Here is a 57,671-nt window from a genome sequence, read left to right on the forward strand (position 1 = left end):
TTTAAGAAACTCTTTGAACTTGCTACAAATGCTTTGTACTTTATCGAGATTAAATTTTTTAAATTGCGATTGTGCAAATTTTTGAACTTCAGGACTACCTTCAATTGTGGTTACATGAGCTCCTGATAAGGTCATAGCATGTGTTGCTATACCTATTGAGGTGCCAAGTTCTAATACCTTTTTTACATTAAAATAGTTGCATAACCGGAATAACATTTCGGCAGATTTTTTGTCACTGGAATTGTATTTCAGAATATCGCTCACACAACGTTCATCTGTTTTAAAGACTTTGCTACCAGCTCCATAATCTTCTATGTGTAAAATGGTGTTGTTATTTTTTACGCTTTCGCGGAAGCATCTTATAGCATCATACTGCTCATAATACGTTTTATCTCTTAAGCACTTTTTCTCGAGTGTAAACACAAACGGCGAGTGAATCCCATGTAAATGAAAGGATTTAAGGCAGTGTTTGATATAGTTCTTGAGTTGGTGGAGCAAGAGGAAACTATTACTGTATTACTATTTTCTGTTTATTTAAAAGTAGTATTTGAATTCAACTTTAATTTTATAAAAATACTATCCAATCGACTCCGTAAGTTCTAACCATTCCATTTCTCTTTCTTCTAAGTCTGCTTTTAATTGATCTAGTTTTATAGAATTTTCGGCTAATTGCTCTGGTGCTAATGAGGTGTCTAAAAAAGATTCTTGAAGTTTTACACGTTGTTCTTCTAGTTTCTTAATGCTATTTTCTAGTCTAGAAAGTTCTTTTTGCTGTTCACGTGTAGGTCCAGTTTTTTCTATAGTTTTCTTTTCGACAGGCTTTTGTGTAATTACCTTTTCGCTAGGAGCGGTATCTTCTTTATCTAATGCTAGATCAGTATTTCCTACATAGGCACGGAAATCACTATAGTTCCCAGGGAAATCTGTGATTGTTCCGGACTGATTGAAAACAAATAGATGATCTACGATCTTATCCATAAAATAACGGTCGTGACTCACAACCATCAAACAACCAGGGAAATCCATTAAAAAGTTTTCTAAGATATTTAAAGTAGGGATATCTAGATCGTTAGTCGGTTCATCAAGAATCAGAAAATTAGGGTTTTGTATAAGTACTGTACATAAGTAAAGTCGTTTGCGTTCACCACCACTTAGTTTTTCTACAAAGTCATGTTTCTTTTTACTGTCAAACATAAATCGCTCTAACAGCTGGCTAGCACTAATGATTTTACCTTTGTTGAGAGGAATATATTCACCGTATTCCTTGATGACATCGATAACTTTTTGACCAGGTTTAATGTCTATTCCGCCTTGAGTATAGTATCCTATTTTTACTGTTTCACCTTTCACTACTTTACCAGAGTCTGGTAGTAGATTCCCAGTGATCATATTCAGGAATGTCGATTTACCAGTTCCATTTTTTCCTATAATTCCTATACGTTCTCCTTTTATAAAATTATATGAGAAATTATCGATAAGCTTTTTACCAGGAAATGATTTAGAAATTTTATGAAGTTCTATCACTTTAGTTCCTAGTCGTTCCATATTGATCTCAAGTTCAATCTTATGATCTTTACGACGGTTGTGAGCTGCTTCTTTTATAGTGTAAAAGTCATCGATACGTGACTTAGATTTTGTAGTACGAGCTTTAGGCTGGCGGCGCATCCATTGTAGCTCTTTTTTATAAAGTTGCTGAGCTTTTTCTTGGGTGGTTTGCTCTACCTCAAGGCGTTCTTGTTTTTTCTCTACATAGTAGGAATAGTTTCCTTTATAGGTATATAGTTTCCCATTATCCAGTTCTATGATTTCATTACAAACTCGATCTAAAAAGTAACGGTCGTGCGTCACCATTAAAATGGTATAATTTTCTTGCTTAAAATATTCTTCTAGCCACTCAATCATTTCTAGATCTAGGTGGTTAGTAGGCTCATCCATAATTAATAATTGCGGATCAGATAATAACGCAATAGCCATTGCGATACGTTTTTTTTGTCCACCACTTAGGTTTTCTACCTTTTGAGACAAATCGTCTAATTTAAGCTTAGAAAGAATTTGCTTATACTTAGTTTCAAAATCCCAAGCGTTTGAAGAATCCATAGCATCAAAGGCTGCTTGATACTTGTCTGCGTCTTCCATATTTTGCAAAGCTTTCTCATAATTTGCAATAATTTTTATGGTAGGGATATCTGATGCCAGTATAATTTCTTCAATGGTAGAATTAGGATTTAAGTCTGGTTCTTGAAGAAGAAAAGCCATACGCAAATCATTACGACGATTTACGCTACCCGTATTAGGTTGTTCTTTACCAATGATAATATCGAGTAAAGAAGTTTTACCGAAACCGTTTTTTGCCACAAAACCTATTTTCTGCCCTTCATTAATCCCAAGTGAGATATTATCAAACAGCACACGTTCTCCAAAGCTACGAGAGACATTTTCAACAGATATATAGTTCATGAAATCCTATGTTTTAAGAGATTGCAATAATACGTGTTTTTTTAGGGGTTTAATGTTTAAGGTTATTGGTTTTCTATAGGGTGTTTAATGAATTCTATTTAAATTTTAAAGAGCTGTTTTTACTTAAGTATGAAATAAAAGCGATTAAGAAATGTTGTTCATAGAACTGTAGTGATAATAGCATGGTGTTTATAGGCATTTTAAATAGATAACTTTATATTTACAGCTTATTCTGAGAAGTTTTATGCGTACCGTATTAGGTTTAATAATTATAGTTTTGGTTTTAATGGTGAGTTCTTGTGTACCTACCCGTAACATCACTTATTTACAAGAGTCTCCAACTGTAAAAAACGACTCTCTTATTACTATTCAAAAAGTACAGCCACCATATAGATTACAAATCAATGATGTTTTAAGCATTCAAATAAAGGCGCCTTATGATCCAGAGTTAGTTTCTATGTTTAATGTAGGAAATACTGCTAGCAATAGTTCTTCAAATCAAGCAGGAGGATTATATTTTTCTGGTTATACCATTGATCAGCATGGTGATATACGAGTTCCACAATTAGGAGAAATTAAAGCTCTAGGTTTGACTTTAGAAGAATTAAGAGAGTTGATTGAAAGACGTTTGCTTACCGAATATTTTAAGGAAAATGCAGACTTATTTGTGACGGTAAGATTAGGTGGATTACGTTATGTTATGGCAGGTGAAGTAAGCGGTCAAGGTGAACAAGTTATTTTCAGAGATCAAGTGTCCATCATTGAAGCTATCGCAAATAGTGGTGGTGTTCCAATTACAGGTGATCTAACTAAAGTTAGAATTGTACGACAGTATCCTGATGGTGTAAAAGTCCATCATTTAGACCTAACGCAATTAGACGTTGTTTATTCACCTTACTATTATATACAGCCTAATGATATGATTGTTGTAGATCCGTTACCACAAAAATCTTTAGGTACAGGGACTACAGGTCTAGCTTCTTTTACCACTATAATATCAGTATTAACGACACTTGTAACTACAGTACTGTTCTTTACACGTTTATAAAATGGAAGAAGAAAAAGAAATTAATTCCTTATCAGGCATATTTGATATACGTCAGTTTTTTACAAAACTAATCAAATTGTGGTGGTTATTTATTCTATGCATAGGGATCGGTTTAGCCTATGCTTATTATAAAAATCAGTTTATTCAAACGGTTTATAGTGCTAGTTCTTTAATTAGTATCAAGGATAATTCAAATCCGCTATTTACTAGTAATACTAGTTTAACATTCAATTGGGGTGGTACTACTGATAAGGTGACCACAGCCATAGTACAATTTAAATCTCGTACTCACGCTGAGCAGGTTGTTGATGAATTACAATTCTATATAAATTATATAAAGGAAGGAGATTATTATAATACTGATGCTTATAAGAAAACACCTTTCTACATTTATGCTGACAGCAGCAAAGCGCAATTGTCAGGCAAAAATATTAGAATTAAAGTGCTGGATCAAGAACGATTTGAGCTTTCTACTAGTTTTTCTAATGCAACAGCCTCAGGTTACCATTACAGTTTGAAAAAAAGTCAAGTTGTTACAGTGCCAGTAGGAGAATGGAAACAACAGTTCAAATTTGGAGACTCTATACAATTACCATTTTTAAACATTGTAATAGATAAAAGAGGTAAAACCACGGCGACTGGAGAATGGTTGTTTAATTTCGGTAATTATTGGGGTACGGTAAATAGATATAAAGGGATATCGATTAGACAGCAACCAGATGGGTCGTCCATTTTGTTATTAAGCATGTCTGGCGGTAATAAACAAAGATTAATTGATTATATCAATACGAGTTCTGTTATTTTAGAACGTGGCGAGTTGCAGCGTAAAAATAAATTTGCTGTTAGTACGATTAAATACATAGATAGTTCACTGGTCGTTCAAGTGGCGGCTCTTAAAAAGTCCGAGCAAGACTTAGAAGATTTTAGAGACAAGTCCCAAATACTGGACGTTACTGCTCAGAATACTGACTTCAATCAAAAATTAACAGAATTTGAAATTCAAAAACGTAGTATTCAAAACAAATTGAATTACTATGATAATTTAAAGCAATATTTACAAAATAGGACCGATTATACGGTAATTCAAGCTCCATCAGTAGTAGGTATAGAAGAAGGAAGTATATCTGCAGCAGTTAGTAGGTTGATAACTCTATCAGAAGAAAGAAAGAGAAGAGAGTTTGCGATGCGGGCAGACGCTCCTGTTTTTCAGCAAATAGACAGAGATATCAACGCCATTAAGGATGTGATTTTCGAAAATATTATTAGTTCAAAATCCTTGTTAAATAAGGAGCTTAGCGCATTATATGGTCAGATAGGAAAAGTTGAAGCTCAAATCAAAAAGTTGCCAAAAGAACAGCAAGAGTTTTTAAAAATTCAAAGACAATTTGACGTTAATCAAAACACTTACAATCTGTTTATGGCCAAAAAAGCTGAAGCAGAACTAGTTAAAGCAGCAAATGTGTCTGATGTATATGTAATTGATGAGGCCAAAGATACAGGTGATGGTGGGACACGTAGAGATTCAAATATTAATTATTTAATGGCATTATTAGTTGGGTTTTCTATACCTATAAGTGTTGCTTTTATTTTAACCATATTAGATTTTTATATCCATTCTCCTAAAGACATTGAAAAATTATCTAAAATACCTTTGATAGGTGTGGTTGGAAAGATGGATCACCCGACAAATCTGATAGTAAAAGATAAACCTAAATCTACCATCGCCGAGTCTTTTAGAGGTATACGTTCTAGTTTACACTTTATTTATGATCAAGAGTCATTATATGGTTCACGTACTATTATGGTCACTAGTAGTGTAAGTGGAGAAGGTAAAACTTTTACCAGTATCAATTTAGCTAGTGTGTTTGCTTTAAGTGGTAAACGCACCTTATTGGTTGGAATGGATTTAAGAAAGCCTAAGATCTTTGATGATTTTGGTATTGAAAATGATTTAGGTGTTTCTAATTATTTAGTAAATGATTGTTCGCTCAATGAAATCATAAGATCGGCAGGTATGGAAAACTTAGACATAGCTTTATCTGGTCCTGTACCACCTAACCCTAGTGAATTAATCATGTCCAAGCGAGCAGGAAAAATGATTGAGCAATTTAAAAAGGATTATGATTATGTGATTCTCGATACACCACCATTAGGTTTAGTGGCAGATGCTATGGAAATTGCAAAACATGCAGACGCTTCCTTATATATGGTTCGTCAAGGATATACTAAAAAAGGAATGCTAGATGTAGTAAATGAAAAGTACAATAGAGGCGAAATTAAAAATCTAAGTTTTGTATTTAACTATTTCAATGAACGCGGTAAATATGGCTATGGCTATGGCTATGGTTATGGTTATGGCTATGGTTATGGAGCTTATGGGAATGGGTATCATGAAAATGATATGAAAGATGGAATTGTAGAAAGAATCAAAAAGTTAATCAAAGGTATTATCAAACCTGGATAAGTAGCTTTATAACACTTTTACTAGTGTAATTAATAACACCTATGAGTAGTAATACAGATAATTGGCTTTACGAAATCAAACCTAAAGGTAAGCTGATAGACCTGAATCTTAAAGAGATCTGGCGCTATAGGGATTTGCTTGTTCTTTTTGTAAAAAGAGATATAGTTACTGTTTATAAACAGACTATACTCGGTCCGCTATGGTTTATCATACAACCTTTATTTACTAGTGTAGTTTTTACCTTAATTTTTAATGAAGTTGCAGGAATTAGCAATGGTGCTATCCCTAATTTTTTATTCAATCTTACAGGATTAACGCTATGGTCTTATTTTAAAGAATCATTAAACGCGACTAGTAATTCCTTTAAAAGTAATGCAGGGATTTTTGGGAAAGTATATTTTCCTAGGTTTATATCGCCAGCTTCTAAGGTAATCTCGGGACTACTTAAATATGCAATTCAGCTGTTAATATTGGTCATTTTTTATGTGTATTTTGCTTATAACGGCATGGAAGTAAGGCCTTCTGTCTATTTCCCACTCTTGATTATCATACTGTTGAACATTATCTTACTTGCTATGGGAATAGGTATGGTTTTATCCTCTTTTACTACTAAATATCGAGACTTATCATTGCTCGTTGGTTTTGGTTTAAATTTATTAATGTACCTCAGTGCAGTGATGTATTCTATAGATGCGGCAAAGGATAAGTTAACAAATTATTATTGGGCAGTAGAATGGAATCCTATTGCACATATTATAGAAAGTTACCGCAGTTTATGGTTTAATAGCCTCGATATCCATTGGACTGGACTCTATGCAGGATTTGGACTAGGAATTGTTTTGTTTTTTATAGGTCTTATTTTCTTTAATCGTACAGAGAAAACCTTTATAGATACGGTTTAATGGGACAAATCATACGATTATACTGGTGGAGTGAGATATACATCCAAAAGAAGAAAAAAGAGAACTATGGAGATCTTTTAGGAAAATATTTGGTAGAAAAAATATCAGGTAAAAAGGTACAGTGGTTAAGAGCAAATAAATTTTACTTTAAAAATCTGTGGCAGCCTGTTTATGTAACTATCGGTAGTATACTAGAACATATAGGCACGCATTGTACGGTTTGGGGTAGTGGCATTATCTCTAGAGATGCTCAAGTAGCTGGTGCCACATTTTTAGCTGTAAGAGGTCCGCTTTCGCGAAAGCGTCTTCAAGAACTCAATTATAACTGTCCAGCAGTCTATGGTGACCCAGCGTTACTTTTACCATTGTATTATCATCCAAAAATAGAGAAGAAATACAAATTAGGGATAATTCCCCATATAAATGATTATGAGGTGGTTAAGGAATGGTATCAAAACATGGAACAAGTAAAAGTGATTCATTTTAGAACTAATGATGTGGAGCAAACAACAGATGAGATACTATCTTGTGAATATATTCTATCTTCCTCTTTACATGGAGTTATTGTGGCACACGCTTATCAAACACCTGCGGTACAAGTGCGTTTTTCAAATAATATCCATGGTGATGGTGTGAAGTATCACGATTATTTTTTATCTGTAGGTTTAAACACTTACACTCCTATGGAATTGTTTGAAGCGCAAGCTGTAGAAGAATCTATAAGTTATATTAAAGATCACATAGACGCCCTACCTAGTACCTCAAAAATTAAACAAATACAACAAGGCTTACTAGCTGTTTGTCCTTTTAAAAACACAGCGATATGAGTGATAATATCATTTTGAAAGCCTCAAATGTATCTAAACAGTACCGTTTAGGATTAGTAGGTACAGGGACTTTAACACATGATTTAAATAGGTTCTGGCATAAGATACGAGGTAAAGAAGATCCTTACTTACAAATAGGTGCTGTAAATGATCGTAGTGCTAGCGCTAGTTCGGATTATGTATGGGCATTGCAAGACATTAATTTTGAAGTTAAGAGAGGAGAGATTCTAGGAATTATAGGTAAAAATGGAGCTGGTAAATCTACCTTATTAAAAATACTCTCTCGAGTGACCAGTCCTACGACGGGAAGTATAAAGACTAAAGGTCGTATTGCTAGTTTACTAGAAGTCGGAACAGGAATGCATCCGGAGCTTACCGGTAGAGAAAATATTTATTTAAACGGTGCAATTTTAGGAATGAATAAGACAGAGATCTCTAGTAAGATCGATGAGATTATAGAATTCTCAGGTTGTCAAATGTATATAGATACACCGGTAAAAAGGTACTCTAGCGGTATGAGAGTGCGTTTAGGATTTGCCGTGGCAGCATTTCTCGAGCCAGATATCCTCGTGGTTGATGAAGTGCTTGCAGTAGGTGATGCTGAGTTTCAAAAAAAAGCCATAGGTAAAATGCAAGATATTTCCAGTACTAGTGGTAGAACGGTGCTGTTTGTGAGTCATAATATGGCGGCTGTTCAAAACTTGTGTCCAAGAACTATTTTGATGCATAATGGAAGAATTGAAAAAGATGGGTTTACTAGTGAGATAATTAATTATTATTTACAGATTTTTAGAGATGAAAAATTACAACAGGATCTAGTATTTAGAGAAGATAGAAAAGGTAAACAGGAACTGGTATTTGAGTCCTATTGGTTTGAAAATGAAAATGGAAAAAAACTTAAATTATTACAATCAGGATTGAATTTTTATTTTGTTGTGAAAATTAATAATGTTGTACCTAAGAGTTTTCAGAACATAAAAATTTCAATAGGAATTGATAATTCAAAAGGTAATAGATTGTCTTTGTTGGACAATTTTTTAACAAATCAAAAAATAAATTTTGAAGCTAATGAATGTAAAGAAATAAGAATTCATATTTCTAATTTACCGTTACAATCGGGCTATTATTATTTCACACTTTTCGTTAAGGATAACGAGAATATTCAAGACTGGATAGAAAATGCAGGCACATTTGAAGTAGAGAATGGTGACTTTTTTAAAACTGGGCAATTAATAGAAGGTAATCAAGGTGATCTATTAATCAAACATGACTTCATAGGATATGAGAAAAATTAAAACTAAAATTAAGTATTACATACTAGATTTTATAGTAAGGAAGTTTTCTAAGGATAAACTATTTGCAAGAGTTTTAAGTAAGGAGGAAAATCAAGCGGTTAGATTTGTAAATCATGAATTCTTAAACGATATAGGTTGGTGGAATTCATGGCGGACAAGAAATCCACAAGATAAAAACGGGAAGCCATTACCTTGGGTTACATATAGTTATATTTTCTTTATTTCTAATAGGTTAAATAAAGAGTTTAATGTTTTTGAATTTGGCTCAGGAAATTCAACTTTGTTTTTTAGTGATAAAGTTCAACAGATAGATTCTGTAGAGCATGATCAAGAATGGTTCAATAAAATGGCAGTTAAATTACCTGATAATGCAAAGATTTATTTTGAGAAATTAGTTTACGGTGGTAATTATTCTGAAGTAGCTATTCGTTCGGAAAAAAAATATGATTTGATAAGTATTGATGGAAGAGATAGAGTAAATTGTTTAATCAATTCCTTTGAAGCACTTAATGAATCAGGGGTTATGGTGTTAGATGATTCAGAACGTATAGCATATCAAAAAGCAATTGAATTTATAATGCAGAAAGGTTTCAAACGATTGGATTTTTGGGGAATTTCTCCAGGGTTATTTTATAAGAAATGTACGACTATTTTTTATAGAGAATTAAATGTTTTAGGAATATAGTAATGAAATTAGCACCAATAGCATTATTTATTTATAATCGTCCAGAACATTCTAGAAAAACTTTGGAGGCCTTAAAGAAAAATGATTTTGCAAAAGATTCTGTTTTATTTGTGTATGCAGATGGCCCTAAAGATAATGCGACTACTCAGGAATTATTAAAAATTGAGCAGACTAGAGATGTTATTAAAAGTAAGAAGTGGTGTAAAGAGATTCACATTATAGAATCTAAAAAAAACAAAGGTTTAGCAAACTCTGTTATTGACGGAGTTACAGAAGTTTTGTCAAAAAACGATTCTGTAATAGTCCTTGAAGATGATATTGTGACAGAAAAGGGTTTCTTGAAGTTTATGAACCAATCTTTGGAATTATATAAAGATGAAGAAAGAGTATTTGGAATTTCGGGCTATAAATTTGATTGTGATAAACCAATTAAACAATCTACTTATTTCTTACCTATAATGAGTTCATGGGGTTATGCTACATGGTCTCATAGTTGGAGTAAAATTGATTTTAATGCTAATAGATTAAACCAAAAAGTTTTTGATAGAAATCTTAAAGATCAAATGAGATTTGGAACTCTTGATTTTTATGGGATGTTACAATCTCAAGTTTCTGGAAGATTGGATTCGTGGGCAGTTCGATTCTACACAAGTATGTTATTGCAAAATGGTGTGTTTTTATTTCCTAATAAATCCTTATTAAGAAATATAGGTTTTGATGGTTCTGGAGTCCATTGTCAACGAGAGAATAAAGTAGAGAAGGATATTAATAATTATATTAAGCCTAAAAAGATAGAAGTTAGTATTAATCCCAATATTTATGATAATTTTCAAGTAAAAAACCATCAAAAAAAGATCACCATTAAAAATATTAAGAAGAAACTAAAAAAATATTAGCACCTGAATTATTACATTATTATAGAAGAAAAAATAATAAGAAATCAAATCCATTAGATCGGTTGTACAATACTCCTCGATTTGTATCTACAAATTTTGAATTAAAGGGAAAAACTATTTATATTCCAGACGCTGCCTCATTTATTTTTATGTATAAAGAAATATTTGAGCAAGAGATTTATAAGTTTAGTTCTGAAAACAAATCACCTTATATTATAGATGGAGGCGCAAATATTGGATTAGCTACAATATATTTCAAAAAGCTTTTTCCAAAGTCAGAGATTTTAGCTTTTGAACCTGATACTCAAATTCATGCCGTTTTGAAAAAAAATATTGAGTCATTTGGATTGCAAAATGTAACTTTAATAAAATCCGGATTGTGGAATAAGTGCGAAACGCTTAACTTTTATAATGAAGGTGCTGATGGTGGCTTAATCGATACAGATGGTAAAAATTCAGGAAGTTTTGAAAGTATAAATGTAGAATCATTGCTTCCTTATTTAAATAGGAATGTTGATTTTTTAAAATTAGATATTGAAGGTGCTGAAAGTGTGGTTATTAAAGATATTGAATCAAGTTTAGATAATGTAAATAGGATTTTTGTAGAATATCATTCTTTTGTACAACAAACTCAAAATCTAGGAGAAATTATAAATATTTTAGAAAATTCTGGTTTTAGACTTCATGTCAACGCACCTGGCTTAAGTAGTAAGCAACCTTTTCAGAGTCTTAATATCTATAATGGTATGGACATGCAACTTAATATATACGGATTCCGAGAATAATAAAGTTGAATGAAAATTCTAATAGTGAATACATACGACACAGGTGGAGCTGCAAATGCTTGTATAAGGCTGCACGAAGGTTTTTTGAATGCAGATGTGGACTCTAAATTACTCGTCCTGCACAAAAAAAAGGATATAAAAAACTCTTATCAGTTTGATTCGATGGATATTCAGAAAAAATCTATTCAAGATAAGATTAGTTTATATTCTAGGAAATTTTTAAGGAAGTTAGGATTTAAAATTAAAAAATCATCAAGTAATCATTTATTCATAAGTCAAAGAAATAAAGAATTAGATTTATTTAGTTTTCCTCAATCTAAATTTGACATTACTAAATCTGATTTATATAAAGAAGCAGATATCATTAACCTGCATTGGACTGCTAATTTTTTAGATTACGAATCATTCTTTAAGAAGAATAAAAAACCTATCGTATGGACTTTGCACGATATGAATCCATTTACAGGAGGTGAACATTATATTGAGAAATTTATTGGGATTTCAAATAGTGGAGAACCTATTCCTAGAGTATTAACAGAATATGAAAAGGCTATCTTTAAAAATGTTGTAAATTATAAATTAAAAGCTCTTAAACATTTTAAGGATTTAACTATTTCTGCTCCATCTCGATGGTTGCTTGAAGAGTCTAAGAAAAGCAAAGTATTTGGGAATTATAAGTCGGTCTGTATTCCCTACGGTTTAGATAGTAAGAAGTTTAGGTTCTATAATAAAATCGAGGCTAGAAATCACTTCAATCTGCCGTTAGATAAAAAAATTATTTTATTTGTTGCAGATTCTTTGACAAATAGCCGCAAAGGCTTTTTGTTTTTACTTAAATCAATTGAAAATTCTCAGGCTGAATTTAAAGATACGATATTATGTGCCGTAGGTAAGAGGTATTCTGATTTAGATCATATTTCTAATTTAGTTCAAATGGGTTATTTGAATGATTATGATTCATTAAGTTATTGTTACAGCGCTGCAGATGTTTTTGTGATACCATCAATTATGGATAACTTACCTAACACAGTTCTAGAATCATTAATGTGTGGAACACCAGTTATAGGATTTCCATCTGGTGGCATTGTAGATATGATAGACCATGGAATTAATGGATTAGTTGTTAAAGATATTACTGTTGATTCCTTGCGCGCGACCTTAATTGATTTTATTAATGAAGGTTATAATTTTAATCCACAAGTTATTAGGGATCGTACAATTTATAAGTATAACCTTGCTAAACAAGCAAATAAGTATCTCAAATTATTTAATAATATTTTGGACAATGAAAATATCGATTGTAACGATTAATTATAATGATGTATCAGGTCTTGAAAGAACAATAAAAAGCGTTCAAAAACAAACTAGTAAGGATTTTGAGCATATAATCATTGACGGCGGCAGTAATGATGCAAGCAAAGAATTAATTGAGAAAAATAAAAGCCGCTTTAGCTACAATATAAGTGAACCTGATCAAGGAGTTTATGACGCCATGAATAAGGGCATTAAAAAAGCAAATGGAGATTATTTACTTTTTTAAATAGTGGAGATCATTTTAAAGATGCAGACAGTTTATTAAAATTAACTAAAGTTATTGATAAAACAGATCCAGTTGAATTAATTTATGGAAATATAGAGGTTGTAGCGGAACGTACTTGGGTGAAAAAATATCCAGATACAATCAATTTAGATTATTTAATCAAGGATAGTTTACCGCATCCCGCAACTCTTATTAGAAAGGATTGCTTTAATAACGAGCTTTATGATACTTCGTTAGATATAGTGGCAGACTGGAAGTTTTTCTTGTTAGGAATAGGTAAACAATCATTTAAATACCATTATGTAGATGAAGTCATTAGTGTTTTTTACTATGACGGCATAAGCAGCCAACAGTATAATCAAATTAGTAAAGAGCGCTTAAAAGTAATTCGTCAATATTTTCCAAATAAACTTAAATTACATTATTCGTATTACCCCAGTAAACTTCAAAAGAATTTCAGTCTTGCCAAAAAGAAGATGAATTCAATAATTGAAAAAATTAAAAAAAACGTTGATTGATGGTTAAAGTCTCAGTAATCGTACCGTGCTATAATCAAGGTGAATTCCTTGACGAGTGCTTGCAGTCTGTTTTAAACCAAAGTTATGAAGATTGGGAATGCATTATCGTAAATGACGGTAGTACTGATGATACTGAAAATATAGTTAGAAGATGGATGCAAAATGACTCTAGATTTTCCTTAATATCAATTGAGAATTCTGGCGTCAGTAATGCGCGTAATCAGGGAATTATTAAAGCAAAAGGGGAATATATTTTACCAATCGATGCTGATGATTATATTGATGAAAATTATTTAGAAAGCGCATTTGATCTTTTTAATACTTCTCCTTCATGTAAAGTCGTTTATGGTGCTGTTATGATGATAGGTGAAAAGAATGAAAAGTGGGAATTACCAGAATTCAGCATGAAAGAACTTGCTATTTATAATATTATTCCTGTTAGTGGAATTTACAGAAAAAAAGAATGGCAACGTATAGAAGGATATGATGTTAAATTGGATAAAGGACTTGAAGATTGGGAGTTTTGGATTCATTTATTAAAAGATGATCCTATTGTTAAATTCATTGAAAATATATGTCTTTACTATCGCATCAAACCAAAGTCTCGCAATACTAGTGTGAATCAATTAATACAAACCGAAATACAGTCTTATGTGTTTAATAAACATACAAACTATTATATAGAGACCTTTGGTAGTTACCATAACTTAGTTAAGAAGTCGAAGTATCAAGAAATGGAGTTAAGTGGTTTTAAAAACAGTTTGAATTACAAAATTTTTAAATTGACGTGCATGCTTAAAAGACAATTTAAAAAGTTATTTAAGTTATGATTTCCTTCATAATAGTTAATTATAATACACCAGATCTTGTTGCTCAAGCAATTTCTTCCGTTTATAAGTATTTGGATTTGCAGTTATTTGAGGTGATCGTGGTGGATAACGCAAGTATAAAGGGTTCTATAGAAGTTGCGATAGCTGCTTTTCCAGATGTGATTTTAATAAAAAGTGAGGAGAACTTAGGTTTTGGTAGAGCAAATAATTTAGGATTTCAACATGCTCAAGGTAAATATATTTTATTGCTCAACTCTGATGCTTATTTAGTTGACACCAGCAGTATTCTTATAATGATGGACTATTTAGAGAAGCATGAACACGTAGGAATAGTAGGTCCTAACTTCATAAAAAAAGATGGTTCCCCAAATTATGCTTACGGCAATCTACTAGAGAAGCGTAAAATATGGAGTGACATAGGGATTTATAAAATACCTATCCAAGAATATGTAAACTATGCTACCTATAAAGTGTGTGATACGAAGCGACCAAAAGAAGTAGGTTATCTAGCAGCAGCTGGAATTCTCATTAAATCAACTGTAATTAAAGAGCTAGGATTGTTTGATCCACATATTTTTTTATATTATGAAGATATGGAGCTGGGATGGAGATATGGCAGGCATAATTATTTGAGTGTAATTCTCCCAGAAGCTACTATAGTTCATTTAGGCGGTGGATCAGGTGCTTCTATTTCTCAAGAATTACAACAAAAAATTTCAGATAGTAAATCATATTTTATTAAAAAGAGATTTGGTGCTTTCTTTCTCTTAAAAGTTAAATGGGTATCTTTCTTTTTTAAGGGTTTTAAAAGGCTTAAAAGAAGAATTTCATAAGTTGTATTTTTGAATCATAATCTATCATCGATAATTTGAAAAAAGTCCTATTATTTTCTTCCTTATGTAAGCCTAAAAAAGTCTTAGAGCAAACACTGCCTTCTATGATTCACTTAGAACAAGAAGGAATACAGTTAGAGGTGCTTTTTTATGATGATAATAAAACTAAAGAAGCTCAATCCTTTACACAACTACAGGCTGATAAACATGATCATGTTATTGTTGAGAAAGATTATCTGGAAAGTAGATCATCATATAAAAATCACGATTGGACGGTAAGTGCTGTAGATCGCATCATTGAAATTAAGAATAGCGCTATTCAAAAGGCACTTGATAAGAACTATGATTTCATTTTTCTAGTTGATGCAGATTTAGTGTTGAACCCTAAAACATTAGTTCATCTTGTAAATCAAGAAAAGGATTTTGTTTTTGAACTATTCTGGACCGTATTTACAAATGATGCTATAGCCAAACCTAATTGCTGGGATGTGCACTCGTGGAATTATTCAAGTGCTCAAACTATTTTACAACTTAAAAATCCTGGAACTTATAAAGTAGGTGCTGGTGGTGCTTGTACTTTAATTTCGCGAAAGGCGATGGAACTGGGACTCAACTTTGATAGAATTTCTAACTTACCTTATGGTGGTGAGGATAGACATATTTGCACAAGAGCAGAGGTTCTAGGAATAGATATTTTTATAGATACCCATTTTCCCGCTTACCATATTCATAATCCTGATAAACATCAAGAGGCTCAACAATGGATTAAAGATGGATGTCAAAGGTCTTTTTTTAATAGTTGGGTAGATCAGCAATGGGAACTAGATGTAAAAGAATCATTAATTCCTAAAGAACTTATAAAGTCTAAAAATAAATTGCACAAAATTAAATTAGCTTTATATAAGGCTAAAAGGGCGTATCAAAATTATATGCGCTTTAATTAATTAAGTACCAGTACTATTATTAATGAGAGAAGGAGTCAATAATACTAAAGGAGTGAAGGTGGATTATAGCCACACAAATCACCGTATTATTATACCATTTTATATTTCAGATGGGAAAGATTTCTATAAAGATAATCTGCGTATTTTAGAATTGAGTTTAAAATCTTTAAAAGCCCATAGTGTTTATTATCACAAGATTACATTAATATGCAATGGTAATAGAAATGTTCTCATAGAGAAAGAGCTTATTTCCTATTATCAAGAAGGATTCATAGATGAATTATTATTTTTTCCAGAACCAATAGGGAAAGTAAATGCAATTTTAAAAGTCCTGCGCGACGTACCAGAATATTATGTGACCATTAGTGATGGTGATGTATTTTTTGCTGATAACTGGGATCAGCATGTAATAGATGTCTTTAAAAATCATAAGAAAGCTGGAGCCGTATCACCTATTCCTATTATGCGTTCCCATTCAGGCTATACTATAAATTTATGGGTAGACTATTTTTTTTCAAGCAAACTCAAATTTAAATCTCCTGCTGATGTTTCAGGTATAGAGCATTTTGCAAGAAGTATAGGTTGGCCGCATCTACCCCAATATTATAAAGAACATATTCTTACCGTTGAATGTAATAATCATACAGCAGTTGTAGGCCATAGTCACTTTTGCGCTACTTATAAAACCACGGTCTTTAAAAATTTACCTAAAGAAAATCCAGTGTATCTTTTAGGCAATAACTCAATGTTCCCTTATTTAGATAAACCTACTATTAAATGTGATGCATATCGATTAGCAACTTATAAGACTAATGGATTTCACTTGGGAAATACCTATGTTGAAAATAATGAATTGTATAAAATAAATACCTTTCAGAAAAAACGAGAAATACCTGTGTTTGGCAATGAATTAAAAGCGCAACCTTTAACCTACTTTATAAAGTTTAAAGTGATTTCAAAATTAATGAAGTTATCATCTTTTAAAAAATATTTTTACTCAAAAAAAGGTCTGCCTGCAAAGGTGATGGATCATTTTTTGTAACCTTTTAAATTGAAACACAGAGTTATTCCTATTTTAAGGAGTAAAAATGTAATTTAGCTCTATGCCTAAATCTCTTAAAATACTAGTTCTTGCAGAGAATCTTGACGTTAATGCAAGCAGTGCAGCAAAGGGAAGACTATCTTTAATACGCAATCTTGTTAAATGTGTTACAATCATTAAAGTACTGCATTATTCGAGACAAGAGATTCTTATAGAAGGTTGTGAAAGTATCAGCATTAAGGAGAGAAAATCTTGGTTCTATTATTTAGGTAAGTTTGTGATTTTACTCCAGCGATTTATCCCAGTTAAACTTAACGAGTACGTAGAAAAGAAAAGAGGTTTCTCATTCACTCACACCGCCGATGCCTTAAGTATGAAAGCTGCGGTGCAAAAGGAAGACTGTAAACAATACGATTACATTTTAACCTTAAGTCTGGCGAGTAGTTTTAGAACCCATAGAACTTTATTAGATCTCCCAGATTGGCATTCTAAATGGCTGGCTTATGTGCATGATCCATATCCTATGCATAGTTATCCTAGGCCTTATGATTGGGTAGAGCCTGGTCATCAATATAAAAGAGACTTTTTTAAATCTATTTCTCAAAATGCTTATCGCATTATTTATCCCAGTCAATTGCTAGCTGAGTGGATGGAAAGTTATTATCATGAGGCTCAAAATAAATCTGTTATTATCCCACATTTGATAGATGATTCTTTAGTTTTTAAAGCTAGTTTTCCTACATACTTTGAAGGAAAATGCTTCAATATTTTACATTCCGGATTATTAATGAGTGCTAGAGATCCACGATCTTTAATTCAAGCCTTTATAGAGTTTTTAAATGAATATCCGCTAGCAATGGAAGATGCACGATTAGTCTTTGTAGGTATAGAATCTGTTTTTCATAAGGAAATGTATGAGATTCAAAAAGAATATTCTCAGCTTGTGATAAGTGATGGTTATGAAGAGTTTCATATAACACATGCTATGCAACAAAAAGCAGCGGTTAATGTGATTCTCGAGGCAAAAGGACCACTCAGTCCCTTTTTACCCGGTAAATTTCCTCACAGTGTTGCTGCAAATAAGCCTATACTGCTTCTAGGACCACACTACAGTGAATCAAGGAGAATTCTAGGTGAAGATTATCCTTATTATAGTGAGATACATAATATCCAGCTTATTAAATCTCACCTTAAGGATTTATATAATTACTGGAAAAATGATACAGATCGGTCTAAATTAAATAGACCAGACGTTGCGGAATATTTAAGTGTAACCACTTTAAAAAGGGCATTAACTCAACTGTAGCAATGAGCAATACACTTACCATAGTAATTCCCAATAGAAATCGAGATTTGAAACTTGTAGAAAAGAGTTTAAATTCAATTCACGAGCAGTTAAATGATAATGTAAGATTAGTGCTTGTAGATTATGGAAGCGGTATTTCTTATCAAGATGAATTAAAAGAACACTCTAGTAAATTTCCTCTTATGGAGATTATCTACTGCCCATGTCAACAACAGTTATGGAATAAATCACGGGCCATTAATCTGGTGTTAAAGCATTCTACTAGTTCTCATTTTATGGTATGTGATATGGACATGATATGGCATCCTGATTTTATAAAATTGGAGTTGCCAGAATTTTCAAATTCTCAATCGGTCTATTATACCGTAGGTATTATGACTCAAGAAGAAAGTAGTAAAGAGGTTGCCTTCATCGATTATAAAGTTAAGTTTAAAACAGATTATGAAGCCACTGGAATAACTGTTTTCCCTGTAGAACATTTAAAGTCTATTAATGGTTTTGATGAATTTTATCACGGTTGGGGCAGTGAGGATACTGATGTGCATGTAAGATTGAGAAATGCTGGTTATGAAGTCCGCTTTCGCGAAAGCGAAGTTTTATTTAAGCATCAATGGCACGCAAAATCGTATCGAAGCAAGAAAAGTAGTTTTCCTTATCATCCTTACTTAGAACGTATAAATCACAGCTACTTTACAGCTACTAAAGAGGTTAAAAAAATAAAAGCAAATTATTCAAATAACTGGGGAAAGAGCTTTAATCTGGAGGATTATAAAGCACTGGACCGACCAGATGTATTGTTAAAAAGACATGCCACAGAAGAAGATATAAAGTCTTTTATCTTTTTTCTAGGTAATTATCAAGATTCAGGCGTGATTAAATTAATGGTCACAGCACATACTGAATTTAATACATTAAAAACAACTGCAAAGAAAGTATTAGGAAAAAAAACGCCTCTTTTTATAAGCCTTGAAAGAGTCAATGAAATGTTACTGGAAGCACTTATTTTGAGACATCATGACCAGCCACATACCTATAGTTTTAATAGAGTCCAAGGAGAAATTAAGCTCGTCATTCACATAACACGTGTTTCATGAAAATCCTCTTAGTTTCTATGAATTCCATTCATTTCCGTCGCTGGTCAGACCAGTTGCGAGATAGAGGTCATGAAGTGTACTGGTTTGATATATTAGATCAAGGATATGCGCCATCTATGAGCTGGATGACACAAATCACAGGATGGAAAAAAGGCTTTTTAAAAAAACGAGGTCGTACATTCTTAAAAAATAAGCTACCTAAATTATTTAATGCTCTGGTTCATAAATATGATACTAGCGTTACGACAGCTTTTGAAAAATCTATTCAAGAAATTCAACCAGATTTAGTACATAGTTTTGCTTTATATACAGCTTGTTTACCCATCCTAGATGCAATGCAAGAACATAAAGCTGTAAAATGGATGTACTCCAGTTGGGGTAGTGATCTTTTTTACAGAGCAAATAAACCTAATTATGAAAATGAAGTTACACGAGTTTTAGCAAGGGTAAATTATCTTATCACAGATTGTGAAAGAGATGCTATTATTGCTTGTAAAATGGGTTATAATGGGGTGCATAAAGGAATTTTTCCTGGTGGTGGTGGATTTATCCAGAAAGAAGTTACTCTAGACCGAAATAAAAACACCTTTATTCTTAAAGGTTATGAAAATGAGTTAGGTAAAGCGATTCCAGTTTTAAAAGCCTTTCAATTAGTTGCAAAAGAACAAGAAATACAACTTATTGTTTTTGGTGCTACAAAGTCTTTACTAGATTTCATAAAAGCAAATGACTTAACGAATATGAGTATTGATGTTCATCAAGAAATTTCTCATGCTCAAGTACTGGCCTTAATGGAATCTTCAAGGTTTTACATAGGGAATAGTATTAGTGACGGGATTCCTAACTCTATGTTAGAGGCTATTTTTATGGGTTGTATTCCTATTCAGTCTAATCCTGGAAACGCAACTGCAGAGATCATAAAACACGAATTCAATGGTTTTTTAATTCAGAATCCACTGGATTTTTTACATATTAGGGATGTAATTTTAAAGGCTATTCATTTGCAGCAATCTTATCGTGTTTTTTATGAAAATAATGCATCAATCAGAGCTCAATTTGATAGAGTTTTAATTCAAAACGAAGTGCTCGACATTTATAAAAATATTGCACTATGATATTAGATAACATAAAGCTTTATAAGGCAAATGGACTTGATGTAATTGAGTGCTTTCTTGATAATACTCGCATTTATTTTAAGATGACTCATTTACATCAATCTGCAAATGGAGTATTGTTATATGATTCATTTATGATAGCTCTTATTCCTTTAATGCTAGAAAAGTGTGAAAATTTAGAAATAAAGGGTACAGTGGATCAGGTGCTGTTAGATCAACTCAATAAATCCATATTACCTGAGTTGTGTATTATTCATAAAATGAATAAGCATATTGAGATTAAGGCTTCTCAAACAATAGAAATTAAAATTGATAATCTTACGAAAGCCACAGGTATTTCATGTGGTGTAGATAGCATAGCTACAGTAAAAGAGTTTATTGATTCAAATACTAAACTAGATTATCTTACTTTTTTTGATGCAGGTTCTCATGGTGCTTTTGGAACTCATAATACAGAAATAACCTTTAATCATAGATTAGAAAATGCGCTAAAAGCTGCAGAAAATCTGGATTTAGAGATTATTAAAGTGAGAACAAACGTTCATCAATTATTAAAAGGGCAGTTTAAAAGTGCACACAGTTTTTTAAACCTATCTTGCGTATTTGCAACCCAAGGTTTTATAAATGAGTACTATTATGCATCGGCTTATTCATTAAATCAGAGTAGCCTAGTATCAGGTGATACCAGTAACTATGATCATTATATACTGCCGCAGCTTTATGCTTCTTACTTAAATACAACATCTACTTTAGGAGATAAAAGGAGAATAGAACGTGTCAATTACATTGCTAATTTTAAAATAACACGCCATCATTTAGATGTGTGCACAAATACTTTTAAAGCTAATAACACAGGACATTTGAATTGTTCTACTTGTGAAAAATGTATGAGAACAGCGCTGTCACTAGAACAACTATTGGATATTAATTTATTTAAAAATGTTTTTAATTTAGAACTATTCAATGCTCAAAGGGGAACTTATATTTCATCTTTGTTAATGGGTACTAACACTATTCACGATGATGAACTTTTAAGTTTACTAAAGGAAAATTGTCAGATTAAGTTTTTTCATAAAAATCAAGCTTTTCAAATGAAGTTAAAAACGAGTTTAAAATCTATGTTAAAAAGGAATAGTAAGAGCACTAAATAGATGAAAGAAATTAAAGTATTTACTTCTGGTAATATGCGTTGGACTCCTTTTGGAGTTTTCGATCCTCAAGATATCCCGTTTTTAAATGCACATGGTATTTCTATGGTTGAAAAAGTGCAACAGGCTGATGTTATCGTTTCACAAAATCTAAAGTATCTAAGAAAATATATATATAGATACGCCTTTACTAAAAAGTTCCTACTTTGGTCTAATGAACCAAGGTTTGACACAACGTCTAGTGATGTAAAGAAATATGCACTAGGAATAGCAAAAGTTCATATTATGAACGTATATAATGCTAAAGTTTTTCATAGTACAACACCGTTTAACCATAGCTTTTTCAGAGAATCATTACATGAGATTCCTGAAGATTTCCAATTTAAAAATAAAAAAGTAGTGGCTTTAATGTCATTTTACAAAGGATTAAATACCGAAGCTGTCATTATCGGAAAAAAAGACGTTGACCTTATCAAAAAGCGTACAGAAATAGCTCTTTACGGTCATAGTAATAATGCCTTGGATGTTTATGGTAAAGGATGGCCAGATAATATATCCCTTGAAGATAGTAGAGAAGGCGATTGGTCAACCCGTAAAAAAGATTTACTCAGGCCGTATCATTTTAATTTGTCATTTGAAAATACTACTGCTCGTAACTACATTACTGAAAAAATCTGGGATAGTATTGAAAATTATTGTTTGCCTATTTATTTTGGTGATAATGGCATCTATGAGTTATTTCCAGAAAATAGTTTTATAGATTATTCTAAAATGAGTAGTCCTAAAGAATTATTTGATTTTATAGATAATTTAGAAAATGTCGAATTTGTAACGAGATTAAACAGGTGTATCAGTGTTTATCAAAAATTTCATCTGCATGAAGCTACATTTTTTATAAAAGAACGTAACAAGAGTTTGATGGAAATAGTAAAAACCTTGAATCAAATTATTTGAATATCAGTAGGAATTTAAAATTCTAAGGCATAAGGTTAATACTTTCCTTAAATTTGCGCACAACCCTAGAACTATGAAATCCATAGGATTTATACCATTACGTGCTGGCTCCAAAGGTATTCCAGGAAAGAATAAAAAGAAGCTTTTAGGAAGACCTCTTTTTTGTTGGACGCTAGGTGAAGCCATTGCTTCAAATCTCGACGAAGTCTATGTTTATACAGATGACCAAGACATTCTATCTTTTATAGAAAAAGAATATCACTGGACTACTAAGGTAAAAGCGATAAAACGCAGCGATATCAGCGCTACAGATACTGCAAGTACAGAAATAGCTATAATGGAATTTGTAAACAAGCACGAATCAAACTTTGATTTATTTTGCTTACTTCAAGCGACTTCGCCATTTACAACCGCTGTAGATATTAATAATTGTTTAGAAACAGTTACCGATGGTAAAAATTACGACAGTGCACTGACTGTGGTTAACACGCATCGCTTTACTTGGCATGCCGACGGTACTCCTAAGAACTATGATATCTTCAACAGACCGCGCAGACAGGATTTTGAAGGTTTATTAATTGAAAATGGCGCTTGTTATGTAACTACTGATTCTGCTTTACGCGAAAGCCAAAATAGAATAAGCGGTAATATAGCAACAGTCCTTATGCCTGAGGATAGTCTTACTGAGATAGATTCCTTAACAGACTGGAAAATCGTAGAAGAATTACTAGCAGCACGTTTAAAGTTAAAGAAACAAAGTGAAAAAATTACTCACCTTATTCTAGATGTAGATGGCGTTTTTACTGATGGTTGCATTTATTATGGAGCTGATGGTGAATTGATGAAAAAATTTGACATGCGCGATGGCATGGGATTAGAAATCCTACGTCAGTATGGAGTAGAAGTAATGGTCATGACTTCTGAAGATTCACAAATCGTCGCGAGCCGAATGAAAAAGCTACAAATTAAAGATGTTTACTTAGGTGTAAAAGACAAGTATAGTTTGCTATCCAGAATCGTTACACATAGAGATTTATCATTTTCAAACATAGCCTACATAGGTGATGACGTTAATGATATGGCAAATATTTGTGCCGCAGGTTGGTCGTTTACACCTGCAAACGCCACACAACCCATAAAAAATCATGCAGATGTTATCCTGCAAAATAATAGTGCCGAAGGTGCCATACGTGAGGCTACAGAATTTATTATAAAATACAATAACCGTTATGAGTAAATATAAAGCGCCCTATGTTATCGCAGAGATAGGTGGTAATCACAAAGGCGACATGGAGATTGCTAAAGAACTAATAAAAGTAGCGGCAATATTCTGTAAAGTAGATGCCGTAAAGTTTCAAAAACGTCATAATATCGAGCTCCTGACTAAAGAGCAATACGAGGCACCGCATCCTAATCCTGTAAACTCTTATGGTGATACGTATGGAGCGCATAGAGAATTCTTAGAATTTGATGTGAATCAGCATGCAGAGTTAAAGGCCTATTGTGAAGAAGTAGGCATTACTTATTCTACTAGTGTTTGGGATCTAACAAGTGCTAAAGAAATTGCAGGTTTGAATCCTGAATTTATAAAAATACCTAGTGCTTGTAATAATCATTATGAGATGTTAGGCTGGTTATGTGAAAACTATAAAGGAGAAATTCACTGTTCTACTGGAATGACTACTAAGGATGAGGTGGAAGAACTCGTAGCGTTTTTTGAAAATCATCATCGTGCAAAAGATCTTGTTCTATACAACTGTACCTCAGGATATCCAGTGCCATTTCCAGACGTGTGTTTATTAGACATTACCACCATGATTCAAAAATATGGTGATCGCGTTAAAACGATTGGATTCTCTGGACATCATTTAGGAATTGCTGTAGATGTTGCGGCTTATACACTAGGCGCAAATGTGGTAGAACGTCATTACACACTAGATCGTACTTGGAAAGGTACAGATCACAGTGCCTCTTTAGAACCAGCCGGAATGCGAAAACTGGCTCGTGATTTAAAAGCTGTTTATCAAGCATTAGATTATAAAGCGACAGACATCTTACCTATCGAGCAAGTGCAACGTGATAAGTTGAAGTATAGGAAATAGTCGGTGAGTCTTTGAGTTGATTAGTTGTGAGTTGTGAGTTCTGAATAATTATTATTTTAAAACTTAAACTTAAAATGTGATATCAGTTCGAGAACTTCGATGTACTCCATACAGTCTTATTAAGAAAGATTTGATATTTCAGCAGTTCTCTGATTTAAACTCTACTTCGGTAAGCTCGGTATGACAATTTTATAAAATATTTGCTTATATGATTAAAAATATCAAATCCAAAGTATTCATTCTATTTCCTGATGGAGTAGGACTGCGCAATTTTGCGTTTACTCAATTCAAAGAAATCGGTGAGCAACAAGGCTTTGATATTACATACTGGAATAATACTGTTTTTTCTATTGAAAAAGAGTTGGGCTATCCAGAATTAAAGATAGAAAGTACTAGAATACATCCTAAAACACCGGTAATCAATCATGCTCGTAAAAGAGTGGAGTTATCGCTTTCGCGAAAGCGAACTCAAGATAAGGTCTATCCTACCTATAGATTTCCATTGAGGTGGAACAGCTTGAAGAATATCGCTAAAAGTTCATTTGTAAAGTTTCATGAAACCTTTAATGCTACTCCAAAAGGCTGGCAACGCTTGATGGATCAAATGAATTCTGCCGAACGTTCTACACAACGATATCAAGAAGTGAAAGCACAGCTAGAAGAGCACAGGCCAGATTTGGTATTTTGTACCACGCAACGAGCGACACAAGCCATCGCACCTATACTTGCGGCTCAAGATTTAGGAATTAAAACCGCTTGCTGGATTTACAGTTGGGATAATCTTCCAAAAGGAATGACCACCATTGAAACTGATTATTATTTTGTCTGGTCAGAATTGATGAAATCGCAGTTGCTTGAATATTATCCTAAAACTAGAGAAGAACAAATCTTTGTCACGGGAACACCACAATTTGAGCCACATTATGATGATTCTTTATTGCTTTCGCGGAAGCGTTATTGTGAACAGCATGGTCTAGATGAAAATAAGGATTACATCTGTTTTTCTGGTGATGATACGACTACTTCACCATTAGATCATTTGTATCTTAAAGATACCGCTGAGGCTGTTCAAAAACTTAACGATCGTGGATATAACATAGGTATCATATTCCGTCCAGTGCCAGTAGATCATTCTGATAGATATAGCGAGATATTGAAGGAGTTTGATGATATCATTACTACCATTAAGCCATTGTGGAAACCTATGGGTGAACAGTGGAATCAGGTGATGCCTACTAAGGAAGATTTTGCATTGCTGGTAAATACATGTTATCACTGTGAACTAGTGGTTAATATATGTTCTAGTATGGTGTTTGACTTTGTGATACATGATAAGCCTACAATTTATCCAAATTATGAGCAACCGGAACTTAAAAAAGGGATAAGAGACATAGGTCAGAATTATAAGTATGTTCATTTTAGAACCATGCCCAATGATGCCGTATTTTGGGCTCATAAGAAGGAAGATATTTATACTGGTATCAAGCAGCTTTTAGAAAGAGTGGTTGATCCAGTGCTTGTTTGTAAATCCTGGTACGGCATTGTAAATAAACCCGGATTTCCAGAGAAAGCCAGTGAGCGTATATGGGAAGTTATTCAAAAAATTCAAAAGAATGCTATTTAATTCTATTGAATTTCTTCTATTTCTACCAGTATGTTTTATAATATACTGGTTTGTAGTGCAAAGAAATCTTAAATTACAGAATGCCTTTATTCTTTTGGCTAGCTATTTTTTTTATGGATGGTGGGATTATCGATTTCTTGCTTTAATCGCCTTTAGTACTGTAGTAGATTACTTTATAGGTTTGACCATTGAGGAGTCAAATTTAAAGTCAAGAAAAAAGGCGCTGCTCATCATATCATTAATGGTGAATTTAGGGCTGTTAGGTTTCTTTAAATACTATAACTTTTTTGTAGACTCTTGGGTAGATGCGTTTGAAGCTATAGGTGTTGAAATGCACCGTAGTACGTTGAATATCATACTACCAGTAGGAATCTCATTTTATACGTTTCAAACGCTTAGCTACACTATAGACATTTATAGAGAGAAACTAAAGCCGTCGAGAAATTTCATCAATTTTGCAGCTTATGTTGCTTTTTTTCCGCAGTTAGTAGCTGGACCTATTGAACGAGCGACAAATTTATTACCTCAATTTTCTAAAAAACGGGTTTTTAATGAAGCGCAAGGAATTTCTGGAATCAACTTAATTCTTTGGGGACTTTTTCAAAAAGTAGTGATAGCAGACAGTTGTGCACCTTATGTAAATAGCATATTTGATAATTATGAAAGCATGAACAGCCTGAGTCTTATTCTAGGTGCTGTTTATTTTGCTTTTCAGATTTATGGAGATTTTGCAGGTTATTCAAACATAGCTATAGGTACAGCACGATTATTAGGATTTGACTTGATGCGTAACTTTAACTATCCCTATTTCTCCCGTGATATGGCAGAATTCTGGAGGCGCTGGCATATTTCTCTATCTACCTGGTTTAGAGATTACGTTTACATTCCGCTAGGTGGTTCTAGAGGTTCTAGGTGGATGCAATTACGAAACGTATTCATCATATTTATGGTGAGTGGTTTCTGGCATGGGGCAAACTGGACATTTGTTTTTTGGGGTTTTTTACATGCGCTCTTTTTTGTTCCAGTTCTATTACTTGATGGAAACAGAAAAAATGTAAATCAAGTAAGTGAAAATAGAATTTTGCCTAGTTTAAAAGAATTTACCCAGATGTTGACTACTTTTAGTTTAGTTTGTTTAGCCTGGGTATTTTTTAGAGCTTCAAATATTACGGAGGCATGTAGCTACATAAAGGCAGTAGTTACAAAATTAGATTTCGATATTCAGTATTTGTTCATGGAAAGATATAATGTCGAATTACTCTTATTAATATTTATTTTTGTGTTATTTGAATGGTTTCATAGGACTCAAGAACATCCATTCACTGGTAACTGGAAATGGATTAAAATCACTTGTGTTATTTTTATGCTATTAACATTAGGTGTTTATTCTAGCCATCAAGATTTTATATATTTTCAGTTTTAATGACTCGATTTTTAAATCATACCTTATTCATAATTCTTACTCTAGTAGTAACTGCATTAGTTATAGATAAAGTATATACAAGAGCATTTAATACTAGTAATCCTAGAAATAAAGTGCAATTTATAAGTCAACTTAGAAATACACACATTGATTATATCTTTTTAGGTAGTTCACGTGTAGAGAATCATATAGATTGTGAAGTAGTTTCTAGGATTACTGGAAAATCATGTATTAACCTAGGGCTTCAAGGCAGCAAGACTAACGACAGCGCTGTATTTCTTCAAATGCTTAATAATAATAATGTGAGTTATAAAAAGGTATTGTTTCAGCTGGATTATGCAGTAAATTTTGATGCTTACTCACCACAATTTAAGTCTTTTATTACTCCATATCTAAATACCGAATCAGTAAGTGATAATATTATAATAGACTTAAATAATCCTTTTATGTACAGATTACCTTTTGTAAGATATGCAGCAAATGACAAGTTAAGTGGATTTAGAGAAGTTATACTTCAATTATTTGACAAGCCTAGTAGAATTGATTTATCGAATGGTTTTGAAGGTAAACAAGGAATTGGTCGAGATATTAAAGGGAATTTACCAGCAACCGCTAAAGCCTCTAATCGAGGTGTTTTATGGATGAAGAAATTGGAAAACAATAATTTAATTTTTTATACGGCTCCATATTGCTCTCAAGCTACTAATAGGGACATATTCAATAAAGATTTAATTGCTAAATATCCGGAAGTAATTAGTTATATTGATATTTTTGATAATACACCTCAATATTATTCTGATTGTGGTCATTTAAATATCACTGGAGCAAGAGAGTTTACGGCAATATTAACTGAAGACTTACTTATAGATTAAAATGCACATCGCTTTCCTCACACCAGAGTATCCTCATAAATCTGTGCAATACAGCGCTGGAATAGGTACAAGTATCAATAATTTAGCCACTGCTCTGGTAGAAAGTGGTTATGAGTGTACTTTGTTTATTTATGGCCAAAAAGTAAATCAAATCTTTGTAGAAAATGGAATACACTTTCACCTCATTAAACAAAAACAATATAAAATAGGAGGCTTTTATTTTTATAGAAAATATATCCAGGAGTATATTAATAATAACTCACATGGTATAGATGTTATAGAAGCACCTGACTGGACAGGAATAACTGCTTTTATGAAGTTAAAAAAGCCTCTTGTGATTAGGTTGCATGGTAGTGACACTTATTTTTGTCATTTAGAACATCGATCTCAAAAAAAGAAGAATTTTCTTTTTGAAAAATGGGCGCTCCGAAAAGCCAATGCTCTCACTAGTGTTAGTAATTTCACATCTCAAAAAACTAAGGCTCTTTTTAATTTATCATTCGATATCAAAGTCATCCCAAATATGATAGCTTTAGACAAATTCGTTCCAACGAGTTCAAAAAGTCAGGTTCCATATATTATCAATTTTGGTTCCGTGATTAGGAAAAAAGGTGTAATAGCACTAGCAAGAGCTTTCAACTCTATAGCACAAAACAATAGCGAAGTGCAACTCAAATATTTAGGGACAGATGTTAAGGATGCCTTAACGGGAAAAATGACTAGTGAATTGATTAAATTAGAAATAGATGAAAGATACCACCATAGAGTAACTTTTATTTCTCAAGTGTCTTACCACAAAGTGAATTCTTATATTAATGATGCATCTGTTGTATGTCTTCCTAGCTATGCCGAAGCTTTTCCTATGACATGGCTAGAGGCAATGGCATTAGAAAAACCACTGGTGACAAGTAATATAGGCTGGGCAAATGAAGTAATGATTGATGGAATAACAGGTTCCACTATACAACCAGATGATACCCAGGCACTTTCAGATGAATTAAAAAAAATGTTAACTCATAAAGAGTTTGCCTTACAATGTGGGAAAAATGCTCGTGCTCATTTAGAGTCTAATTTTTCAAAAGCACAAATAGTGAAGCAAAATGTAACCTTTTATAAATCTGCGATAAATGCTTAGTTTTAAATCTATTATTACTAAAAATAAAAAGCGATTTAGGATGTTTAAAAGCCACGAGTTAACGGCTAATAAGCCACGACAGGCTCTAGGGCGATACATGTACACAAACTTGCAATTTATTTATAAAACCCGGGTTATTCATCAATGGATAAATGGTTTGAAATTATCTATTCAAAAAGGTGATGCAGGATTAGTAGGGAATATTTATTATGGGTTATATGAGTTTAGAGAGTCTTTATTTTTGTTGCATTTTTTAAGAAGCGAAGATTGTTTTCTAGATGTAGGAGCAAATATGGGACATTTCAGTATACTTACTTCAGGTTCTATAAGGAATAGGTCAATTTGTGTAGAGCCACTAAAATCTACTTTTAATAGATTGAAAGAACAAGTATCTTTAAATAAACTAGATACACTTGTTCAAGCTCATAATTTTGGTGTTTCTAGTGAGGCTGGAAACTTGTTTCTTAGTAATGATCAAGGTGTGATGAATAAAATAGTAGATGAATGTCATCCACATGCCAGCGCCATAGATGTGAAAACTATAGATCAATTGGTAAACACAACGACTATAACAGCTGTGAAAATAGATGTAGAAGGTTATGAATTGCAAGCGCTTAAAGGTGCTGTGAAAACACTTAATAATGCAGCTTTAAAAGTGATTATTATAGAACTAAATGGTTCTGGAAAATATTACAATATTGATGATGATGAGATTTCAAATTTCTTGGTAGAGCGTGGTTTTTCACCCTTTAGATATATGCCCTTTACTAGGTGCTTGAATCCTGTAGAAAAATACGATAAAAACCAATTCAACACTATATTTATAAGAGATGTTGATTTTATAAATCAGCGCATCGCAACAGCACCTCGAATTAAAGTCCTTCATCACGATATTTAATTAATTCTATTATTAGGTTTGCAACATATGATATTCATTGAACACGAGAATAATAGAGTTACTAGTTCACTTCATAATGGAGAAAGAGCCATTACAGCTATTGTAAAAATCGCTCAAGAAAATCCAAATCAATCCATAGTTATATATAAGAAAGGTATCGATACTACTCCAGTTAAAGATGCTATAAAAAATTTATTACAGCCTTATGTTATTGTTTCTTCTTACAATCGATTGCACAAAGATTTAGGCTATGTAGAAGACTCACCATTCATTAATATTTCTAATGCTGTAACTTATCCTACGTGGATAAAAAGCACCACAGCTTTCACCATTCACGCCTCATTAATAAATCAATTAAATGGTCAGTTAAATGACAAAAGTAACTTACTGTATTGGATTAATTCCATTAGTAAGTTAGCACGACCTTTAGGAGTTTTGAGTTATCAAATTCCTGTTTATAATTCACAAGAAGATCAATTTGATACAACGACATTGTATCGTTTTGTTAAACAACATTATAAAACACGCTGGATTTTTATCTTGTTTATGTGTCATATGTGGTATGAGAAACGTTTCCCTCTGTACGCTTTCGCGAAAGCGCAATTCTATAAAAATCGGTCCTTAAAACTTAACGTAGAAAAATTGCAAAAACCTCAAGATATTATCTCAAAAAAAGATTTAATCTATGATGTGGTGATACCGACAATGGGACGTGCTTCCTATTTACAGGACGTTTTATTTGATCTTAATAAACAAAATAGAGCACCGAAATCAGTGATAATAATAGAGCAAAATGCATGTGAGAACACTACAAGTGAGTTAGATGATTTAAGAAATGAAACCTACCAGTTCAAATTAATTCATCATTTCACAAATGTTACTGGTGCTTGTAGAGCTCGTAATGAGGCGATTAGTTATTCTAGAGCGCCATGGATATTATTGTTTGATGATGATGTAAGAATTGAAGAAAATTTCTCAATTCAAGTTGAAGATTTCTTAAATAGGTCAAATGCAAAATGTGTCACATTTGCCTGTTTACAGTATGGAGAGATTGAAAATATGCAAACTTTTAAACAATGGGAATCTTTTGGGTCAGGCTGTTCTTTAGTTCATAGAGGAGTCTTTGAGAAATGTAATTTTGATATGGCTTTAGAACATGGTTATGGAGAAGACGTTGATTATGGAATGCAAGTACGAAACGCTGGATTTGACGTCATTTATGCACCTCAAATTCCAATTCTACACCTAAAAGCTCCTGTTGGTGGATTTAGAAAACAGTATGTTTTTCCTTGGAGAATAGATGAGATTCAACCTAAGCCATCGCCGCAAATCATGTATCACCGCAAGAAGAACTATACGCACAAACAATTACTTGGATATAAAATGGTACAGTTTTTTAAGACTTATGGTTCCTTCGGAACTAAAAATCCATACGCTCATCATAAAAAATACTTAGCTGCTTGGAAGCAAAGTGAGAAATGGGCGAGCCAGTTATGATCAAACTATACACATATCAAGAATTACTTATTCCAGAGAATAGGAAAGTCGTTTTTCCATTGCTCTTTGATTTGTGTTATTATGAGAACGCGCACCCTTCTGTAAAAGAGTATTATCAGTTAGTAAAGGAGCCTAGTGCTGCTGATGTTATTATTTTTCCCATCAACTATTTCTCAATCAAGCAAAAGGCCTATCAAGAATACTTTAAATCTTTATATCAGCTGGCCATGTCAAATGGCAAAAAAATGATGGTGTACACCGGCGGTGATTATGGTAAAACTTTTCATGATAAGAATATTATCACTTGGCGTAATGCCGGTTTTCTATCAAGTAATGATGATCAAACCATCATAATTCCCGCGTTTATTTCAGATCCTGTTGAACGTGATGATTTAACATCTAACATTCATCTTTATAAAACACAACCACAAATTTCTTTTACCGGATTTGCTACTAATAGCTGGAAAGAGAAATTAAGAATGCAACTTTCTACGGCAAAAGGAAATATGAATAGAACTTTAGGTTTTGATAACAGCGACAAACAGTTATTATATAATGCAGCAGTAAAAAGGTTTTCTTATTTAAAAGATTTAGAAAGTAATTCAAATATTAAAACTGATTTTATCTATAGAGATAAATATCGCGCTGGTGCTGTCACTTTAACGCAACGAGAGCAAACCACTCGCGAGTTTTTTGAAAACCTGAAAAATTCTCCTTACACCTTTTGTTTGCGTGGTGCAGGAAATTTTTCGGTTCGTTTTTATGAATCACTTGCTTTTGGTCGTATTCCTGTGCTTATCGATACCGATGTTAGTTTACCTTTAGAAGAATTAATAGACTGGGATCAACATATATGTCGTGTATTACCAAAAGAAAATTTGGGAGAAAAATTACTAAATTTTCATAAAAGTCTAACTCCTGAGGAATTTGAAAAGCTTCAACTGTCTAATCGCAATTTATATAAAGACTATCTAGTGAGACATGCTTATTTTTGTAAGCTTTATCACTCTTTAAAAGCGATGCTATAGTTTGAATATCTCTCTCATTATATGTACCTATATGCGTCCAGAGCCTTTATCAAGGTTATTGGAAACCGTGATGTCGCAAACACATGTACCCGCAGAAATTCTAATCATAGATGGTTCTACAGATGATGCCACCCAATTGATATTAGATAAATTCAATTCTATTTCCAACTCCATCGCGAGGTCTGAGGTTATTGAACGCCTATTTTTAAATTCAAGTTTCAATCCTAATGCGAGATCTGAGGTGCTCGAAGACCGACTTTCAAGTTCAGCTTCAAATTCAATTATTTCCTACTATAAAGTGCCGCCAGAACATCGAGGGCTTACCAAGCAGCGTAATTATGGTATAGAACGAGTACGAGAAGATATAGATATTGTTGCTTTTCTTGATGATGACACAGTCTTAGATCAACTTTATTTTGAAAATTTAAAAAAGGCATTTCTAGAATTGCCAGATGCCTCTGGAATAGGAGGAATTGCCACAAATGAAAACAGGTGGAAGAAAAAAGCTCAAAAAAAATATGATAAACATCACTACTACATTTTTGAAGATCATGTAATAAAAGAATCTACACGTAACGTGCTCCGTAATAAACTTCACCTTGGTTCTAATGAATTACCAGGAGTTTTACCTTCTTACTCTCATGGTCGTACCTTTTCTTATCCTATAACTGGAAAATATTACCCAGTAGATTTAATTGTAGGAATGAGTATGTCATTTAGAAAAAAAGTCGTCGATCAGATTAAGTTTTCAAAATTCTTTGAAGGTTACGGCCTTTATGAAGATGCAGACTTCTCTTTAAGAGCCTTGAGTTTTGGTCAGAATTATCTAGCAACAAATGTTCAACTAGAACACCATCACGATGCAGCGGGAAGACCTAATAAGTATAGATATGGTAAAATGGTAGTGCGCAATGGCTGGTACGTATGGCGTGTCAAACATCCTAACCCATCATTTAAAAACAAGATAAAATGGTATCAAATTACCATATTACTTACTACTATTAGATTTCTCAATATCTTTACTACTAATGAACGCAAAGAAGCATTTACAGAAGCTATAGGTAGAACTGTTGGCATCCTAAGTTTGCTTTTCAATAAACCTAAGTAATGAAGTTTTCAAAAGACATCAAAAGATATACAGATTACAGTGGTAAGTCTGCTTTAGTCATGTTGTTGACTCAGCAAGGATTATGGGCGCTACTACAGTATCGTTTCTTCAATTGGATTTATACTTCTTCATTACCTAAGATTCTCAAATGGCTTTTATTAGGTATAGGAGTCCTTAAATTAAAAGGTATTGAAGTATTGACAGGAATAACCATTCCATATAGCGCAACCATAGGAGAAGGTTTTTATATAGGTCATCATTCTGGTATTGTTATAAATGCACATGCAGTCATAGGTAAGAATTGTAATATTTCTCAAGGTGTCACCATAGGTGTGAGCGGTAGAGGCGAGCACCGTGGAGTTCCTACTATAGGTGACCATGTCTATATAGGAGCAAACGCTACCATCGCTGGTAAAATTACCATAGGTGATAAAGCGGTGATAGGTGCCAATAGTCTGGTAGTTAAAGATGTGGAAGGAGGAACAACAGTAGTAGGTGTTCCTGCCATTAAAGTAAGTGATAACGACTCAGCTGATTATATTTTATGAAGTTGCTTGTAATTTCAGACGCGCCCATTTTAAGTCATATTAGTAAAAAGGAAGCTTATGCGCCTTATGTGAAAGAAATGGATTTATGGTTGAGACATGCTGGCAAAGTATCTTTTGTTTGTCCTACTCGATATAAACGCACGCTTTTAACACAGCCTTTTCAAAACCAAGATTTTAAGGTGCTTCCTCTTAGAAGATTAGAATTTCACAATGTTATAGCGGCATTGATATCGTTAATCACAATTCCATATCAAACTATTGTTTTATGGAACGCCATGCGCAAAGCAGATCATATCCATCTAAGATGTCCAGGAAATTTGGCGTTGCTGGCGAGTATGGTTCAGGTCACGCTTCCGCGAAAGCGTAAATCTGTAAAATACGCAGGTAATTTCAGCCCTACGGCATCACAACCATTTTCATACCGCTGGCAGAAGAGGATTTTATCTAACACAACGTTATCTAAAAACATCGATTTGTTAGTCTATGGAGAGTGGCCTAACCAAAGTAGAAATGTCAAGCCATTTTTTACAGCAACCTATTCAGAAAAAGATCGCAAAGACTTCCAAAAAGAGTTCAACGAACCACTACAATTTATTTTTGTGGGAACACTTTCAGTAAATAAAAATCCGCAGTCGTTGATGGAACTTGTGACTGAATTAAATCATAAAGGCATTAGGGCACAAGCACATTTTTACGGCGATGGTCCTATGATGGAAGAGCTTAAAGTTCAGAGTTCAGAGTTCCAAGTGGAAGTTTCAAATGTCAGTTCGAGCGAAAGCCGAGAACAGTTTCAAAAAGATAAAACTTTTTATTTCTACGGTAATCAACCTAGTGATGTCGTCAAACGAGCCTATCAAAATGCACATTTCTCTTTTCTAGCTTCACAGAGTGAAGGCTGGCCAAAAGCTGTAGCAGAATCGATGTGGTATGGATGTATTCCTATCTCTACACCAGTGAGTTGTGTGCCATGGATGTTAGGTGTTTCTGGTCAAAATCAAATAGGGTCACGAGGAATTATCTTTAAATATGTGGATCAAATAACACGACTCATTAAAGAACTAGTTGATGAAAAAGAAAAAATGGCTACAATTTCACATAATGCACAACGATGGTCACATGAATACACACTGGAAAAATTTGAAACCGAAATAATTAAATTGCTTCAGTCATGAGAGTAATTCAAATCATAGATAGTCTCGATGCCGGTGGAGCAGAACGCATGGCAGTACAAATTGCAAACGAACTATACGCTGCTGGACACCAATCCCATTTATGCGCGACTAGAAAGGAAGGATTACTTAAAAAATCAATTCACGAATCTGTAGGTTATATTTTTTTAGAAAAAAAAGGTCGTATAGGGATTAAAGCCATGACTAAGTTGAAGACCTACATTGTAAAGAATAAGATTGAAATTATTCATGCTCATAGCACTTCATTTTTTACTGCGACGGTAATCAAATGGTGGTTGCCTTCTATCAAGTTAGTATGGCATGACCACTACGGTAATGCTGAAGAAGTTGAGAATCGCAAAGCTGGTACTTTAAAAAAATGTTCTCGTTTTTTCAATGGAATTATAAGCGTCAATGAACTATTGAAAGATTGGTCTATCCGTAATTTAAAACCTTCAAAAGTAGTTTATTTAAGAAATTTTGTATCTAATACTCTAAAACAACAATTGTTAAAACCGTTACCTGGTTCTACAGGTAAACGAATAGTACATTTAGCTAATTTGAGACCGCAAAAAGATCATATCACATTAATCCGAGCTTTTAAAGAAGTATATAAAAATTCGCCCGATTGGAATCTTTTACTGGTAGGATTAGATTTTCAAGATGATTATTCACGAGAAATAAAATTCAAAATAAAAGATTTAAAATTAGATGATCATATACATCTCTTAGGATCTCGAGAAGATACACCGGCAATTCTAGAAGCATGTGATATTGGAGTATTGTCTTCTAAGTCTGAAGGATTACCTGTGGCTTTGCTAGAATATGGTATGGCAGGATTACCAGTGGTCGCAACAGATGTAGGCGCTTGCAAAGAAGTTGTAAGTGACTATGGCGCTGTGGTTCCTGCACAAAATCCAGCGACGCTAACTCAAGCTATTCAAGAATTTATAGAAAATCCTGAAGAATCAAAATCAATGGCTCACTCTTTCCAACAACATGTAATGACTACCTTTGGAGCTGCTTTTTACATCGAGAAGTTAGAGACTTTTTATAGTTCCTTATAATGATTCAATTTGAGAAATTACCTTATCCGTTATTGATTGCTGGTCATATCATTTTGACCATATTCATGATTGCAGCACCATTTTTGATTCCGTTATTTTTTTATGCTTCGATTATTTATTTTGGACTTAGGGTGTTGATACAAAAAGATTCAGGTCAAGAAGCACTTTTAGCATGTGCTTATTTAGTGACTTTAGAGGTTTTCTTAAGGATGAACCAAGCCTTAATCTTTTATGAATTTATGAAATACCTAGTCATCGTTTTTATGATGATTGGGATTATTATGAGAGGTTTTTCATTAAAGTCCATTCCTTATGTTTTTTATCTTTTGTTATTAATACCTAGTATAATTGTAGCTGCTGGGAATATTCCGTTAGGAGAAAGTCTACGTAAAGCTGTTGCTTTTAATTTAAGTGGTCCAGTAACTTTAGGGATCACTGCAATTTACTGTTATCAAAGGTCAATAACCAGTACGAGATTAGATCAAATATTAAAATTTTGTGTGGGACCTATAGTTATGATAACTACCTATTTATTCTTAGTAACGCCAGATATTAGAGATGTAGTTACTAATACGGCCTCAAACTTTGCAACATCTGGAGGATATGGACCTAATCAAGTAGCTACAGTGCTAGGTATCGGTATGTTTATCACCTTTGTTCGTTTCTTACGTATTAAGAATTTAATGATTAATATTTCAGATATTGTTCTCTTTCTAGCCATGACTTATCGGGCTTGGGTGACTTTCTCTAGAGGTGGAGTTTATACTGCATTCTTAATGATTATAGCGGTAATAGGAACTTTATTCTTGTTAAAGCGTAGTGAGTTTAAGGTTTCATTTATTCCTAAGCTAGCCGTGATTGCTTTAGGTTTAATAATGGCTTGGGGTTTTACTTCATTAGTAACAAATGGATTGATAGATAAACGCTATGCAAATGAAGATGCTGCTGGTCGTGCTAAAGATGATTTGTCCACTGGACGTACTGAGCTTATATCAATTGAATTAGAAGCTTTTTTTGAAAACCCTATTGCAGGTATAGGTGCTGGACAGGTAAAGTATTATAGAGCAAAAAAAGATGGAATTATAGCTGCATCACATAATGAGACCAGTAGATTACTTTCAGAACATGGAGCTATTGGGATTTTCTCCTTGTTAGTTTTAATATTTACACCATTGTTTTTTAGACTTTTTCATCGAGGTAATATTTACTTCTATGCTTTTTTAATTTTTTGGATAGCAACAATTAATCATAGCGCGATGCGTATTGCAGCACCAGCATTTTTCTATGGAATGGCTTTATTATATGTTAGGTCTGTGAAAATTAAAAAGAAAATATCAACTGTAAATAGTACAGATAATGCCCTTCTTGCCTAATGAAAAACATTCTGTATATAGGGAATAAGTTAGCTGGTAAAGGACGCACTGCCACAACGATTGATATACTTGGGCCTTTGCTTCAAGAAGAAGGTTTTAAATTGAGGTATGCATCTTCTTTGCATAACGTGAGTGCACGTTTATTACACATGATGCGCATTACGTTTTTGAGTAGAAATTGGGCTCACTTTGTACTCATAGATACATATAGTACACGTAATTTTTGGTATGCTATAACCGTTGCTCGTTTGTGTAAATCTTTGAGAATGAATTATATTCCTATACTTCACGGAGGTAATTTACCAGAGCGATTGATAAAAAACCCTAAAGCTTTAAATATATTTATTAAAAATGCCCATGTCGTGGTAAGCCCTAGTGATTATTTGATAGACGCTTTCGCGAAAGCGAACTTCAATCATATCATTAAAATTCCCAATCATATAGATTTAAAAAAATATCCTTTTAAGTTACGCTCTGAGATACAACCGAGATTATTATGGGTAAGATCTTTTGCAGATATTTATAATCCAGAAATGGCTCTTGACGTACTCGAGCTGATCTCTGAAAAATATCCAGATTCTCATTTATGCATGGTTGGACCGGATAAGGATGGATCAATGAAGAAATGTATTTCAATAGCAGCTCAAAAGAATTTATCGATAGAGTTTACAGGTTTGCTTGATAAAGAAGATTGGATATCAATGAGTAAAAACTATGATCTATTCATCAATACCTCAAATTTTGATAATTTACCCGTCAGTGTTATAGAAGCTATGGCTTTAGGATTACCTGTAATATCGACAGATGTAGGCGGTATTCCATTCTTAATAAAACATGGTGAAAATGGAATTCTAACGCCACCTTTTAAAGCCGTTGGAATGGCTGACCATATTTATGAGTTGTTAGAGAATAATGAGTTAGTAATACGTATCGCTCAAAATGCCAAGGCAACTGCCGAAGATTTTAATTGGGATAAAGTTAAATACTTATGGCTTCAATTATTTGAAGGGTAATCTTATCTTTAGAGCCCCAATTTGAACAATGTCCCAACCAGGTTCTATACATTTTGAAATTTCTGAACGTAAGGTATTGCTGCGTATTATAGATATAGCGGTCGTTTTAGGTGCGCTTCATCTTATAGGTACAGTGTTTAATTTTGATTATTTCAAAATTAATGAGGAACATTGGTTATGGATTATCATATTGGGTGGATATCTATTGTTTTTTGCAACGGTATTTGAACTGTATCATTTACAACGTGCTAGTCGTATTACCTCTACTTTAAGAGGTGTGGTTTTTACCAGTTCGATGACCTCTTTAGTCTATCTATTGACACCTTTTTTAACTCCTTCTTTACCAGAAAATAGATTGCAGATTTTATATTTTTATCTAGCAATTACTTTATCACTATTGATATGGCGAGCTTTATATATCAAACTATTTTCTAGTTCTAGATTTTATAAGAATATTTTAATTATCGCTGATGCCAGTGATGCCGCTCAAGTGGCAGAAACATTACAAGAGGCTGATCCTAATTATAAAATTGCTGGTTATATCAATACAGATAGAGAACTTGAAATAGGTCATGATGATCGTATTAGTATCCTGACAATACAACAGGCCAAAGATCGATTAGAAGGACAAGAAGTGAGCGAGATTGTAATTGCATCTTCTAATGTTGAAGGAATTACACCAGAACTTTATGAATGGCTTATCGAGTTAGTAGAAAATGGTTTCTCAGTTAGAGAATATACTCAGATCTATGAAGAAATTACTGATCGTGTACCAGTACAGTATGTAGGTAAAGATTTTTATAAATATTTTCCATTTGCACGTAGTAATCAAAACAAACTTTACATAGTATATCATCGATTGTTTGATCTTTTATGTTCCATACTTGGAATAACATTAGGTGTCGTATTAATACCTTTTATATTAATTGGGAATATCATAGGTAATAGAGGATCATTATTCTACAAGCAAGAGCGTGTTGGAAAGAACCGTAAGACTTTTCAGATTTATAAATTCAGAACAATGGTTGAAAATGCTGAGGTTGATGGAGCTCAATTTGCCACTAAAAACGATAGTAGGATTACATCATTTGGTAGGTTTTTAAGAAAATCACGTCTTGATGAATTTCCTCAATTCTATAATATTATTAAAGGTGAGATGAGTATTATAGGACCAAGACCAGAAAGACCTGTATTTGTAAAACAACTTTCTGAAAAATTCCTTTTTATGAAACAAGGCATGTTGTGAAACCTGGATTAACAGGTTGGGCTCAAGTTAAAACTAAATATGGAGAATCTGAATCAGATAGTTTAAGGAAGTTACAGTATGATCTTTTTTATATTAAACACCGCAGTCTATTCTTAGATGTAAGAATCATTGTCAAAACCTTAAGTACGATTATTTTCTTTAAAGGTCAATAAGTAGTTTATATCACAACTAGAGATAAGATTTGCTAACTTAAATTCTGCTTAGTATCATTCCTTATCTTTAAAGAATCACATCATTTAATTAAGATCTTTTTTTACGACGTCTTGTATGGCCAAATAAAAATGTAAATAGCGCCATGAATATTGCTATTCGTGCTATGTAATCACCATGCTTTACATAAAAGGTGACGTCATTACGTTTTCTAATGGTTCCCTTAATTACACCTTGTTTATCATATTCTAATGATTGAGTGATATTGCCATAATGGTCTATAATTGCACTGATACCAGTGTTAGCACTTCTTGCGATCCATCTTCTGGATTCTATGGCACGTAGTTTAGCCAGACTCAAATGTTGTTGATGGCCTTGTGTATTTCCCCACCAAGCATCATTAGTTATTATGGCAAAAAACTCAGCGCCATTGCCAATGTAATCGGTGACATACTCTCCATAAACTGACTCATAACAAATTATGGGCGCAACTTTAATATCATTTGAAGACTTGAAAACACTACGGTCTTCTTGGGTAGTCTTGGTGGCCACAGTACCTCCTAAATCAATCATAGCATCGCCTAAAATAGGCTTAAGAATATTCTTGTATGGAAAGTTTTCTATACCTACCACTAGCTTAGATTTATGGTATAAGTCTATTGCACCCTTTTGATTAAAAAACATGGCGCTATTATAGTCATTATAATATGTAACGCCATCACTTGCTAGGTTAGTTTGCCTTGTGGCTTGATCTGGATTTTTAAATACATCTACCAGAGAAATTCCACCTAAATAGTTTAAATTAGGATATGATGCATAGCTACCTCTTAAACCTTGTAAAGTAGGATGATAATTGACTTGACTTATTCTTATATTGTCTGCAAACACAGTTTCTGGTGCAATAACAAATTCGGTGGTTTGGGTTAGTTTAGGAACTGTAAGATTTGAAATAAGACGAGCTATTTGCTCATTACCCATTGAATACTTCTCTTCATAAGGGTCTATGTTGGGTTGTACAATAACTATCTCAGTGCCAGGGTTTTTATCTACTTCAAAATAATTAAGGAAAATAATTTGAGATATACCTATGGGAATGAATACCATTAAAGCAAGAGTCACTGATTTTTTAAGGATAGTTTTTATAGTAAAACCTTTTTTAATCAAACTGGAAACTCCATAAAAAAGAACAACGTTCAATGACCATATCCACAACGTACCACCAAAAGTACCTGTGTATTCATACCATTGAATCCAACCTGTATATTCACTAAAACCATTCCCTAAATTGAGCCATGGCCATGAAAAATCCCAATGCAGGTGTAAATATTCAAAGCTTATCCATGAGCAAACTAAAAATGTAAATGCAGCACCTTGAGAAACCTTACTAGCAAACTTATGATAGCACAAAAATACCAGAGCCATTAATAAACTATTCACTAAAACGGCAAACCACATTCCGAATCCTGTAGCTAGATATAACCACCAGGTTGTAGCAATATTCCATATAAAGAAACTGAGATAGGATAGTCCTAGAATTCGCCATCCTTTCAATTTTAAATCAGATTTTCTAATACGACGTTCTGCAAACAGTAATGGTACAAATGCACCTAATAACAGCAAAGGAACCCCATAGGTAGGCCATCCTAACCATAGTAAAATACCGGATAACAAAGCGAGAAGAATACTGGAATACTTCATAAGAAAACGATGCTGCTAAGTTATCAAACTTATCTAGAAAAAGTAGAGAGATCTACCTTTAAAGAAAAAATATTGGAATAAAGCGCCTCGCTAGAATCGCCTATATCTGTCAGTGCGTAATCTACCGCAATGCCTTTGTACTTAAAGCCTATTCCTATATTAGGTTGAAAGTTCACATTATCACTTCCATCGAGTTGTTGCACGTTTTGAAAATTACCGACTCCAGCTCTCACAAAAACTAAATCTGTAAATCCATACTGCAAGCCTAATGCTGGTGTTGCACTTACGGCACTACTGGATATGATATCATTAGTTTGTATAAAGCGCATATTTAAATCAACTTCGGCAGTTAGAATATGGTCGTAGTGAAATGTGAAAGTACGAGCAACACCTATCTGTAATTTAGGTAATGTTATTTCTGTTGTTTCTGGTAAATCTTGATTTTGATTTTCCACGGCTCCTTGTACTTCGGCATATTTTTCTTCATCGATGGTCCAGGTATTATAGGTTGTTGTAATGTCTCTAGCCATAAAACCTAGTTCCCAGTCACCACGTTTAAATTGTGCGCCTACATCAAAGCCAAAACCCCATGCATTTGCAAATTCTCCTATAACTCGTCGTATGACTTTCACATTACCTCCATAACTAAAACCGTCTAATTGTGATTCTCTTGCATAAGAAAATGTGAATGCCCAATCTGCAGTTGAGAATGTAGAAATACGATCATAATTAATATTTCCTTGTTGATCTATTAATTGTGTCGTATTAAGAATATCATCGACTGAAAAACGAATTACTGAAAACCCAAAGGCACTAAAATCATCAATAGGCATTGCAAAAGCACCATAATTGTACTGTGCAATGTTTGCAAAATAGTTGGCATGCATCACACTAATCTCTTGTTCTTGAACTCGCATTAGCCCGGCAGGATTCCAGTAACCAGCATTTACATCTTTTGTGCTAGCAACCACTGCATTGCTCATACCTAATGCAGCTGCATCCACTCCTATATTTAAGAATTCGTTGGAGTAGGCTCTAGAGGTTTGTGAATACGCTTTCGCTAAAGCGAGAACACAACACAATACAATAATAAAATTAGCTTTTCTGGTCATATATAATCGAGCTGCAAATATCTAGGTTTCTCACTAAATAACTAGCAAAAGCCGAGGATATTGCATATCTAGTTGAAACTAGTAGAATATAAATCTGCATATTTGTAACATGAAGAAATGGATTCCCAATTTAATAACGATGTTGAACCTATTGTCTGGTTGCATCGCTGCGGTATATGCTTTTAAAGATGAATTGATTCTTGCCGGTGTTTTTGTGGCGCTGGGCATATTTTTTGACTTCTTTGACGGTCTTGCAGCTAGATTATTAAATGTTTCTAGCGAGCTAGGTACACAGTTAGATTCACTTGCAGATATGGTGACTAGTGGAGTAGTTCCTGGAATTGTAATGTGTCAGTTGCTTGCAGATGCTACAGGTCACTCATCTACCTTGTTTGCTATGGATGGTGATCTGGGATGGAGTAGTGCGACTAGTTTATTTAAAGAAATGACTTTTTTGGGATTCTTAATTACTGCCGCCAGTGGTTATCGACTTGCAAAGTTTAACATCGATACCAGACAGACAGATTCTTTTATAGGTGTTCCTACACCAGCAAACGCTATTTTAATTATTTCGCTAGGTATCATAGCTCAGATGACAACGAGTGATTTGATTTATAACATATTGAATAACCCTTATGCTTTAATAGGTATAACACTATTAAGTTGCTATTTATTAAATGCCGAGCTACCGTTGTTTGCCTTAAAGTTTAAAAGCTTCGGTTGGAAAGGCAACGAGATACGCTGGATTTTTATCGCTATTTGTATAGCTATGATCGTGTTTCTCAAAATATATGCGGTACCGTGTATTATTGTACTTTACATTTTAATGAGTGTGTTCAATAATTTAAAAAACGCAAAGTCCTAACGTGTTTTACTAGTCTGTAAAAAGTTTCTTCTTGCGCAGTTCAAAATTTTGACCTAGATATACTCGTCTTACTACTTCATCTTCAGCAAGTTCTTCTGGGCTACCATGTTTAAGAATATTACCTTCAAACATTAGGTATGTACGGTCTGTTATGGCAAGTGTTTCTTGAACATTATGGTCAGTGATAAGAATGCCTATATTCTTTTTAGTTAACTGCGCGACAATACGTTGAATGTCTTCAACGGCCACTGGATCTACACCTGCAAATGGCTCATCTAGTAATATAAAAGTAGGATTAGTTGCTAGTGCGCGTGCAATTTCAGTACGGCGACGTTCTCCACCACTTAACAAATCACCATTACGATTGCGTCTATCTTCTAGACTAAATTCTTCTAGTAGCATTTCACAACGTTCTTTCTGTTCTTTTTTAGAAAGGTTAGTAAGTTGCAATACACCTAGTATATTTTGCTCTACAGTCAGTTTTCTAAAAATAGAAGCCTCTTGTGCTAGATAACCTATACCATTTTGTGCACGTTTGTACATAGGATATTGGGTGATTTTTTTATCGTCTAGCCATACATCACCACCTGTAGGTTTTACTAGTCCTACAGTCATGTAGAATGAGGTTGTTTTACCAGCACCGTTAGGTCCTAGTAGTCCTACGATTTCACCTTGGTTGACTTCAAAAGAAACACCTTTAACGACTGGTCTACCTTTATAGGACTTCTGTAAATTGTCTGCTCTTAGTTGTTGCATAAAACAAAGATACTTTTTATAATTCTGAATTTAGAATTTCTTAGATTGCACTATTATTAAAAACTAAGTTAAGAGAATTTAGTCTGTCATAAATTGGTTTAAAATATCCTTCTATGATTCTATGCTCTCAACTCATAACTCTTAATTCATAAAATGGCTTTCCCTAGATTTCTTATGGGCGATAACGCTCACCATCCCGAAGATATTTTTGTAGTCCATCTCGATTATCCTCGATTTGTAATTAATTTAAAAGATGATACACTAGAATTTCTTGAAGATATTGAAAAGAAAGATAAAGAAGAACTGGAAGAAGAGACTAAAAACCTTATAGAAGAGGCCAGCCGTTTTTATGACGAGCAGTGTGCTTTATATGATCAAGAGTAATGGAAGATCTCATACAGCTAGACTGGGACATGATGCTTTTCCTCAATGATTGGGGAAATGATACTGTTGATTTAATATTTAACATCATTACTTATAAGTTCTATGCCATTCCTCTATACTTATATCTTCTTTATATATTGTATAAAAAACTCCCTAAACGTGAATTAATTATTGCGCTTATAACCATAGCAATTCTAGTCGCAGTAAGTGATCAAGTAGCGATGCTTTTCAAAAACACATTAGTCCAGCGATTAAGACCTTTTAGAGAACCTGCATTAGATGGTTTAATTTCTAAGGTAGGTAAAAGTGGAGGAACCTTTGGTTTTTATAGCGGTCATGCTAGTAATGCTATGGCACTTGCTGTGTTTATGTGGCAAATGCTTAAAAAATCACATAAAACCATAGGAGTCTTACTTTTTATATGGGCTGTTCTAGTGGCTTATAGTCGTGTTTATCTTGGAGTACATTATCCTGGAGATGTTTTGATGGGTATGTTTATGGGGACTGTTATAGGGTGGCTATGTTATCGATTATACGCTTTCGCGAAAGCGAAATATACACCAGCTTCTTCTTCTTGATAAACTCTATCCAATGAAAAAAGATTTTACCTTTGAGGTAGCAACTTTATGGAAGAAAGGGCAGTTTGAAAATCCTAAAACTCATATTTCTCAAATCGCAGGAAAAAAAGATATGATAATATCTGCCGCTCGAGAGTTTAAAGGAGATGAGTGTCATTATAATCCCGAAGACTTTTTATTAAACGCGCTCTCTTCTTGCCATATGATGTCCTATTTCTATGTGTGCCAGCAGTATGGGATAGAGATTTTGGAATATAGTGATAAGGTGACAGGTACATTATTATTAAATGATAATGCTAGTGGTGCTTTTCAAAAAATTGTCCTTCAGCCCAAAGTAATAATTTTGGATGTTGATCAAGTAACATTAGCTACCAGTTTGCATAATCAAGCGCACCAGTTATGTTTTATAGCAAATTCTGTCAAGTTTGAAGTTGAAATAAAGCCGATTATAGAAACTCGTTAACATTTTTTTAAGAGCTCATTAAACTTTTAGATTTTTTAATAGTCTAAGTTTTAAATTAATAAACAGTGCTTTAAATGAAAGCGCATAACTCTTAAATGTATGAATCAATCAAAAATTAAATTACTCCTTACTTATATAGGAATTGCGGTAATGTGTACCGCAGGAGTTTACTCTTGTACGTCTAGCGATGACGATAATGGTAATGATACTGATGACGGAAGCGGTAATGGTACGACAGAGTTACACGCAGCTTTTGCAGAGTTTGATACCAGTAATGTCACTATTATGATGAGTGGCACATCTTCTGTAAATATAGAGACTAATGGTATGCCTAACCATACATCACCTTACTGGTCTAGTACAAACGTACGTTCTATAACAGGTCCTAATGGTAACGTGGTAGTAACTGGTCCTGCAGCTACTGATCATCCATTATATGTAGATCCAGTTGTTACAAGTGGAGATCAAATGGCACCAGGAAACATAGACGATTTTAATGGTTCATTTTCTTTAACTGTTCCATCTAGTCCAACGCTAGCCAGCAATTCATCAGCTACCGGATTAGGAGCTATAGGTATTGCAATTAGTGGTTCAGTTATTTATAATGATGAAGAAGGACCTAACGTACCGCTGGATAGTGCTGTAGGATCTTTAGATTATACGGCGGCACACACAGGACCACAAAGTTATCATTATCACTTAGAACCTAAAGCTTTCTCTGATGATGATGATGCATTAGTTGGTATTATCAGTGATGGTTTCTTTATTTATGGTAGAAAATGTGCTTCTACAGGAACATATCCTACTGATCTAGACGCATCTGGTGGTCATACTTCTATTACACAGCACACGACAACTGCAGAGTATCATTACCATATACAAAATACGGTTTACTTAAATCAATATTATATCATATTCCCTGGCGATTATCAAGGCACACCTAATAACATACAGTAGTATATTAATCTTATTACTTTTAATGGGCTGTAAAACAGATCCAAATCATGTTGTATTAACGACTGAAAAGTTAGAGATTGATATAGCTCAATTAGATTTAAGACCTAATGAAGGGCTCATGTATTATAACGATGAGCCTTTTACAGGTTTTTCTATAACAAGTTATCCTAATGGTATAGTTGCACAAAGGATTCAATATCTTAATGGATTACGTCATGGATTATATGAAAAGTGGTTTGTTGATGGTACTTTGAGTTTTCAATCCCAGTATGAGAATGGATTACAACATGGAGCGTCTATATCTTGGTGGAAAAATGGTCACAAACGTTCTCAAAGTAATTTTGAGAATGGTATAGCTCAAGGTGCTCAATTTCAATGGTATACTAATGGATCTATTTTTAAAGAAATACAATTGATTGATGGACGTGAGCAAGGCATGCAAAAATCTTACCGACAGAATGGTAAATTATATAATAATTATGAAGCTAAAAATGGCAGAATCTTCGGACTCAAAAAGGCAACACTTTGCTTCTCTCTCGAGAATCAAGAGATCGTTACTGATACTTTGTAATATTATTTTAATTATCAGTTGTGGCTCAAAAGAACAAAATACTAATACTGTAGTAGACCAGGTAGAAAGTAGAGTAGAGGAATTGCCCTATTATAATGAGGCTAATTTTACACCACGTTGGTTCTCAAAAGACAGTGACTCGCTTAAGGACTTTCATAGTATACCTGATTTTTCTTTTATCAATCAAGAAGGTGATATTATCACACAAGATTACTACAAGGATAAAATATATATCACTGATTTCTTTTTTACTGTGTGTCCTGGTATATGTCCAGCAATGACCAAAAATATGAGTCGCCTTCAAAGTGAATTTTTAAATGATAGTGAAGTATTATTACTATCACATTCAGTGACACCAGATTATGATACACCTGCTGTTTTAAAAGATTATGCTCAACGCATGGGTGTCAACGCTGCAAAATGGAATCTAGTTACTGGTGATAAAGAGCTTATTTATAATCTAGGTAGAAATCATTATTTTGTGGAAGAAGATCTAGGAACAACTAAAAATGTTAATGATTTTCTACATACTGAAAACTTCATTCTAATAGATAAAAATAAACGTATTCGTGGAATATATAATGGATTAAATAAAGCCTCAGTAAATCAACTAATAGCAGATGTGAAGACCTTACAAGCTGATTAAGAGGTTTCTAATTCAAAACTTCAAATGACAATTTCAAACCTGAAATTATCATACTAGTTCCTATTATGGCAATGATTAATCCCATTAATTTTCCAATTACTGAAATGACATTGTCACCTATCTTTTTTGCAATAACATCACTTAATGAAAACGCGATGTAATTGAGCAAGCACATTAAGGCAAATACTACTATAATCACAGCAATACTCATGTATGATGAGGTGTTTGCTACAAAGTTAGTTGCCGTTACAATAGTACCAGGACCCGCCAAAATAGGTATTGCTAGTGGTGAAATAGCAATGTTTTCATCATAATTAACGGTTTTAAGTCTCTTAATATTGGACTTTTTTGACTGTAACATTTCAAAACCTACAAAGAATATTAAAATTCCACCTGCGATTTTAAATGCTGGGATAGTAATACCAAAAAGCTCAAAAATATAATTTCCTAACAGCACAAATGTGGTCACGATTATAAAAGCTACAATAACGGCTTTTAAATTTATTCTTTGCTTTGTTTCTTTATCTGCACCATCAGTTAAGGTTAAAAAGATAGGCATATTAGAAATAGGATTCATAATAGCAAAAAAGCCAGTGAATACAGTAAAGGCAAAGGTTAATAGATCTTCCATTAATATTTTTAATGTGTCAGTATACAACGTGTTAGGACAGTTAACAGATGATTAGCTGCCTTATTTTAATCATGCAATAATAAACAAAATACAGGTCTATGCTTGTGGACAGTTCAAGCATTGAATGATTTTTATATCATAAAAAGATTTAATAAAACTTCAAAGCAGTTGCTGTCATGTGTTTAGGTATATCAAACGCATCTACCAGATACTGGCTCTCATTCTTTAATTCTTTACACAATTTTTGAACGAGCTTGTTAATGGCGAGTGATTTTGAGCCTGAGATATAATCATGTTCTAGATACCAGCCTTTATTTTCTTCTATACGATGCAATGCATAAAGGTTTTTTAATGAGGTAAGTATATCTTTTACGCTTTTGTTTTCCTGTTCTTCAATCTTTGCGATAAATCTTTCTAAAACAATACGGTCAATATAAGCGCTTGCCATATCTATTAAGTGCACTTGAGTGTCTAGAAAAGCGTCATAGCTATCCACACCATTTTTAATTTTCTTATTTAATCTCATTGCTAGTGAACGTAGAGAGTATTCCTCGCGATAAGTAAAAGCACTGAGTTGAAAATCATTTTCTAATAAATGATCTTCTGATGTGTCTCTAGTTACTAGTGGATTCAATTCACTCAAATTTGTGGAGGCTATATTTGAAATGTATTTTAAAGTGTCCCACCAGTCCATACGACCAAATTGCTTTTTGAAATAGGTCAAACGACTTTTGGCGGTAAGTTGTAACAATACCGTATTGTCTCCTTCAAATGTGGTAAAAATGTCAGTATCTGCTTTTAATCGATCAAAGTACATCTCGCTTAAATATCCTTTTCCTCCACAAGCTTCTCGACAAGTTTGAATCGTTTCAGTAGCATTCCATGTGCTTAACGACTTCAATCCAGCGGCTAGAGCTTCCATTTGTTGAGCGTCGTGATTTAAATCACTAGTGTATTCTCTCAATAAGTGCTCATGCGCGATGTCATATGCATAAGCATTTGCTATAAGTGGCATTAACTTTTTTTGATGTGTTGGGTAATCCATTATTGATTGCTCCTCTTTCCCTGGTGGACCAAACTGTTTGCGATCTAAGGCAAAATAAACAGCCATATTTAAAGCTTTCTTGGAAGCAGTATTTCCAGCAATAGGGACACAAAGCCTTCCACCAACTAAGGTTCCTAACATAGTAAAGAAACGTCTGGACGAGCTACTTATAGGACTGGTGTATTGTCCTTCTTCATCTACATCACCAAATTTGTTGAGTAAATTTTCTTTTGGGATTGTAACCTTATCAAAATGTAATGTCCCATTATCTACACCATTAAGCCCCATTTTATGACCATTATCGCCTATCGTAATTCCAGGCATAGTTTCACCTTGTTTATTTCTAATGGGAACTAAAAAAGCATGTATTCCATATTCTTCCTCATCCACGATAAGCTGTGCAAAAACAGTTGCCATTTGAGCATGCATAGCAGCGTTACCTATATATGTTTTTCTATCATTTTGTGTTGGTGTATGAATAATAAATGATTGATCATCTGGTTGGTAAGTAGCCGTAGTTTGTAAAGCTTTTACATTGCTGCCATGGTGCATTTCTGTCATTGCAAAACAGCCAGGTAAAGCCATCGTACCTATGTCTATTAAATACTTATCGTGATGATAATTAGTACCTAAAGATTCTACACTACCACCGAACAACCCAAAATGTACACCGAATTTTATTGTTAGACTCAAATCATATTTTGCTATTTCTTCAAATACAGAAGCATATTGCACCATGGAATCAGATCCTCCATAAGCAGATGGATAAGCAAGTTTACCTAGTCCAGCATCAGCAAGTTCTTGAGTCCATTGCAATACTTTTTCTCTTCTGGTAAATAAATCATCGTTGTGACTTTCAATCTCTACCTTATGTGGATCTAGAATACTTTGTACTTTATTCTTTATGTCGGTATTTCCATGTTGTAGTAAAGTCTTTAAAGCCTTGGAATATGGGGCTTCAGACCTTTTTAAATTAGAATCTACCTTAAATAATGCAGGATTAAAATCATCTATAAATCGTATAGCTTCATGACTTGAAACACCTAGGTAATTTTCAATTTGCTGTAACGACTGTTTTGTCTTTTCATTTGCCCATTCTTCTAGGTTTGGTTTTTTAGCCAGTACCGTTCCTAGAGAATATAAATCTTGTTTTTCACTTAAGTCCAGCACATCAGCATGCTGTTTTATATACTTTTTCCAATAAACTAATTCTCTTGCAGATGGTGGATGACTAGGGTCTAGCCACTTTGAAATCAGTTGTTTTGTTGCGTCAGTGATGGTGTTGTTATCATCAATCTGATTTTTTATATAATCGATTTCATGTTTTTCTAATATACCATCAGCCCATGCGATATACAATAAAGGTAGAAATGGTAAAAGAGAATCTTGAATGTTAATGGAAGTTTTCATGTTACTTAATTTGTAAATCGCTTGTTTAACTGGTAGTAAGATACTTTGCTATTCTATATTATTAGCCTTATAAAATCTTAAAACTATTAGTAGATTTTAAATAGCATCGTATCGATCCTTTCCGACTCTCGGCGATGCTAAGAGCCACCTTTCCCATCTCAGAAATTTGCCTTAACAAATTATCAGGGATCAAGGAAAGGAGTTTTAATAAACAGAGATTTAAATAAACTCCTCGCCTTAGATCCTGCATCCGACGAGCTTTTTCAGCGAGAGGAATGCATAGGTGGGATTTCGCAGAAATCTCGGAGTGGTTGAAAGATGCTAGTTTTGACAAAAACCCCTAATCCATTCTCAATAGCTCATCCACCGTATTTGCCGTGACACTGTGGTAGTTGCCTCTTGCGGTTTTATAAATTTCTTTGGCTTCTTCTATTCGTTCCGCTTTCGCGAAAGCGGAAAATAAAGTAGTTACATACCAGCGACGTCCTACCGTATTTAAAAACTCAGCGATTTTTGTGTCGACATTGTTGTCATGGTAATTGTTCAAAATAGATTGCTCATACCAAACCATGGTGATGTAAGAATTGGTTGAATTGGTAAAGTCAAAGATGTTATCCAATTGTTGCATTTGCGCAGCAGAAATGTCGGTTGGAAAATTACGAATGAAGTGCACCCATTCTTGTGGTGTCCAGTTTGCTGTTGCAGCCACATCGATCTCGTTAGTGGCAATAAAGTCATTCAATGTTTTTTCTACGTTTGTGAAAGCGTCCGATTGAATAACGGCAGCGTTATCAGGAATTCCAGGCTGGTAAATCCATTCCTCAGTATTGAACGTGATGTTGTTTTTCTCTAGCAAATTCTCGTTGAGGTAAGTGATAAAATCTTCAGTGTTTGTGGTAGAAAAGGCATTCTTTTTAAAATAGGATTTTAAGAATGTATCCATGTTGTCACGTCCTACTTTTTCTTCTAAAGTTCTTAAAAATAAATAGCCTTTATCATAAGCGATGCTGTTCATTCCATCATCTGGATTACGACCTTTTAGATCCAGTTTTAGTTTGGTGTCATTAGGAGTTTCTTTCATTCCTTCTATTTCATCTTCAAGATCTTGTCTACCTATTAAGGCGAGCATATTAGCACGGTCTTTTCCGTATAATGCTTCCATAATGCGGATTTCAAAATAAACGGTAAAACCTTCATTAAGCCAGAAATCATTCCATGTTGCATTGGTCACCAAATTACCAGACCAAGAATGAGCCAACTCATGTGCCACAAGAGATGTCAAACTCTTATCGCCTGCAATAACCGTAGGAGTTGCAAAGGTCAATCGCGGATTCTCCATTCCACCGAAAGGAAAACTAGGTGGCAACACAATCACATCAAACTGTTCCCAGTCGTAATCTCCATATAGATTCTCTGCTGCAACAACCATTTTTTCCATATCTGAGAATTCTTCATGGACTTTTGCAAGCATGGACTTCTCGGCATAAACACCAGTACGTTCACTTATCTCTTTGTATTCTATATCTCCTACAGCAAGAGCAATTAGATAAGCCGGAATAGGCTGTACCATTTTGAAATTGTAAACACCATTTTTATTCTTTTCCTTAGGATTCTCCGCACTCATTACAGCCATCAATTCTTGAGGAACTTTTACAGTCGCATCATAAGTAATACGTATTTGCGGACTATCCTGAATAGGAATCCATGTGCGTGTCAATATAGCCTGACCTTGTGTAAATAAAAACGGATGGGCCTTGTCTGCCGTTTGTTGAGCAGTGAGCCATTGTAAGGCTTCTGTTTTTGCCGTGGTAGAGTAGGTGATGGCTATTTGCTTAGTGTCATCTTTAATTTGAATAGTCAAAGGTTGCCCTAATGATTCATCAAATTCACCCAACTCAAATTCAGTTGTTTCGCCATTTTGAGTAACTCGTTCAATTTCTAAAAATTTACTGTCTAGAATAATTGTTTTTGAGCCATTATTCTTAATATCATAAGTTGCGGTACCGCTTATCAATTGGCTTTCAAAATCTACATTGATGTCCAAATCTAGGTGTTTTATTATCGCATCATTAGGTTGTGCGTAGGAATGTGGTTCTTCTGTGTAGGGTTTAGAAGCTATTTCAGATTCAGTTTGTTTTTTTTCTTGGCAACTTGTTAAGATGATGACTATCGCTAGAAAAAGGAAAGCACTTTTTTTCATGTGTGGGATTTTGATAGTGCTAAGATAAGATTCTGTTGTTTGAAAAAAGTAATGTCGCATTAACAACGCTAAGTTTGTGGGCACGCGTTGTAAACGCTCGCTATTCTGGGTTTGAGAATGATTATAGAGTTACTTAATTACTATGAAAACCTATTGAAATTAAATTTAATTTTTCTTCTTTGTTTTCTTCTTTGTTTTCTTCTTTGTTTTCTTCTTTTCAAGCATAAAACTTTTGGAGTTACTTATAAAACCACTAAGGATAGACCCAATTAGGAAAAAAATAAAGACTTGACAAATTTGGATTGTTTGAGGTAAAAATGAAACAGGTTTTATATTGCTTAAAATAAATCCAGTAAAAGAATCTATCCAAACATCTCTATAGCTTACATAGGATATCGGATTCTTTCTGTATTCAATAAGGTTCTTTCTTCTTTCGAGCTTGTCGTTTATTGACGTTTTAATATTGTCTCTAACTACATTTAGTGTGGCTAGTTTATCATTAGAGTATTTGGAATATATTCTTAATGGAGTTTTTAATGGACGTGGTATTCCGCCACCACCTAATGACGATCTTAATCGTTCTGCTTTAGGTATTTCTAATTTAAATTTATCTATATAAATTAGTGTGTCTGTTTCATTATATAAAATAGAAGTGTCTAGTAAAATCGGTTCTTCAGTTTTGAGTAATGTCTCCAGTACTTCAAAATCATCAACCAGTTTTATTTCTTCATCGATTATCCTAGTTTGATACTCTAAAAAATCAGCATTATATGAATAGTTTTTTTATCTAATTCAAACAATACTAAATGGGTAATTGGAAAAAAAACTGTTATCAAACTTATTAAAAAAAGGATCTTGAATGAATTTCTGTATTTATTTTTATAACACTGGTAAGTAATTATGTAAACAGCAAGAAGAGTAATAAAAAATATAATCATGATGATTATTGAATTGCTACTTTGAACAAGAAATGGTAACATTAGCATAATGGCTATGTACATTACAACCATTGAGTCTTCTGTTATAAACTTTTTCATCTTCTTTTGCATAAATAAAGTAGTATATTTTCCATAATGAAAGCACGTTTTTCCTAAACAATCACAACCCCAACAATTCCCCAGCCGCGTCAAAAGGACTTTTCTTTTTACTTAAAACTTCCTGTTCTAGTACAGCGAGTTTTGCAATCACTTCTGGTCGGTTATAGAAATTAGTTTTGATAGCGTCTTCTATGGTCTGATGGAACCAGTACAATTCTTGTGCGTTGCGTTTATTGGTAAAGCTTTGGTTATCGGTAGCGTGTGTTTTATAGTTGTCAATTTCTTCTATGACTTCTGTAATTCCTACACCATTTAATCCACTACAAGTCAGTACTTGTGTAGGCCAGCCGTGGTCTTTTTGTGGCATGAGGTGAACAGCGTTTTTGAATTCGCGTCTTGCGTGCTTTGCGGCGGTTTGATTCTCGCCATCGGCTTTATTGATGATGATGGCATCAGCCATTTCCATAATGCCGCGTTTTATGCCTTGTAAATCGTCGCCAGCGCCAGCGAGTTTGAGTAATAAGAAAAAGTCGGTCATGGAATGGACTGCGGTCTCGCTCTGTCCTACGCCTACGGTTTCTACAATGATAAAATCATATCCTGCGGCCTCACATAAAATAATCGCCTCGCGTGTTTTGCGTGCCACGCCGCCTAATGTTGTTCCTGCTGGGCTAGGTCTTATGAAGGCTCGGTCGCTTTTGACCAATTCTTCCATGCGTGTTTTGTCACCCAAAATACTGCCTCGTGAGATATTGCTCGATGGATCTATGGCAAGTACGGCGACTTTTTTACCGCGTTCTATGAGTTGTCTTCCCAGCGATTCTATAAAGGTAGATTTTCCCACACCTGGTACACCAGTAATTCCTAATCTAAAGGATTTTCCAGACTCTGTTAAGGCTTGTTTTATAATCGCTTTCGCGAAAGCGGAATCACCACTAGCGGTACTTTCTACCAGAGTTATCGCACGACTTAACGCACTTACCTGACCAGCAAGTAAGTCCTTAAAAAGTGAATCGACATCAACAGTTCCTTTCTTACGTCGTGCTCGAGGATTTATATGTGAATTAGTGACCAATTATGCTTTTTGTGTGTGTTTTATTGCAAGAGTACCACCTATGTAGGCCATTGGGATATATGCCAGTGCGATATCCATAATGGTGAACCATATAGGACCTGGCAGCATCATATTTACAGCGATACCACCGATGAGAAAAAAGACACCTATTCCCATCGCAAATTTCATTTTGTGAGTAGCAGCAAGACGCGCTGCTATGTAAGCACCTACCAAGGTACCTAAAGCATGGGCTAAAAATGGAAAGATAAAATTTTCAACACCAAAATCAGGCATCGCTTTTTTTAGAGCTTCCATATCGCTTACATCCACACCTTCAATTGGGACTACAATATTGCCCAGTTCGATAAATCCCATGTTAACGACGTTACCTATGACTACTCCAGCGAGTACGGCTAGAATGTTTTTTACAATTGGATTCATAATGGTTGGTTTTTAAGATTTAAAAATAGTAATAATAGTTTTTACAGCAGTAAAAGCTCTTAGGTTTTCAAGCTTTCTGACTATCACATTGTTGGGCATGTTTCATTTCTTAATAGTATAGTGCCCTTATTGAAGTATGAGTTAAATTCAAAATTATGGCAGTTTGCGTTTGTAGAAGATTAATGTTTATTGAAAACTGATAGCTATTTTGAGTGCTACTATATGAATTTTATTATAAAATAAAAAAAGCCTTACTAAACAGCAAGGCATTTTTGAAATTATCTTTTCGCGTAAGCGTAATTTAAAAACTATCGTTCTAGAACCCATTCTCCTTTATTAATCAAAGGGATAGCGGCTTTATACTTCACTTCTTTAGTCTCGCCGTTCATTACATTCTTAATAGTGACTTTATCATTACGACCTATCTTAGGCTGGTCACGAGTAATGGTTTCAGTTACTGGTGGACGTTGTCCTGCGTTACTTGCTCCAGCTCCTACAGCACGGTTTTGTGCAGCACGTTCATCACTGTTTAAGATTTCTTCTTTTTGTGTAGTAGTTTTTTCTGCCTTACGTTGTTCTGCTTCTTGAATAGCTGCAGTGTCACGTGTAGGTAAATCACCCTTAAACATAAAGCTGATTACTTCTTTATTTACCTTATCAACCATTTTTTTGAAAAGCTCAAAAGCTTCAAACTTATAGATTAATAATGGGTCTTTTTGCTCGTGAACGGCTAGTTGAACACTTTGCTTTAATTCATCCATCTTGCGCAAGTGCGTTTTCCAAGAATCATCGATAATGGCCAGTGTAATGTTCTTTTCAAAATCAAGGACTAATGATTTTCCTTGAGATTCATAAGCCTTATCTAA

56 protein-coding genes (2 of these 56 running past the window's edge) are annotated in these 57,671 nt (G+C 33.8%); 45 read left to right on the forward strand and 11 right to left on the reverse strand.

What is annotated here, in order from left to right:
- Positions 1-498, reverse strand: the 5' portion of a protein-coding gene (locus BST92_RS09645; protein WP_105071256.1) for an O-methyltransferase. Its footprint begins 270 nt before the window's first position; only the first 498 of its 768 coding nucleotides appear in the window; the start codon lies at positions 496-498; its stop codon lies off the left edge, out of view.
- Between the two features lie 78 nt (positions 499-576).
- Positions 577-2,457 (reverse strand): ABC-F family ATP-binding cassette domain-containing protein, encoded by a 1,881-nt coding sequence (locus BST92_RS09650; RefSeq protein ID WP_105071257.1) that lies wholly within the window; start codon positions 2,455-2,457, stop codon positions 577-579.
- Between the two features lie 244 nt (positions 2,458-2,701).
- On the opposite strand from BST92_RS09650, the gene BST92_RS09655 reads away from it, so the two are divergent.
- The 37 genes from BST92_RS09655 to BST92_RS15440 all read left to right on the forward strand — a co-directional run bounded on the left by BST92_RS09655 (position 2,702) and on the right by BST92_RS15440 (position 40,959).
- Positions 2,702-3,505, forward strand: coding sequence for a polysaccharide biosynthesis/export family protein (locus BST92_RS09655; protein ID WP_105071258.1), 804 nt, complete (start codon positions 2,702-2,704; stop codon positions 3,503-3,505).
- A 1-nt stretch (position 3,506) separates the two neighbouring features.
- On the forward strand, positions 3,507-5,969 hold the full coding sequence (locus BST92_RS09660) for an exopolysaccharide transport family protein (protein WP_105071259.1): 2,463 nt from the start codon (positions 3,507-3,509) through the stop codon (positions 5,967-5,969).
- A 41-nt stretch (positions 5,970-6,010) separates the two neighbouring features.
- The gene (locus BST92_RS09665) at positions 6,011-6,871 is read left to right on the forward strand and encodes an ABC transporter permease (RefSeq protein WP_105071260.1); all 861 of its coding nucleotides are present in this window, start codon (positions 6,011-6,013) and stop codon (positions 6,869-6,871) included.
- Complete coding sequence (locus tag BST92_RS09670; RefSeq protein WP_105071261.1) at positions 6,871-7,698, forward strand: polysaccharide pyruvyl transferase family protein; 828 nt, start codon at positions 6,871-6,873, stop codon at positions 7,696-7,698. Before BST92_RS09665 ends, BST92_RS09670 begins: the two co-directional genes overlap by 1 nt.
- The gene (locus tag BST92_RS09675) at positions 7,695-8,993 is read left to right on the forward strand and encodes an ABC transporter ATP-binding protein (protein ID WP_105071262.1); all 1,299 of its coding nucleotides are present in this window, start codon (positions 7,695-7,697) and stop codon (positions 8,991-8,993) included. Before BST92_RS09670 ends, BST92_RS09675 begins: the two co-directional genes overlap by 4 nt.
- Complete coding sequence (locus tag BST92_RS09680) at positions 8,980-9,678, forward strand: FkbM family methyltransferase (RefSeq protein ID WP_105071263.1); 699 nt, start codon at positions 8,980-8,982, stop codon at positions 9,676-9,678. The genes BST92_RS09675 and BST92_RS09680 overlap by 14 nt, the downstream gene beginning before the upstream one ends.
- Positions 9,679-9,680: 2 nt before the next feature.
- A complete protein-coding gene (locus BST92_RS09685; protein ID WP_105071264.1) occupies positions 9,681-10,574 on the forward strand; it encodes a glycosyltransferase family 2 protein in 894 nt (297 codons plus the stop codon).
- A 149-nt stretch (positions 10,575-10,723) separates the two neighbouring features.
- Positions 10,724-11,359: an FkbM family methyltransferase gene (locus tag BST92_RS09690; RefSeq protein ID WP_105071265.1), complete on the forward strand. Its 636-nt coding sequence runs from the start codon at positions 10,724-10,726 to the stop codon at positions 11,357-11,359.
- 9 nt (positions 11,360-11,368) lie between these two features.
- Complete coding sequence (locus tag BST92_RS09695) at positions 11,369-12,670, forward strand: glycosyltransferase (RefSeq protein ID WP_105071266.1); 1,302 nt, start codon at positions 11,369-11,371, stop codon at positions 12,668-12,670.
- Complete coding sequence (locus BST92_RS09700) at positions 12,645-12,899, forward strand: glycosyltransferase (protein WP_170061734.1); 255 nt, start codon at positions 12,645-12,647, stop codon at positions 12,897-12,899. The genes BST92_RS09695 and BST92_RS09700 overlap by 26 nt, the downstream gene beginning before the upstream one ends.
- A gap of 119 nt (positions 12,900-13,018) precedes the next feature.
- The gene (locus tag BST92_RS09705) at positions 13,019-13,417 is read left to right on the forward strand and encodes a glycosyltransferase family protein (protein ID WP_105071268.1); all 399 of its coding nucleotides are present in this window, start codon (positions 13,019-13,021) and stop codon (positions 13,415-13,417) included.
- Positions 13,417-14,247 carry a glycosyltransferase family 2 protein gene (locus BST92_RS09710; protein ID WP_105071269.1) on the forward strand — a complete coding sequence of 277 codons (831 nt, stop codon included), beginning with the start codon at positions 13,417-13,419 and terminating at the stop codon, positions 14,245-14,247. The genes BST92_RS09705 and BST92_RS09710 overlap by 1 nt, the downstream gene beginning before the upstream one ends.
- Positions 14,244-15,080, forward strand: a complete 837-nt coding sequence (locus BST92_RS09715) for a glycosyltransferase family 2 protein (protein ID WP_105071270.1) — start codon at positions 14,244-14,246, stop codon at positions 15,078-15,080. The genes BST92_RS09710 and BST92_RS09715 overlap by 4 nt, the downstream gene beginning before the upstream one ends.
- 104 nt (positions 15,081-15,184) lie before the next feature.
- A complete protein-coding gene (locus BST92_RS09720; protein ID WP_146105141.1) occupies positions 15,185-16,024 on the forward strand; it encodes a hypothetical protein in 840 nt (279 codons plus the stop codon).
- Positions 16,025-16,046: 22 nt separating this feature from the next.
- Positions 16,047-17,066, forward strand: coding sequence for a glycosyltransferase family A protein (locus tag BST92_RS09725; protein ID WP_105071272.1), 1,020 nt, complete (start codon positions 16,047-16,049; stop codon positions 17,064-17,066).
- A gap of 61 nt (positions 17,067-17,127) precedes the next feature.
- Positions 17,128-18,372: a glycosyltransferase family protein gene (locus BST92_RS09730; protein WP_105071273.1), complete on the forward strand. Its 1,245-nt coding sequence runs from the start codon at positions 17,128-17,130 to the stop codon at positions 18,370-18,372.
- Positions 18,373-18,374: 2 nt separating this feature from the next.
- Positions 18,375-19,466, forward strand: coding sequence for a glycosyltransferase family 2 protein (locus BST92_RS09735; protein WP_105071274.1), 1,092 nt, complete (start codon positions 18,375-18,377; stop codon positions 19,464-19,466).
- Positions 19,463-20,581 carry a glycosyltransferase gene (locus tag BST92_RS09740; RefSeq protein WP_105071275.1) on the forward strand — a complete coding sequence of 373 codons (1,119 nt, stop codon included), beginning with the start codon at positions 19,463-19,465 and terminating at the stop codon, positions 20,579-20,581. Before BST92_RS09735 ends, BST92_RS09740 begins: the two co-directional genes overlap by 4 nt.
- Entirely contained in the window at positions 20,578-21,732 is a 1,155-nt protein-coding gene (locus BST92_RS09745; protein ID WP_105071276.1) for a hypothetical protein, read from the forward strand. The genes BST92_RS09740 and BST92_RS09745 overlap by 4 nt, the downstream gene beginning before the upstream one ends.
- Positions 21,733-22,683 (forward strand): glycosyltransferase family 10 domain-containing protein, encoded by a 951-nt coding sequence (locus BST92_RS09750; RefSeq protein WP_105071277.1) that lies wholly within the window; start codon positions 21,733-21,735, stop codon positions 22,681-22,683.
- A 73-nt stretch (positions 22,684-22,756) separates the two neighbouring features.
- On the forward strand, positions 22,757-23,920 hold the full coding sequence (locus BST92_RS09755) for an acylneuraminate cytidylyltransferase (protein ID WP_105071278.1): 1,164 nt from the start codon (positions 22,757-22,759) through the stop codon (positions 23,918-23,920).
- Positions 23,913-24,785 carry an N-acetylneuraminate synthase family protein gene (locus BST92_RS09760; RefSeq protein WP_105071279.1) on the forward strand — a complete coding sequence of 291 codons (873 nt, stop codon included), beginning with the start codon at positions 23,913-23,915 and terminating at the stop codon, positions 24,783-24,785. Before BST92_RS09755 ends, BST92_RS09760 begins: the two co-directional genes overlap by 8 nt.
- A 208-nt stretch (positions 24,786-24,993) precedes the next feature.
- A complete protein-coding gene (locus BST92_RS09765; RefSeq protein ID WP_105071280.1) occupies positions 24,994-26,409 on the forward strand; it encodes a glycosyltransferase family protein in 1,416 nt (471 codons plus the stop codon).
- Entirely contained in the window at positions 26,399-27,832 is a 1,434-nt protein-coding gene (locus tag BST92_RS09770; protein WP_105071281.1) for an MBOAT family O-acyltransferase, read from the forward strand. Before BST92_RS09765 ends, BST92_RS09770 begins: the two co-directional genes overlap by 11 nt.
- Positions 27,832-28,704, forward strand: coding sequence for a hypothetical protein (locus BST92_RS09775; protein ID WP_105071282.1), 873 nt, complete (start codon positions 27,832-27,834; stop codon positions 28,702-28,704). Before BST92_RS09770 ends, BST92_RS09775 begins: the two co-directional genes overlap by 1 nt.
- A gap of 1 nt (position 28,705) precedes the next feature.
- Positions 28,706-29,839 carry a glycosyltransferase family 4 protein gene (locus tag BST92_RS09780; RefSeq protein WP_105071283.1) on the forward strand — a complete coding sequence of 378 codons (1,134 nt, stop codon included), beginning with the start codon at positions 28,706-28,708 and terminating at the stop codon, positions 29,837-29,839.
- Between the two features lie 157 nt (positions 29,840-29,996).
- Entirely contained in the window at positions 29,997-30,737 is a 741-nt protein-coding gene (locus tag BST92_RS09785) for an FkbM family methyltransferase (RefSeq protein ID WP_170061735.1), read from the forward strand.
- A 27-nt stretch (positions 30,738-30,764) separates the two neighbouring features.
- Positions 30,765-32,234, forward strand: a complete 1,470-nt coding sequence (locus tag BST92_RS09790) for a glycosyltransferase family 2 protein (protein ID WP_105071285.1) — start codon at positions 30,765-30,767, stop codon at positions 32,232-32,234.
- Positions 32,231-33,262 carry an exostosin domain-containing protein gene (locus tag BST92_RS09795; protein WP_105071286.1) on the forward strand — a complete coding sequence of 344 codons (1,032 nt, stop codon included), beginning with the start codon at positions 32,231-32,233 and terminating at the stop codon, positions 33,260-33,262. The genes BST92_RS09790 and BST92_RS09795 overlap by 4 nt, the downstream gene beginning before the upstream one ends.
- Position 33,263: 1 nt before the next feature.
- Entirely contained in the window at positions 33,264-34,370 is a 1,107-nt protein-coding gene (locus BST92_RS09800; RefSeq protein ID WP_105071287.1) for a glycosyltransferase family 2 protein, read from the forward strand.
- Positions 34,370-34,918, forward strand: a complete 549-nt coding sequence (locus BST92_RS09805; protein WP_105071288.1) for a serine O-acetyltransferase — start codon at positions 34,370-34,372, stop codon at positions 34,916-34,918. Before BST92_RS09800 ends, BST92_RS09805 begins: the two co-directional genes overlap by 1 nt.
- Complete coding sequence (locus tag BST92_RS09810; protein WP_105071289.1) at positions 34,915-36,090, forward strand: glycosyltransferase; 1,176 nt, start codon at positions 34,915-34,917, stop codon at positions 36,088-36,090. The genes BST92_RS09805 and BST92_RS09810 overlap by 4 nt, the downstream gene beginning before the upstream one ends.
- The gene (locus BST92_RS09815) at positions 36,087-37,154 is read left to right on the forward strand and encodes a glycosyltransferase (RefSeq protein ID WP_105071290.1); all 1,068 of its coding nucleotides are present in this window, start codon (positions 36,087-36,089) and stop codon (positions 37,152-37,154) included. The genes BST92_RS09810 and BST92_RS09815 overlap by 4 nt, the downstream gene beginning before the upstream one ends.
- Positions 37,154-38,527 (forward strand): O-antigen ligase family protein, encoded by a 1,374-nt coding sequence (locus tag BST92_RS09820; RefSeq protein WP_105071291.1) that lies wholly within the window; start codon positions 37,154-37,156, stop codon positions 38,525-38,527. Before BST92_RS09815 ends, BST92_RS09820 begins: the two co-directional genes overlap by 1 nt.
- Entirely contained in the window at positions 38,527-39,540 is a 1,014-nt protein-coding gene (locus BST92_RS09825) for a glycosyltransferase family 4 protein (RefSeq protein ID WP_105071292.1), read from the forward strand. The genes BST92_RS09820 and BST92_RS09825 overlap by 1 nt, the downstream gene beginning before the upstream one ends.
- A gap of 28 nt (positions 39,541-39,568) precedes the next feature.
- Positions 39,569-40,786, forward strand: coding sequence for a sugar transferase (locus BST92_RS09830; protein WP_342747853.1), 1,218 nt, complete (start codon positions 39,569-39,571; stop codon positions 40,784-40,786).
- Complete coding sequence (locus tag BST92_RS15440) at positions 40,783-40,959, forward strand: sugar transferase (RefSeq protein WP_342747854.1); 177 nt, start codon at positions 40,783-40,785, stop codon at positions 40,957-40,959. The genes BST92_RS09830 and BST92_RS15440 overlap by 4 nt, the downstream gene beginning before the upstream one ends.
- 88 nt (positions 40,960-41,047) lie before the next feature.
- On the opposite strand, the gene lnt is transcribed toward BST92_RS15440, so the two are convergent.
- Together lnt and BST92_RS09840 are read right to left on the reverse strand one after the other, a co-directional pair.
- Positions 41,048-42,655 carry an apolipoprotein N-acyltransferase gene (gene lnt / locus BST92_RS09835; protein WP_105071293.1) on the reverse strand — a complete coding sequence of 536 codons (1,608 nt, stop codon included), beginning with the start codon at positions 42,653-42,655 and terminating at the stop codon, positions 41,048-41,050.
- A gap of 29 nt (positions 42,656-42,684) precedes the next feature.
- Positions 42,685-43,767: a putative type IX sorting system protein PorV2 gene (locus BST92_RS09840; RefSeq protein WP_105071294.1), complete on the reverse strand. Its 1,083-nt coding sequence runs from the start codon at positions 43,765-43,767 to the stop codon at positions 42,685-42,687.
- Between the two features lie 109 nt (positions 43,768-43,876).
- Between BST92_RS09840 and BST92_RS09845 the strand changes: the two genes are divergently transcribed.
- Positions 43,877-44,632, forward strand: a complete 756-nt coding sequence (locus BST92_RS09845) for a CDP-alcohol phosphatidyltransferase family protein (RefSeq protein ID WP_105071295.1) — start codon at positions 43,877-43,879, stop codon at positions 44,630-44,632.
- A gap of 9 nt (positions 44,633-44,641) precedes the next feature.
- Here the strand turns inward: BST92_RS09845 and lptB are convergent, their stop codons facing one another.
- Positions 44,642-45,388, reverse strand: a complete 747-nt coding sequence (lptB, locus tag BST92_RS09850; RefSeq protein ID WP_105071296.1) for an LPS export ABC transporter ATP-binding protein — start codon at positions 45,386-45,388, stop codon at positions 44,642-44,644.
- A 153-nt stretch (positions 45,389-45,541) separates the two neighbouring features.
- Here lptB and BST92_RS09855 point away from each other — a divergent pair, with 153 nt between their 5' ends.
- The 6 genes from BST92_RS09855 (at position 45,542) to BST92_RS09880 (ending at position 48,987) form a co-directional block, all read left to right on the forward strand.
- Positions 45,542-45,772, forward strand: coding sequence for a hypothetical protein (locus BST92_RS09855; protein WP_105071297.1), 231 nt, complete (start codon positions 45,542-45,544; stop codon positions 45,770-45,772).
- Complete coding sequence (locus tag BST92_RS09860; protein WP_211292472.1) at positions 45,772-46,350, forward strand: phosphatase PAP2 family protein; 579 nt, start codon at positions 45,772-45,774, stop codon at positions 46,348-46,350. The genes BST92_RS09855 and BST92_RS09860 overlap by 1 nt, the downstream gene beginning before the upstream one ends.
- 13 nt (positions 46,351-46,363) lie before the next feature.
- Positions 46,364-46,813, forward strand: coding sequence for an OsmC family protein (locus tag BST92_RS09865; RefSeq protein WP_105071298.1), 450 nt, complete (start codon positions 46,364-46,366; stop codon positions 46,811-46,813).
- 99 nt (positions 46,814-46,912) lie between these two features.
- Positions 46,913-47,770, forward strand: coding sequence for a YHYH protein (locus BST92_RS09870; protein WP_105071299.1), 858 nt, complete (start codon positions 46,913-46,915; stop codon positions 47,768-47,770).
- A gap of 22 nt (positions 47,771-47,792) precedes the next feature.
- Positions 47,793-48,341: a toxin-antitoxin system YwqK family antitoxin gene (locus BST92_RS09875; protein WP_105071300.1), complete on the forward strand. Its 549-nt coding sequence runs from the start codon at positions 47,793-47,795 to the stop codon at positions 48,339-48,341.
- Positions 48,262-48,987 (forward strand): SCO family protein, encoded by a 726-nt coding sequence (locus BST92_RS09880; protein WP_211292473.1) that lies wholly within the window; start codon positions 48,262-48,264, stop codon positions 48,985-48,987. Before BST92_RS09875 ends, BST92_RS09880 begins: the two co-directional genes overlap by 80 nt.
- Before the next feature lie 7 nt (positions 48,988-48,994).
- Here BST92_RS09880 and BST92_RS09885 read toward each other — a convergent pair whose 3' ends face one another.
- The 3 genes from BST92_RS09885 to BST92_RS09895 form a co-directional block, all read right to left on the reverse strand.
- Positions 48,995-49,618 (reverse strand): MarC family protein, encoded by a 624-nt coding sequence (locus tag BST92_RS09885; RefSeq protein ID WP_105071302.1) that lies wholly within the window; start codon positions 49,616-49,618, stop codon positions 48,995-48,997.
- Positions 49,619-49,766: 148 nt separating this feature from the next.
- Entirely contained in the window at positions 49,767-52,073 is a 2,307-nt protein-coding gene (locus tag BST92_RS09890) for an acyl-CoA dehydrogenase family protein (RefSeq protein ID WP_105071303.1), read from the reverse strand.
- A gap of 340 nt (positions 52,074-52,413) precedes the next feature.
- Complete coding sequence (locus BST92_RS09895; RefSeq protein WP_105072244.1) at positions 52,414-54,273, reverse strand: M1 family metallopeptidase; 1,860 nt, start codon at positions 54,271-54,273, stop codon at positions 52,414-52,416.
- A 484-nt stretch (positions 54,274-54,757) separates the two neighbouring features.
- Here BST92_RS09895 and BST92_RS15355 point away from each other — a divergent pair, with 484 nt between their 5' ends.
- On the forward strand, positions 54,758-54,892 hold the full coding sequence (locus BST92_RS15355) for a hypothetical protein (RefSeq protein WP_281257001.1): 135 nt from the start codon (positions 54,758-54,760) through the stop codon (positions 54,890-54,892).
- 479 nt (positions 54,893-55,371) lie between these two features.
- On the opposite strand, the gene meaB is transcribed toward BST92_RS15355, so the two are convergent.
- The 3 genes from meaB to secA all read right to left on the reverse strand — a co-directional run.
- Positions 55,372-56,385: a methylmalonyl Co-A mutase-associated GTPase MeaB gene (gene meaB, locus BST92_RS09905; RefSeq protein ID WP_105071305.1), complete on the reverse strand. Its 1,014-nt coding sequence runs from the start codon at positions 56,383-56,385 to the stop codon at positions 55,372-55,374.
- On the reverse strand, positions 56,386-56,805 hold the full coding sequence (locus tag BST92_RS09910) for a hypothetical protein (protein WP_105071306.1): 420 nt from the start codon (positions 56,803-56,805) through the stop codon (positions 56,386-56,388).
- Positions 56,806-57,113: 308 nt separating this feature from the next.
- Positions 57,114-57,671, reverse strand: partial view of a preprotein translocase subunit SecA gene (gene secA / locus BST92_RS09915; RefSeq protein WP_105071307.1) — the 3' portion only. The gene runs 2,841 nt beyond the window's last position; 558 of the gene's 3,399 nt are visible here — the last part of the coding sequence; its start codon lies off the right edge, out of view; the stop codon is at positions 57,114-57,116.

The organism is Nonlabens arenilitoris (assembly GCF_002954765.1).
GTDB lineage: Bacteria > Bacteroidota > Bacteroidia > Flavobacteriales > Flavobacteriaceae > Nonlabens > Nonlabens arenilitoris.

Coding starts and splice junctions, on each gene's coding strand:
- BST92_RS09805 (WP_105071288.1), top strand. CDS start 34,370: ATGAAGTTTTCAAAAGACATCAAAAGATATACAGATTACAGTGGTAAG.
- BST92_RS09770 (WP_105071281.1), top strand. CDS start 26,399: ATGCTATTTAATTCTATTGAATTTCTTCTATTTCTACCAGTATGTTTT.
- lnt (WP_105071293.1), bottom strand. CDS start 42,655: ATGAAGTATTCCAGTATTCTTCTCGCTTTGTTATCCGGTATTTTACTA.
- BST92_RS09660 (WP_105071259.1), top strand. CDS start 3,507: ATGGAAGAAGAAAAAGAAATTAATTCCTTATCAGGCATATTTGATATA.
- BST92_RS09715 (WP_105071270.1), top strand. CDS start 14,244: ATGATTTCCTTCATAATAGTTAATTATAATACACCAGATCTTGTTGCT.
- BST92_RS09735 (WP_105071274.1), top strand. CDS start 18,375: ATGAGCAATACACTTACCATAGTAATTCCCAATAGAAATCGAGATTTG.
- lptB (WP_105071296.1), bottom strand. CDS start 45,388: ATGCAACAACTAAGAGCAGACAATTTACAGAAGTCCTATAAAGGTAGA.
- BST92_RS09860 (WP_211292472.1), top strand. CDS start 45,772: ATGGAAGATCTCATACAGCTAGACTGGGACATGATGCTTTTCCTCAAT.
- BST92_RS09655 (WP_105071258.1), top strand. CDS start 2,702: ATGCGTACCGTATTAGGTTTAATAATTATAGTTTTGGTTTTAATGGTG.
- BST92_RS09875 (WP_105071300.1), top strand. CDS start 47,793: ATGGGCTGTAAAACAGATCCAAATCATGTTGTATTAACGACTGAAAAG.
- BST92_RS09855 (WP_105071297.1), top strand. CDS start 45,542: ATGGCTTTCCCTAGATTTCTTATGGGCGATAACGCTCACCATCCCGAA.
- BST92_RS09665 (WP_105071260.1), top strand. CDS start 6,011: ATGAGTAGTAATACAGATAATTGGCTTTACGAAATCAAACCTAAAGGT.
- BST92_RS09700 (WP_170061734.1), top strand. CDS start 12,645: ATGAAAATATCGATTGTAACGATTAATTATAATGATGTATCAGGTCTT.
- BST92_RS09650 (WP_105071257.1), bottom strand. CDS start 2,457: ATGAACTATATATCTGTTGAAAATGTCTCTCGTAGCTTTGGAGAACGT.
- BST92_RS09690 (WP_105071265.1), top strand. CDS start 10,724: ATGTATAAAGAAATATTTGAGCAAGAGATTTATAAGTTTAGTTCTGAA.
- BST92_RS09750 (WP_105071277.1), top strand. CDS start 21,733: ATGAAAGAAATTAAAGTATTTACTTCTGGTAATATGCGTTGGACTCCT.
- BST92_RS09670 (WP_105071261.1), top strand. CDS start 6,871: ATGGGACAAATCATACGATTATACTGGTGGAGTGAGATATACATCCAA.
- BST92_RS09740 (WP_105071275.1), top strand. CDS start 19,463: ATGAAAATCCTCTTAGTTTCTATGAATTCCATTCATTTCCGTCGCTGG.
- BST92_RS09815 (WP_105071290.1), top strand. CDS start 36,087: ATGAGAGTAATTCAAATCATAGATAGTCTCGATGCCGGTGGAGCAGAA.
- BST92_RS09825 (WP_105071292.1), top strand. CDS start 38,527: ATGAAAAACATTCTGTATATAGGGAATAAGTTAGCTGGTAAAGGACGC.
- BST92_RS09680 (WP_105071263.1), top strand. CDS start 8,980: ATGAGAAAAATTAAAACTAAAATTAAGTATTACATACTAGATTTTATA.
- BST92_RS09765 (WP_105071280.1), top strand. CDS start 24,994: ATGATTAAAAATATCAAATCCAAAGTATTCATTCTATTTCCTGATGGA.
- BST92_RS09880 (WP_211292473.1), top strand. CDS start 48,262: ATGGCAGAATCTTCGGACTCAAAAAGGCAACACTTTGCTTCTCTCTCG.
- BST92_RS09865 (WP_105071298.1), top strand. CDS start 46,364: ATGAAAAAAGATTTTACCTTTGAGGTAGCAACTTTATGGAAGAAAGGG.
- BST92_RS09675 (WP_105071262.1), top strand. CDS start 7,695: ATGAGTGATAATATCATTTTGAAAGCCTCAAATGTATCTAAACAGTAC.
- BST92_RS09890 (WP_105071303.1), bottom strand. CDS start 52,073: ATGAAAACTTCCATTAACATTCAAGATTCTCTTTTACCATTTCTACCT.
- BST92_RS09755 (WP_105071278.1), top strand. CDS start 22,757: ATGAAATCCATAGGATTTATACCATTACGTGCTGGCTCCAAAGGTATT.
- BST92_RS09730 (WP_105071273.1), top strand. CDS start 17,128: ATGCCTAAATCTCTTAAAATACTAGTTCTTGCAGAGAATCTTGACGTT.
- BST92_RS09840 (WP_105071294.1), bottom strand. CDS start 43,767: ATGACCAGAAAAGCTAATTTTATTATTGTATTGTGTTGTGTTCTCGCT.
- BST92_RS09745 (WP_105071276.1), top strand. CDS start 20,578: ATGATATTAGATAACATAAAGCTTTATAAGGCAAATGGACTTGATGTA.
- BST92_RS09710 (WP_105071269.1), top strand. CDS start 13,417: ATGGTTAAAGTCTCAGTAATCGTACCGTGCTATAATCAAGGTGAATTC.
- BST92_RS09830 (WP_342747853.1), top strand. CDS start 39,569: ATGTCCCAACCAGGTTCTATACATTTTGAAATTTCTGAACGTAAGGTA.
- BST92_RS09685 (WP_105071264.1), top strand. CDS start 9,681: ATGAAATTAGCACCAATAGCATTATTTATTTATAATCGTCCAGAACAT.
- BST92_RS09895 (WP_105072244.1), bottom strand. CDS start 54,273: ATGAAAAAAAGTGCTTTCCTTTTTCTAGCGATAGTCATCATCTTAACA.
- BST92_RS09720 (WP_146105141.1), top strand. CDS start 15,185: ATGATTCACTTAGAACAAGAAGGAATACAGTTAGAGGTGCTTTTTTAT.
- BST92_RS09795 (WP_105071286.1), top strand. CDS start 32,231: ATGATCAAACTATACACATATCAAGAATTACTTATTCCAGAGAATAGG.
- BST92_RS09780 (WP_105071283.1), top strand. CDS start 28,706: ATGCACATCGCTTTCCTCACACCAGAGTATCCTCATAAATCTGTGCAA.
- BST92_RS09725 (WP_105071272.1), top strand. CDS start 16,047: ATGAGAGAAGGAGTCAATAATACTAAAGGAGTGAAGGTGGATTATAGC.
- BST92_RS09845 (WP_105071295.1), top strand. CDS start 43,877: ATGAAGAAATGGATTCCCAATTTAATAACGATGTTGAACCTATTGTCT.
- BST92_RS09910 (WP_105071306.1), bottom strand. CDS start 56,805: ATGAATCCAATTGTAAAAAACATTCTAGCCGTACTCGCTGGAGTAGTC.
- BST92_RS09760 (WP_105071279.1), top strand. CDS start 23,913: ATGAGTAAATATAAAGCGCCCTATGTTATCGCAGAGATAGGTGGTAAT.
- BST92_RS09885 (WP_105071302.1), bottom strand. CDS start 49,618: ATGGAAGATCTATTAACCTTTGCCTTTACTGTATTCACTGGCTTTTTT.
- BST92_RS09810 (WP_105071289.1), top strand. CDS start 34,915: ATGAAGTTGCTTGTAATTTCAGACGCGCCCATTTTAAGTCATATTAGT.
- BST92_RS09790 (WP_105071285.1), top strand. CDS start 30,765: ATGATATTCATTGAACACGAGAATAATAGAGTTACTAGTTCACTTCAT.
- BST92_RS09775 (WP_105071282.1), top strand. CDS start 27,832: ATGACTCGATTTTTAAATCATACCTTATTCATAATTCTTACTCTAGTA.
- BST92_RS09870 (WP_105071299.1), top strand. CDS start 46,913: ATGAATCAATCAAAAATTAAATTACTCCTTACTTATATAGGAATTGCG.
- BST92_RS09695 (WP_105071266.1), top strand. CDS start 11,369: ATGAAAATTCTAATAGTGAATACATACGACACAGGTGGAGCTGCAAAT.
- BST92_RS09820 (WP_105071291.1), top strand. CDS start 37,154: ATGATTCAATTTGAGAAATTACCTTATCCGTTATTGATTGCTGGTCAT.